We start from the raw sequence: 57,671 nt of genomic DNA, 5'->3' as shown, positions 1-57,671 counted from the left end.
CCCTCCGGCGGGCACGGCCGCCCGGGACCGGCTGCTGGCACTCACCGGCGCTCTGGCCGCCCACGAGCCGCCCACGATCATCGGCCCGACGGACGCCGCGCACGCCGCGGACGCGCTGATCGCCTACCTGGTCCGCACGGGCTACCTCACGGCMTGAACCGTCCGGCACTGCCTGGGACGGCCCCGGACGGCCCCGGACGGCCCCGGACGGCCCGGACGGCCTCGGACTACCCGGACGGCCTCGGACTACCCGGACGGCCCGGACGGCCCAGGCCGCTCGCGCCGGTGGTCGCCGTGTGGGGCCGTGACCTGGCGTTTTGTCCGCCGTGGACCGGGGACGGGCAGAGGTTGTCAGCCATGGGCCGGTTCGGCCCGACGCGGCTCCAGATCAGGAAGGCGCCGGGTCCCGATGGGAAGGGCAGCCACGATGAAGCAGGACGAGCTTGTGTCCGCGATCCGCGTCACGGGCGGATTCGAGTCCGCGAGGCAGGCGGAGATGGCGGTGCGTGCCACCCTCACGGTGCTCGGCGAACGGATCTCCGGCGGTGAGACGCGGAACCTCGCCGCCCAGCTGCCAGCGGCGTTCGCCGAGGTACTGCCCCCAAGGGGTGCCGGCGAGCGCTTCGACGTCCATGAGTTCTACCGCCGGGTCGCCCTGCACGAGGGCGGCTCCTGCACGGAGCCCAAGGCCCGCCGTCATGCCCGCGCTGTCATGGCGGCGCTCAAGACCAGCGTCTCGCCGTCGGAGTTCGAGGATGTCGCCGGCCAGCTACCCTCCGACTACGCCGATCTGCTCAGCCGCGAGTCCGTCATTCACTATTAACAGCGCCTTCGCACAGTAGACGCCTCACAGCGGGGCGTCCCCGTCGTGCCGTAAATCTGCCGCGATACCCTCCAAAGAGGGTCACCCGACCGCGACCTGCGGCGCAATAGCGGACGAAGCAACCGTTCTCCGGTGGAACCGGTTTCTGCGTAACACCAGGGTGACCCAGGCCACACTGTCGACGGGGCCGTCGGCTACACTCCCCGGCTGCGGGGCTGCTGACTGTGCCCAGTCGGTTGCCCAACGCACGGGACGATGGCGGAGGCCTGGATGCCGTCAATGCTTCTCGTCCGGATGGCGGGTGCCATCCCGGATGCGGCCCCTCGCTGGCTGCTTGCCGCCGCGAGCGCGGTCTGCGACCCCGCCGGCGGGACGCGCACCGACGAGGACAGACCGTTCAGCGTCGGCCAGCTGATGCCCGACGCCGGACCCAACGCCACCGGGCTAGGCGGCACCGGGCTAGGCGGCACCGGGCTAGGCGGCACCGGGCTAGGCGGGACTGGGCTAGGCACGCACGGTGACGGCCGCCTGGCCGGAACGCGGGAACCGTCCACGCACGCCGCGACGAGCCGCGGCACCTCCCGCCTGGTCAGCAGGCGGGAGCCGTCCGAGCGCGCAACGCCCGCCGCGCCCGCCGTGACGACCTGGCGGCTGGGCTGGCTCGCGGACGACGCTCCACTGCCCAGCTGGCCGCCGGACACGGTTCGTTTCGGCTCGCGGGTGGTCCCGGTCATCGGCGCGGACCTGCACCGCTACTCCTACGCCGAGCTCGCGCAGGGCCGGCCCGCCCGCGGCGCCCGGCTCACGATGAACACCCCGACGTTCTTCTCCCGCGACGGGCGCGACCTGCCGCTGCCAGACCCGGCGCTGGCCATCGGCGGCCTGCTCGCCCGCTGGAACACCTACGCGCCCGGTCCGCTGCGGATCGGCGCCGACGACGCGCGGGCCCTCATCGAGGCGGTCTTCCTCGACGGCGTCTGGGGCGCGAGCTCCGAGGTCGAGCTCGGCCACGGGCTGCGCCAGGTGGGCTTCGTCGGGCAGGCCGACCTGCGACTGCTCGCCGCGACGTCCGACTACATCGCGACGATGTTCGCCGCGCTCGCCAGGTTCGCCGCGTTCGCCGGCGTCGGAGAACGCACCGCCCACGGCTTCGGCACGGTGGACATCGACGTAGTCGACCTCGCGCCCGCGCGCCGCCGCACCGCCCCAGCGACCGTCCCGGCGACCCGCCGCTCGGACCGTACCCCGGCCCGCTCCCCCGCCGCCGGGGCCACCCGGCGGCGATGATCGACCCGGGCCGGCCCCGCCAACCTTGACGTCTCCCTTCAGCACGTCGGCTCCCCACATCGGTCTCGGCTGGGAGTCCATCGGGCTGCGGGTTGACCACGGGCCGTGTGATCGGAGATCACCGCACGTCCCGGCGCTCCTCCGGCCAGAGAGCACCCGTCAACAGCGGCGGTCATGATTCTGGAGAGAATCCCTGCGAGCCTGACGCAGAACCGCGTCGACAAAGAAGTCCGGCGACCTGCGCCGGTGATCCACAACATAGTGATAGACCAGGGTGGGTGCAGCTATCTCAACACCATCCTCACGCTCCACTCGAATCTCAGCGCYGCATGCCAATTAACCTGTCGCCCAGCTCGTCGGGCCGATTGATCCTCGCCACCAGCCCTGGTCCGAGCGTCCTCGTGACCATGTCAAAAACCATCCCGGAAACACGGATGGATCATCCCATATGCGGGCGGCCCCGATTCTCCCATCCGCCTACGGGCTTCGGCGCCAGGTCCACAGTCGATGATGGATCGTCCACAGGATTTGCTACCGAGAGCGAGCATCGTCACCCGGCGCTACGGCGGGCCGGCGGCACACTGGCAGAGAGCCGACCCCTCGGCGTTACGCAGAATTTCCCACCAACTACTGGTCGGACCAACCCACGATCTGCCATAGTTGCTCACCGCCCCCACACCCACCCGCGCCGCGGCCGTCCACGTCGCCCGTCGGGCATTCCACACTGCCCGTATTTGGTGACCACGGATTTCCCATCGGCCGGCGCGACGACGTGGAAGGAGCCGCCGGGTGAGCCGCCGCGACCGACTCTCCTCCCGACCAGGCGCGCCGGCCGTCCCGGCACGACCTGCTCCCGGCAGCCCGGCGCCCTCGGTGCCGCCTCGCGAGACCAGCGCTGGGGGCGACTCGTCGGCATCGCAGACCGCGCCGGACAGCGCCTCGGCTCACACGCCGTCCGGTGGCACGCCACCAGGCAGTCCCGACGTCACCGACGTCACGGCCCCCGTCACTCTCGCCAAGAGCCCGGGCGGCATCGCCGATCCCGACGCGGCCTCCGCGGCCGGCGGCGGCGACGCCCTCGCCGACGACACCGCGGCCGGCGACACCGCCATCGGCGACGCCCAGGGCACGGACCCGCGCGCACCGGCAGCCGGCGCCTCGCCAGCCCGGAATCACCCTGGCCGGCATCGGCGTCGCAGGTCACGCGCACGCAGGATCGGCCTGCTGCACGCCGTCGGCCTGCCCGCCCTCGGGATCCCGGCACTCGTCATCGTGCTGCTGTCCGGCGTGGACGTCCCCCTCGGCGGCGGGGGCCGTGGCGCCTCGACCACTCCGCCCACCGCGGGCCGCGGCTTCGCCCTGTCGTCTCTCGGCCCGGATGCCCTGCCCATCRCCCTCGCGGCCCTGGACCGGGACGGCGCGCCGAGCCAGGTCCCGGTCGACAGCCTCGCCACCGCCGCCGCCTCCCCGGACGTGACCGGCGGCCTCGTCCCGCTCACCGCCACCGAGCGCCAGATCCCGGCCCGCGTCCTCACCGCCTACGAGGAGGCCGCCGGCGCCGTCACCACCGAAGAGCCCGGCTGCCACCTGCGCTGGCAGCTCCTCGCCGCCATCGGCAAGGTCGAGACCAACCACGCGACCGGCCGCACCATCAGGCCCGACGGCACCATCACGCCCGCCATCGTCGGCCCCCGCCTCGACGGCCACGACGACTTCGCCCGCGTCGGCGACACCGACAAGGGCGCACTCGACCACGACAGCGCCTACGACCACGCCGTCGGCCCGATGCAGCTACTTCCCACCATCTGGGCCAGTACCAGCCACGACAGCAAGCACGACACCGCCAGGAACCCGAACAACATCGACGACGCCACCCTCGTCGCCGGCGGCTACCTCTGCGCCTACCACCGCGACCTGGCCGACCCCACCGACCTCTACGCGGCGATCTACGACTACAACCCCGTCGACGCCTACGTCCGCGCCGTCCTCGCCTGGGCCACCGGCTACACCGACACCACGCCCACCCCGGTCACCAGCCCCGCGCCAGGGATCACACCGACGCCGCCGAGCCCGACCACACCACAACTGACGACGCCGAACCCGACCGGACCTGATCCGTCCGCACCGGCCACCACCACGGGCTCGGCACCAACGCCCTTCCCGGTCATCAGGCTGACACCGCGGCCCACAATCCCGGGGGCCACACCCGCCCAGCCCACCGCGACATCGCCAACCTGCGCGACGGTCAGCCTGACGACCACCAGCCTCGCGGCGACGACCAGGGCCACCACCCTCGACATCACCGGCCGCTACGCCGTCGCGAAGACCACCGGCACCGGCACGACGACCGTCGTCCACGCGGAGGCCCACGACACCGCCGGCCGCCCCCTCGCGATGGCCAGCGCCACGATCCCCCTCTCACCGCCAGCCGGCGGCACGCTGCTGGCCCGCCTGCCTCTCGACCAGCTCACCACTCCCGGCCAGACCGTCAAGATCACGGTCGACCTGACCGCCAGCTCGTCCGGCTGTCCCGTCCAGGACCTGGTCACCGTCACCGTCACCGGTGTCACCCGCCCGGCGGCCACCGCCGCCGCGCCGGCCCCCACGCCGAGCAGCCCAGCACCACCCGCCTCGCCCGACCCAGCCGTCGACGCCCCGACCTCGACGCCGTAGACACCCACACCCTGACGGTCACTGGCGCGCCGACACGGCCCGGGCGCGTCCGCGGCAACCATGCCTCGCGTCGGCCGGGCCGCCGATCGGCGCCGGTTCTGGAGGTCAGTCAGACGTGGCGCGCCACGGGTGACGCGCAGGCTCTGACTAAGCCCTAACCCCTATCCCCTGACCCGGCTCGGCGCTGGCGGCGCGCGGAACCCTCGTTGAGGCGGAACTAGCGACCCGCGCCGGGAGGCCCCGAGACCGCGACGTCGCCGCCGTCGAACAGGCGCAGGCGGTGAGCGACGGCGGCCGCCTCGCCTCGGCTGGTGACGCCCAGCTTGCCGAGGATGTTCGAGACGTGGGTGCTCGCCGTCTTGCGGCTGATGAACAGCGCCGCGGCGATCTGCGGGTTGGTGCTGCCCGCGGCGACGAGACGCAGCACATCGACCTCCCGCGCGGTCAGGCCAAGCGGCGGCCCATCCGTGGTGGCGGCCGCACACTCGCCGTGGGCCGTCTCCGGCCCACTCTCCGGGCCGGGAAGCACGAGGCGGCCCTGTGCCGCGAGCAGGCGCAGATCGTGGCGCAGCAGATGCGCGCCGAGCGTGTCCGCGGCGACCGCGGCGGCGCGCAGCTCGTCGCCGGCCGCCGCCCGGTCGCCGACGGCGAGCAGCGCCTCCGCCCGCCGGTAGCGCGCCCGAGCCGACTGATAGGGAACGCCGAGCGCGGCCCAGGACTTCGCCGCGCGCTCCCATGCCTCCGGGTCCGGCCGGCCCTCGGCCCTGGCCAGCTCCCCGTCGATCACCGTGCTACAGGCCTCGCCGGACACGGCCCGCTCGAACGGCATCTCGGCCGCCAGCGCGGCGACCCTGCCGGCCGCGTCGAGAGCCCGGCGCAGGTCGTCCCCGGCGCGCAGGGCCCTGGCGACGCCCGCCGCCTCGGCGGTGGCACCCATGGCGGACGCGAGCAGCGGAGCCGCGTAGCGGACGACGTCGGTGAAGTCGAACGTCTCGACGGCGCGCACGGCCGACAGGGCGCCGGCGACGCCGTCGGTCAGCGCTCCCGGCTCGCCGCGGCGCACGTCCAGGTCGATGCGCAGCCGCAGCAGCGGCATCGTGTACTGGCTGCCGAGGTAGCGGTGGGTGAGTGTGCCCTCGGCCGAGGCCAACGCCGTCGCGGCCTCGTCGAGCCGGCCGCCGGCGAGCGCCAGCTCGCCCCGCAGCTGCTCCAGGAACAGCGCGTGGATTCCCATCGGGGCGAGCTCGGTGGTCTCGGCGAGCAGCTTCTCGGCCTCGTCCCAGCGGCCCGCGCCGAACAGCGCCTCGATGACGTTGCCCGCGATGATCAGACCGTGGGTGCGTTCCTGGCCGAGCCGACGGGCCAGCCGCAGGCCCTCTCGCCCGGCGGCGACCGCCTCGTCGAACCGGCAGCCGCCGAGCCAGGTGTCGGACTCGTTGGTGTAGCTGGACAGCAGCAGGTCGTCGTCGTTCAGCTCGTGGGCGATCGCCCGGCCCAGGCGCGCGTCTTCCGGCAGGGTCCAGGTGCTGGCGAGGCAGCCGGTGGTCATCAGCGCCGTCGCCTCCACCCGGCGCGCGCCGGTGGCACGGGCGATCGCCAGCGCCTCCTCGATCGCCTCCAGCGCGGCGGCGCGCCGGGGGACCATCGACAGCGCCTTGCCCAGCGAGACGAGAATCTTCGCCCGCGTCGGGGTAGGCGGCTCGGCGGGCATCACCCGGAGGGCCTCCCGCGCCTCCGCGACCCCGTCCGAGTGGCCGCGCATGCGCAGCAGGAAGCTCTGTTCCGTCAGCGCCAGGGCCAGGCGTACCGGGTCCCCGAGAAGGGCGGCCTCGGCGCGCGCCCGGGCGACAAGGTCCAGCCCGCGGCGCAGCTCACCGGCCATCTTCGCCGCCGTGATCGCGGCCTCCAGGACCCCCAGGTGGTCGAGGCCGGCCCGCTCGGCCGCGTCGGGCACCTCGTCCCAGCTCGCGAGCGCCCGCTCGTAGTGCCGCAGGGCCTCGGCGAAGGCGTAGGCGCAGGCCGCGGCACGGGCCGCGGTCAGCAGGGCGGGCAGCGCCCTGGAATGGTCACAGGCCGCGTACCAGTGGTAGGCGACCGCCGCCGCGGCCCGCGCGCCACCGCCGACCAGGCCGGGGTCGGCCTCCAGCGCCTGCGCGTAGCGCCGGTGCAGGTGGGACAGCTCGCCGGGCAGCGCCTCATGGCGCAGGGCGCTGCGGGTCAGCGCGTGCCGGAAGCAGTAGGCGTCGTCCGCCGGGGCGACCATGAGCACACCAGTCGCGACGGCCGCGCGCAGCGCGTCCCACAGCTGCTCCTCGGGCAGACCCAGGACCGCGGCGAGGAGCCGGTGCTCGACGCGCTGGCCGCCGGCGGCCGCGACCCGCAGCAGGTGGCGCGTCGCCGCTGGCAGCGCCTCGATCCGGGCGAGCAGCGCGTCACGCAGAGTCGGGCTGATCGTGTCGACCCCGCCGGCGCCGGCGGCGCAGACGAGCTCCTCGACGAAGAACGCGTTGCCGTCCGAGCGGGCCATGACAGCGTCGACAAGCTGGTCCGGGGGTGCCTCGCCGAGGATCGCCGCGACCAGCTCGGTCACGTCGGCCCGGCCGAACCGGGCGAGCTCGATCCGCTCGACCCAGCGCAGCCGCTCCGAGCCGGACATCCAGCGCAGCCGCTCGGACTCGGCCAGGAAGGTCCGCAGCGGGTGGCCCGGGCCGACGCCGTCGGCCCGGTAGGTCAGGACCAGTGTCGCCCGGCAGCCGCGCAGGTTGCGCAGCAGGAACGCGGCCAGCGCCCGGGTCGAGTGGTCCGCCCAGTGCAGGTCCTCGATGACGAACAGCACCGGGTGCTCGGCCGACAGCGTCTCGACGACGCCGAGCACGAGGTCGAACAGCCGGCCTATGCCGTTGCCGATGCCGTTCCCCTGTGCGTCGTCAGCCGCGGCCGCGGGGATGGCCACGGGGCCGGCGACCTCGGGCAGGAGGCGAGCCAGCTCGTCGCGGCGCCCGCCCGCGAGCCGCGCGAGCGCCTCCGGGCCGATCCGGCGGGCGAGCCCACGTAACGCCTCGACGACCGGGGCGAGCGGCAGCCCGTCGCCCTCGAGCTCGACGCAGCCGCCGGCGAGCACGGTGTGCCCCGCCGCGGCCGCCCGGGCGGCGACCTCCTCGACCAGCCGAGTCTTGCCGACGCCGGCCTCGCCGCCGATGATGACGCCCGCGCCGTCGCCGTCGGCCGCGCGCCGCAGCGCGCCCTCGAGCCGGGCGAGCTCGGCCGCGCGGCCGACGAACACCGAGCTGGCGAGTTGCGTCATGACTCCTAGTCTGGCTGACAGCTGCGACAACTCCACCCGGTTTTCGGCCTCAGGCCGGCAGTCCTCATCACTTTCACGGTGCTGTCGCTGCTGTGAGGGTGCTGTCACGTCGAAATCGCGGTCAGCGCCGCCGTCCGGTCGACGTCCGCCGCCGGGCGCCCCGGCCCTCGGCCGGCTCGTCGGGGTAGACCTCCTCCGGGTCGAGCGCCAGCCGCCCGTTCGCCGGTGTCTCATCGGCGCCCGCCCGCGCCGCCCGCGCCGAGCGGGACGCCGCGGCGTCCCGCCGTAGCTGGTCTCCGTGCTCGCCCGCCGCCGCCGCCGCGATCTGCCAGGACAACATCGTCTGTCACGTCCTCTCGCGCCCCTCGGCGCGTGTCCCGTCCTCGTGTGTCGCTCTCCACGATCACCGTCGGACGGGGGTGAGGACATCGGGCAGGTGCCCGATTCCTGTCCGAGCCGACCGCCCTACCCGTCGGGGCGGCTGTCGGATACCGGACAGGAACCCGCCCTACGAGGGCGCGCCGCTCACGCCCTCTCGGTCCCCCCGAAGGCCGCGCGCAACTGACCTGCGCGAATGGTCACGCCGAGCAGCCAGGCCAGGTGGCCGCGTGTTCGCGGCTCGGCGGGCGTCACCCGGCGTACACGTCGAAGCCGGCATGTCGCCACCCTCCGGGGTCGGGAGGGCCCACGGGGTGCCCCTAAGGTGGATGTGACGGACAGCCGATAGACCCCCGAGGTAGGCGGATGATAGAGGCGCGCAGCCTTACAAAGCGGTATGGCAGCAAGACAGCTGTCGACGACCTCACGTTCAGCGTCCAGCCGGGTGTGGTCACCGGGTTCCTGGGCCCGAACGGCGCGGGCAAGTCCACGACGATGCGGATGGCGATCGGCCTCGACCGGCCGACCAAGGGCAAGATCACGGTCAACGGCCGTGCGTACCGGGACTTCTCCGCCCCGCTGTGCGAGGTCGGCGTGCTGCTCGAGGCGAAGGCCGTGCACACCGGCCGGTCGGCCTACAAGCACCTGCTCGCGGTCGCGCAGACGCAGGGCATCCCCCGCCGGCGGGTCGACGAGGTGCTGGGCCTGGTGGGCCTGTCCGACGTGGCGGGCAAGCGGGTCGGCGGCTTCTCGCTCGGCATGGGGCAGCGCCTGGGAATCGCGTCGGCGATGCTCGGCGATCCCGGGGTGCTCATCCTCGACGAGCCGGTCAACGGGCTTGACCCCGAGGGCATCCGCTGGATCCGTACCCTGCTGCAGACGCTGGCGGCCGAGGGCCGGACCATCTTCGTCTCGTCGCACCTCATGAGCGAGATGGCGCTGACCGCCACCCACCTCATCGTCGTCGGCCGCGGCCGGCTGATCGCGAACACCTCCGTCGAGGACTTCATCCGGTCCGCCTCCGGCGACCTGGTGCATGTGCGCTCACCTCAGGCCGGCCGGCTCGCCGAGGTGCTCGACCGCGAGAACGCGAAGACCACGCCCACCGGGCTGGACACGCTGGCTGTCAACGGCCTGACCTCGCAGCGGATCGGCGACCTGGCGTTCGAGGCGGGCATCCCGCTGCACGAGCTCACCCCGCGGCAGGTGTCGCTGGAGGACGCGTTCATGGACATCACCCGTGACGCCGTCGAGTACAACCACGGCCAGCCGCAGCCACCGCGCGTCCCGGCCGCCGCGACCGCCGCCGGCGGCGCCGCGGACCAGGGCTCCGTCGGGGCCGGCGCGACCACCGCGAGGGGGCAGGCATGACCGCCACACCACTGGGGCCCGGCGAGACCCTCTCGCCCCCTGCCACGCCGCGGGCGACGGCGACCAACCGGCAGCCGGCCGCGTTCCACGTGAACGCCAGGGTCACGATGTCCCGGGTCCTGCGCTCCGAGTGGACGAAGCTCACGTCCCTGCGCTCGACGATGTGGACGATGCTCGCGGCGTTCGTGGTCACGATCGGCTTCGGCTGCCTGATCCCGGCCATCACCGTCTCGGAGTGGCACAACTCGACCGCGCAGGAGCGGGCCGAGAACTTCACCGAGCCGGTGATGACGAGCCTGGTCGGCGGGTACTTCTCCCAGATCGCCATCGGGGTTCTCGGCGTGCTGCTGATCACCGGCGAGTACTCGACCGGGATGATCCGCACGTCGCTCGGCGCGGYCCCGCACCGGCTGCCGGTGCTGTTCGGGAAGGCCGCCGTGTTCGGCGTCGCCAGCTTCGTGCTGTCCCTGGTCTCGATCCTCGCCGCGTTCTTCTGCGGGCAGGCGATCCTCCACCAGATCGGCCTTGGCGTCTCGATCGGCGATCCGCACGTCATCCGGGTGCTGCTCGGTGGGGCGTTCTTCGTCACCTCGATCGGCCTGCTCGGACTGGTGCTCGGGTCCCTGATCCGCAGCACCGGCGGCTCGATCGCCGCGCTGCTCGGCCTGATCTTCGTGGTTCCGATCATCACCGGCCTGCTGCCCGGCGACTGGAGCAACATCCACAAGTTCGTGCCCGACGGCGCCGGCGAGGCGCTGGTCACGGTGGTCCGTGACACGGACAGCGTGATGACCCCGCTGGGCGGCCTGATCGTCCTGATCATCTGGCTCGTCGTCGGCCTCGGCGCCGCCGCCTACACGATGGTCCGTCGGGACGCCTGAGCCTGAGGCCGCCGCCCGGCGCCGCCCACCCGGCGGCGCCGGGTGGGCGGCTGGGTGGGCACCGCGGGCACGACGGCCGGGGTGCTCTCCGGGCCCGCCGGGCCCGTGGGGCCCGCGGGGAGCAGGGGCGGGAGCATCCGCGCGAGGCCGACGACGCCGGCGACGACCAGCACGGCCGCGGCCACGATCCCGACGACCTGGTGGGGCGCGGTCGGCGCCGGGACGCCGTAGACGAGCACGGCGAGCAGGTACGACACGACCGGGTTGGTGATGTTCATGCCGGTCACCGCGCCGGCGAACGGCCCGGAGGCGTAGGCCGTCTGGCTGAGCGTCATACTCGTGATCATCGCCACGATCAGCGCGTAGACGTACCACGAGGTCGCCAGCGCGACGAAGCCGTGGTCGACGGCGAGCCCGACGGTGCGCTTGATGAGCACCGCGTTGAGCGCGTAGAAGAACCCGCCGGCGATGCCGAACATCGGCGCCCGCAACGACGGGGGCTGGCCGAGGGACACCATCGTGATCGTGACGGCGACCGCGACCGTGACCGCGATGGCGGCGAGGAGACGCGCGTCGTCGACGTGCACGACCGCGGGCGGCTTGCCGCGCACCGTCAGCAGGACGGCGAGCCCCGCGGACACCGCGCCGGCGGCCCACCAGGCCCCGTGCGGCAGCGGGCGGCCCGAGCCGACCCGGGACAGCGGCAGCGCGAACAGCAGCTGCGCCACGATGAGCGGCTGCACGACCGCCACCGAGCCCAGATAGAGCGCCCCCGCCTGGACGACGAAGCCTCCGAGGTTGGCCAGCCAGCCGGCGAACCACAGCGGGTCACGCATCAGGGCAAGCATCAGGCCGTGCCCGGGGACGACCCGGTCGAGCGCGGGCGAGCCGCGGCGGCTCGCCCGGATCGCGGCCCGTTGCTGCAGGACGGCCGACCACGCCCACAGGAACGCGGCGAGGAGGCTGAGCGCGACGACGATCAGCACGGTGGGCGAGACGCCCCGGCGGCGGTGGACACGCCGTCAGCGCCTCGCATGGGCCACACGATAGCGGCGAAACCGGTCTCCCGTTAGCCCGTCCGGACGTCGCGAACATGAAGGCCAGCGGGCGCATTGCCGAACGGGACCTCCCCCACCGATTCGCGACGCGGGGGGTCGATGCCTGTCAGGACGTCGCGCCTGTCAGGCTCGGCCGCCAATCGGCGGGGACCCCGCGGAGGGGTCGGTGCACAGGAGGCTGTCGGCGGCGCGGCGCGCGGGCGGTGGCACCGGGTTGGGCACCGGGGTCACGGCGTCTGGCCGGGCGATCGGTGGGTGCGGTGGGTGCGGTGGGTGCGGTGGCCTGCGTTCGAGGATGGGGCGCAGGGTTACCGCGGCGACGATGGGGGCGGCCGCGACCAGCAGGAACGCGCGGGACCAGCCGGTCCCCGTGACGAGCAGGCCGACGAGCGGCGGCGTCGCGGCGGCGGCGACGAAGTTCAGCGTGTTCTCCGCGGCCATCGCGGTCGCCGCCCGGCCGGGTGGCGCGAGCTCGCCGGCCGCGGTGAACGCCAGCCCGTTCCAGCAGACGGTCACGGCCGTGACCAGCACCAGCACCACCGCGAGCAGGCCGACGGGCGCGGCGACGGTCGCCCCGGCGGCGGCCACCATCCCCACCGCGGCGGCGACGGCGAGCACCCGCAACGGGCGCAGCCTGGCCCCCACCCGGTCGCTCCACGCGCCGACCAGGATGCGCGCGAGCGCGCCCGCCGCCTGCGCGACGGTCAGCACGACGGCCGCGCGCTGGGCGCTCATCCCCCGGTCGTCGTGCAGCACCTCCACCAGGAACGCGACCATGGTGAACTGCGGCACGACCAGCAGCCCCGCGGCCGCGCTCAGCCGCCACAGGCGCCGGTCACGCAGCACGTCCCGGGTCGACGACGCCGCCGCTGAGCCCGCGACGCCAGGCGCCGCGGATCCCGCCGGCCCCACGGGCCGCGCGGGTCGCGCCGGTCGCGCGGCCGCCGGCTTTGGGGTGTCCTCGCGCAGGGCCTCCGGTGGTTCCCGGATGAACGCGACGACCGCGATGCCCGCGGCCAGGCAGCAGGCCGCGAGGGCGTAGAAGGCGGCGGCGACGCCGAAGTGGCCGGTCACCGCCGGCAGCCCGGCGGCGGCGAGCCCCGAGCCGGCGGGCACGGCGCACTGGCGGATCCCCATCGCGACGCCGCGGCGAGCGCCGGGGAACCAGGTCAGCACCGCACGGCCACTCGCCGTCGTGACGCTGGCCCCGGCCGCCCCGGCCAGCGCCAGCAGCACCGCCCGGGTGGCGAGGCCGTGGCCGAGCCCGGCGCCGAACAGGCACCCCGCCGCGCCGGCGAGCCCGGCCGTCATCGCCGGGCGCTCCCCGTACCGGTCGACCACCGGTCCCCAGGCGAGCAGCGTCAGCAGGATGCCGGCCGTCGGGCAGGCCAGCAGCAGTCCCAGCCCCCCGAGCGTCAGCCCGTGCTCGGCCCGCAGCGCCGGCCCGATCCCGGCGAGCCCCTGGAAGTACGCGCTGGTGGTCGCCTGCGCCACGGTCCCGACCGCGAGCACCACCCATCGGTAGCCCGCACCCACGTTTCTCATACTCTGATACTACAATCTCATATTCTGAGATATGAGACGCCTAGCGTTCCGCGGCGGCCACGCGGGCTGGCGACCGGCGCTCAGTCGTGGATCTGCTGAGCCAGGTAGTTCTCGGTTCCGATCTGCGCGATCAGGTCGTGCTGGGCGTCGAGCCAGTCGATGTGCTCCTCCTCGTCGTGCAGGATCCGCTCGAGCAGCAGAGCGGAGCCGATGTCGCCGCGCTCCCGGCACAGCGCGATGCCGGGGCGCAGCACGTCGACCGACCGCTCCTCGTGCTTGCGGTCAAGGCTGAGCTGCTCGGGCACGTTCTCGCCGATGDCCAGCGTGTGCAGCCGCTGGAGGTTGGGGTGCCCGCCCAGATAGAGCACCCGCTCGATGAGCTCGTCGGCGTGCTTCATCTCGTCGATCGACTCGTGGTAGGAATGCTCCGAAAGCCTCTTGTACCCCCAGTTACGCTGCATACGCGAATGCAGAAAGTATTGGTTGACCGCTGTCAGCTCGTCGGTAAGCACCGCGTTCAACAGCTCGATGATCTCCGCGTCCCCGCGCATGTCCATACACCTTCCGCCATCACCCCGCCGTCGCGGGCGGGCAGGTCATCCGGAGGCGGAGCACTTGTCCGGCCACGATCCGTGACCAGCGAGGACGACGCGCGACCGCCGCCAGTTCCGCCCCACAGACAGCAAACCACATAAATGGGAGGGACGGTACGACCGGCATTATAAATGTCAAGACGCCATTATTCAGGGCGACCTAACCTTCGCGGAGGTAAACCTCACTGAGGTAAACCTCACCTCGCGGAGAATTCGGCGTCACCCGAACGGCGCGACTGCTCACCGTCCAGCCCCGCGCCAGTACGCCGGGGCTCGCCAGGAAGAGGTACGCCGGGCGGCGTCAGGAACGGGTGCGCAGGGCGCGCAGGAAAAGGGCCAGGTTGGCGGGGCGCTCCGCCATCCGGCGCAGCAGGTACGGGTACCAGTCGGGGCCGTAGGGCAGGTAGACCCGCACCTGGGCGCCGAGGCTCGCGAGCCTGAGCTGCTCGTGCGGCCGTACGCCGTGCAGCAGCTGGTACTCGAAGTCGTCCCGGTCCCGGTCGCGCGCGTCGGCGAGGCGGCCCGCGAGCGCCAGCATCCGTGGGTCGTGGGTGGCGACCATCGGGTAGCCCTCGCCGGTCATCAGGACGCCGAGGCAGCGGGCGTAGGACGCGTCGACGTCCGCGCGGCGGGTGAAGGCGACGTCGCCCGCCGCCCGGTAGGCGCCCTTGCACAGCCGCACCCGCGAGCCGGCGCCGGCCAGGCGGCGGCAGTCGTTCTCGGTACGGCGCAGGTAGGACTGCAGCACCGCCCCGGTGGCCGGGAAGTCGCGGCGCAGGTCGGCGAGCACCGCCAGGCCCGCGTCGACGCTGGTGTGCTCCTCGGCGTCCACGGTCACCGTGGCGCCGACCTCGGCCGCGCGGGCGCAGATCTCCGCGGCGTTCTCGTAGCAGATCTTCAGGCCTCCGTAGGGCACCAGCCGGCCCAGCGCGGACAGCTTCACCGAGACGTCCAGCCCGGCGGCGAGCCCGACGTCCTCGGCGAGGTCGAGCAGCGCGAGGTAGCCGTCGGTCGACTCGCGCGCGCTGGCGAGGTCGACACCGCTTTCCCCGAGCCGGTCGACGGTGGCGGCGATCCCGTCGGCGGCGAGCCCGCGGACCACGTCGAGGGCGTCGGCGGGCCGCTCACCGGCGACGAACCGGTCGACGACGCGGCGCGTCGGCCCGGTGGCGACGACGAGCTCCCGCGCCCTGGCGCTGCGGGACGCGGCGAGCAGCACCCCACGGATCATCCGACGCCTCCTCGCGGTCGTGGCGCGGGCCGCGCCGTACCGGCGTGGGCGTCTCACTGGCGGTGTCCCCACCGGCACGGCTCCAGCCTCAGCCACCTCGCCGACCCTGTCCATTCGGCATCCGTCACGAGCGACGCCGGCGCGTGACAGAGGGACCACTCCACGATCCCGACATGCCGTCGCACAGTCAACAGATACACCCGTGTGGTCACTACGTTGCCTTCCGTGAAAGAGCGGACACCTCATGCACGGCACCGGCGGCTCGGCCGCCGGATCGCCACCCTCGCCACGGCCACCGTCGCCGCCGCGTCCTGCGGCGCGGTCCTCGGCCAGGTCACCCCCGCCGCGGCCGGCGGGGACCCGACCCGCGACTGCCTGCCAGGCGCCAGGGCCAACATCCCGTCCAACCACGACTACCCCGTCTCGGCGACGCAGCTCGCCGGCGGCTACTACGCCCAGGCCGGCCTGTTCTGGCCGCCGGCGACGGCCGCCGTCTGCAAGGTCGGGCCCGACCTGCGCCAGCCGCTGATCAGGATGGGCCAGGGCGGCTGCGACGCCAGCGCCCTGGCGTTCCTGATCCCCGACGCCTCCCCCGACGTCTACACCGACACCACGCCGCCCACCTGGGGCACCTTCCTGCCCGCCGGCTGGTACTACCTCGGCCAGCCGACGACTCCGGGCTGGTCCACCGTCTGCTGGTACGTGCTCAGGCCGAAGGTGGCGGCGTAGCCCAACGGGCGGATCGTCCGGGCCGGTCCCCGGCCTCGTCCCAAGCCGTGGAGCGAGCCGTAGAAGGAGGAGGACCGCCGACCAGGTACCGGACGTCTCTCGACGTCCGTGCGCAGCATGCCTGTCACGAGTTGGCCCGAACGGCGCGCCCGTCGGGTAAGAACGGACGCATGGTCAGCTCATCGCCGCCGCGCACCGGCAGCCTGTTCGCCGGCATCCGGGCGGCACTGCCGGCGCTCATCCCGAGCGAGCGGCGCGTCGCCGAGGTGTGCCTGCTGCGCTCGGATGACGTGGTCGAGTGGTCGGCCGCGCAGCTGGCGGCGGCGGCCGACGTGTCGGCGGCCACCGTGGTGCGCGCCTGCCAGTCGATGGGCTTCCGCGGCTTCCAGCAGCTACGGGTGGCGTTCGCCAGGGAGGCCGGTGCCTTCGCCCGCGACGCCGAGGCCGCGGGCGCCGACGCGGGGAAAGAGGCTGGCGCGCCCGGCGGCGGGCGCCGCTCCCTGCGGGAGCCTCGCGCCGGCGACCCGCCGGAGCTGATCGTCGACACGGTCTTCCAGGCGGCCGCCACCGTGCTCGCGGACGCGTTGGCCGGCCTCGACCGGGCCCAGCTTGGCACCGCGGTCGACCTGATCATCGGCGCGCGCCGGCTACTCCTCGTCGGCAACGGCGGTTCGTCGCCGGTCGCGCAGGACGCGGCGTTGCGGTTCCTCACGGCCGGCCGGGCGGTCGAGGCACCGGCGGACGCGCTTGTACAGCAGCTGGCCGCGAACGGGCTGTCCGCCGGCGACGTCTGTCTGCTGGTCACCGGCAGCGGCGTGAACGACCTGACGATCCGGGTAGCCGAGATCGCGCGCGGCCGCGGCGCGTCGGTCGTCGCCATCACCAGCTACGCCGGTGGGCCGCTGCCGGCACTCGCCGACGCGCTCCTCGTCGTGGGCTCGCCGCACTGGCCGCTGGGCAGCGACACGATCGGCAGCCGGGTGCCGTCACTGCTGCTGATCACCGCCCTGCAGCAGGCGGTCATGCTGCGCGGCGAGGACGTGCCGGGCGCGTCGCTCGCACGCCAGTTCGAGCAGCAGCGGGAGCTGCTCGACAGCATGATCGTCAGCCCGGACCGGGCGGACCGGGCGGCGCCCGCGCCCTGAGACGGCGGTCACAGACGCGCCACCTGCGGATTCCCACGTCCCGTCGGCATGGAGAGCGTTGCCCCAGCCGTCCGCGCGGCTTCGTTGCGAGTACCTGGACCGTTCACCTGGATCTCGGAACCTGAGCTTGTAACAGCGATCCATAGATCTCCAATCTCTGGAACGTTCGTACATAGCCAGGGACTCCACCAGTCCCGCCACGTCATACGGGAGCACGGTTGTGGCAAGGATCCGAATCGAGGGCCTGGGCAAGGTGTTCGGCGCCACCCGCGCGGTGGACGACGTCTCCCTCGACGTCGCCGACGGTGACTTCCTCGTCCTGCTCGGCCCGAGCGGCTGCGGCAAGACGACCCTGCTGCGCATGATCGCCGGCCTGATCCAGCCGAGCACCGGGCGGATCCTCGTCGAGGACCGCGACATCACCTACCTGCCGCCGCGCGAACGTGACGTGGCGATGGTGTTCCAGAGCTACGCCCTGTACCCGCACCTGAGCGTGGAGCGCAACATCGGCTTCCCGCTGCGCGCCGCCCGCCGCCCGAAGGCCGAGATCGCGACCCGGGTCCGCGAGGTGGCCGGCCAGCTGGAGCTCGACGGGCTGCTCGGCCGCCGGCCGCGCGAGCTCTCCGGTGGGCAGCGCCAGCGGGTGGCGCTCGGCCGGGCGCTGGTCCGCGACCCGCGGGCGTTCCTGATGGACGAGCCGCTGTCGAACCTGGACGCCAAGCTGCGCACGGCCACCCGCACCGAGCTCACCGCCCTGCACCGCAGGCTCGGGTCGACGTTCGTCTACGTCACGCACGACCAGGTCGAGGCGATGACGATGGCGACGAGGATCGCGCTGCTCGACGGCGGCCGCCTCGAGCAGGTCGGCACGCCGACCGAGGTCTACGACCAGCCGGCGTCGGTGTTCGTCGCCGGCTTCCTCGGCGCGCCGCCGATGAACCTGCTGCCGGCGACGGTGGCCGGTCGCGACGGCCAGGTCGTCCTGACCGCGGGTGGCGTCGACATCTCGCTGTGGCCGGGCGGGGCCGACTCGACCGAGGTCACCCTCGGCATCCGGCCGGAGCATCTGCGGGTGCTGCCGGCCGGCGCTCCGGCGCCCGCGGCCCGCGGGCGGCTGACCGGGACCGTGACCGGCATCGAGAACCTCGGCAGCGAGGAGGTCGGCTGGCTCGGCGTCGGCACCGGCGACGCGGCGAGCGCCGCGGTCGCGGTACGGGGGCCGCGACCGCTCGGCCTCGCGATCGGCGACCGGGTGACCCTGATTGTCGCCCCCGAGCACGTCCATCTGTTCAGCCGTGACTCGGGCCGTCGGCTCACCTGGCAGCCGGACGCGAAGGTGCCCCGTCCGTCCCGGCCGGTCGACCTGACCACCACCGGCGCCTGACGCCCGGCTCCGACACCCGACGCCGTCTCCGCGGCACACCGTCTCCGCAGCCGGCTCCTGACGCCCGCCGGCTCCGTCGCACATCCACACACCGGCGGCCCGCCCCTGGGCCGTGCGGCTCCCAGGCGTGCCCGCGGTCCGCCGGGCACGCGCGCAACGCTCAAGTTAGGAGCCCTGACGTGGCACGTCCACGCCTCGGGCGCGCGGCCGTCGGCCTCGCGCTGCTCTCGACGCTGGTGGCGGCATGCGCCACCGGCGGATCGACCTCCCCGGCACCCGCCGGCGCCTCGTCGGCCACCGCGGCGACGATCCCCGAGCTGAAGCCCGACCAGAAGGTCTCGATCACCTTCGAGAGCTACAACCTCGCGAACACGGGCACCTGGAAGCCCGTCATCGAGGGGCTGCTCGCGGACTTCGCGAAGGAGCACCCGAACATCACGGTCAAGGCGCAGCCGCCGCAGAGCACGACCGCGGGCGACTTCGTCGGCTCCATCAAGACCCAGGCGCTGGCCGGCAGCCCGCCGGACGTCGCCCAGATCACCTTCAACGCGCTCGACTTCGCCGCGACGGCGTTGTCGGCCAAGCCGCTCGACACCCTCGTCGGCAAGGACACCGTGACGGCCAACTTCGCCGGGACGCACCCGTTCGCCCCCGCCGCCACGACGCTCGGCGACCTGGGCGGCCACACCTACACGATGCCGTACGTGTTCTCCACACCGGTGTTGTGGATCAACTCGACGCTGTTCAAGGCGGCCGGCCTTGACCCGGCGAACCCGCCGAAGACCTGGGAAGACGTCAAGACCGCGGCCCTGGCCATCAAGCAGAAGGCCGGCAAGGACGGCGTCTACCTCGACTGCACCACCAAGGGGTCGGGTGACTGGTGCTTCCAGAGCCTGGTCCGCTCCAACGGCGGCCAGGTCGTCTCGACCGACCGCAGGTCGCTGACCTTCGCGGACGGGCCCGCCGTCGGCGCGGTGTCGATGGCCGCGGACCTGTACAGGTCCGGCGCCTCCCCGAACTTCTCCCAGGCCCAGGCCATGGACGCCTTCACCAAGGGCAACCTCGGCATGATGCTGGAGACGTCCGCCCTGCAGGGCGCCTTCATAGCCGGCGCGCAGTCGGGTGGCTGGGAGCTCTCCGCCGCCGCCGAGCCGGGCTTCGGCGCGAGGCCGGCCGTCCCGACGAACTCCGGCTCCGGTCTGTCGATCTTCTCGAACGACCCGGCCAAACAGCGCGCCGGCTGGGAGCTGATCAAGTACCTGACCAGCGACCACGCCTACACCGAGATCTCCTCGAAGATCGGCTACCTGCCGCTGCGGACGAGCCTGGTCGACGACCCGGCCTTCCTGAAGCCATGGGCCGACCAGCACCCGCTGATCAAGCCGAACCTCGACCAGCTGACCCGGCTGCAGCCGTGGGTGTCGTTCCCGGGCAACGGATACCAGCAGATCACCGACCTGATGATGTCCGCCGCCGAGAGCGCGATCTACCAGGGCAAGGACCCGGCGACGGCGATGACCGACGCGCGGAAGCAGGCGACCGACCTGCTGCCGAAGACCTGACCCCACCCACCTGCCCAGCCACCCACCACCGGCCGGCCACCCGCCCCTCGGGTGGCCGGCGCCGGCGGCTGACTTCTACGAAACAGCGACCGCTCGCCAGCGCGAGCCTCTGGAACGCTGAGGACCATGACTCTCGAACTTGACGTGACCCCCGATCTGGACAACCCGGCGGACGCCGACCGGGTGCTCGGGCTACCCGGGGCGCTGAACCTGCGCGACGTGGGCGGCTACCCGGCCGCGGGCGGGCGCCGGGTCCGGCGCCGCACGCTGCTGCGCTCGGCCGCGATGCACGGCCTCGGCGACGAGGCCCGCGCGGCGCTCGCCCAGATCCCGGTACGCACGGTCGTCGACCTGCGCGAGGACACGGAGGTCGCCCGCGAGCCGAACGCGCTCGGCCGGCTGCCGATCACCACGATCCGGATGCCGCTGTACTCCAGCGGCTCGCCGCTGCCGTCCGCGGCGACGCCGGGCACCGCCACGGGCGCGGCGACGGGCGAGGCGGGCGAGAACGCGCCGGGCACGGGCGCGGCGGCGGCCGAGGGGGTGCGGGCCGCGCAGGCGGCCGGCCTGGAGATGGACCTCGCCGCGATCTACGACTTCATCCTGGGCAACAGGGGCGACCGGCTCGCCGCGGCCGTGCTGGCACTGGCCGAGCCGGGCGCGCTGCCGGCGATCGTGCACTGCAGCGCGGGCAAGGACCGGACCGGCCTGACGATCATGCTGGTGCTGGACCTGCTCGGCGTCCCCGACGAGGTGATCGTCCGCGACTACGCGCTCACCGCCGAGCTGCTGCACGACGAGGCGATCGCCGCGCTGCGCCGGCTCACCGCCGTCACCAGCCGCGGCGGGGACGCGCGCCGGCTGCCGGCGGGCCTGATGGCGGCCCCGCCCGAACTGATCCGCGCGGCGCTGGAGCGGGTACGGGCGAGCCATGGCGGTGCCCGCGGCTACCTGCTCGCCCACGGCGCGACGGCCGAGCGGCTCGACGCGCTGGCCGAAGCCCTGCTCGTCGCCGACGACCTTTCCTAGAGGGCCAAAGGGCGCGCGAAAATGCGCTTCCTTCGCGCACCCGGCGGCCTATGTCTCCCAGCGACAGAAACGCGGAGCCCACCATGCGCCTGATCACCGACACGCCGACCCCGACCCATACCGTCATCCAGTTCTCGGACACCCACATCGTTCCCGAGGGCGAGCTCTACCACGGGATGTTCGACACCCTGCCCAACGTCGCCGCCGCCTTCGACCAGATCGAGGAGTCCGGCCTCGACGTCGCGGCGCTGCTGCTGACCGGCGACCTGGCCGACGCCGGCGACCTGGCCTCCTACCGGCGGCTGCGCGCCTACGTCGAGAAGCGCGCGGGCAGGCTCGGCCTGCCCGTGCTCTACCTGATGGGCAACCACGACAACCGTGGGCCGTTCCGCGAGGGCCTGCTCGACGCCGAGCCGACGACCGAGCCCTACGACCACGTCCACTGGGCCGGCGACCTGCGCATCATCGCGCTCGACTCGACCGAGCCGGGCGAGGTGCTCGGCGAGCTCACCGACGCCCAGCTGGACTGGCTCGCCGCCGAGCTCGCCACCCCGGCGCCGGCCGGCACGATCCTCGCGCTGCACCACCCGCCGGTGCCGTCGCCGATCGCGATGCTGAACTCGATGGTGCTGGCCGAGCCGGAGCGGCTCGCCAAGGTCATCGCCGGCACCGACGTGCGGATCATCCTGTGCGGGCACGCGCACCACGCCACGGCCGGGGTACTCGGCGGCGTGCCCGTCCTGGTCGCGGGCGCCGTCGCCTACTCGGCGCGCGCGCTCGGCCCGGCCGGCGGCTACGCGGGCGTGACCGGCGGCCTGTTCACCCGGGTCGACGTCTACCCCGGCCAGGCCGTCGCCACGGTCATCCCGGTGACGGTCGGTGACAAGATCTACGAGCTGACGCCGGAGACGCTGGCCCGCTTCGCCGACGAGTTCAACGCCGAGGCGGACACGGCGGCGCGTGACCTCGAGAAGCTCACCGAGGTATAGGCGCCGATGTTCGTCGAGCTCGCCGTCCCCGCGACGCTCGCCGGCGAGGGCCGGGCCGCCGTCCAGGCGGCCCGGCCGGCGCTGGCCCGGCGCCTGCTCGCGGCCACCCCGCCCTACCTGTACCTGCTGCCCGCGCTCGCCTGCCTGGTGCTCTGGACGTACAAGCCGCTCGTCGAGGCCGTGCAGCTGTCCTTCTACGACTGGAACCTGCTGCCGACGTCGCCGATGACCTACGTCGGACTCGACAAGTACCGCCAGGTGTTCACCCAGGCCGGCCTGCGGCACGCCGCCGTCAACACCGTGATCTACATCGTCTGCCTGCTGCCGTTCTCGGTGGTGCTGCCGACCGCGGTCGCGCTGGTGACCCGCCGGCTCGGTGGCCGTTCGCGCGACGTCTACCGGGCGCTCGTGTTCACGCCGATACTCGTCGCGCCGGTCGCGGCGGCGGCGGTGTGGCGCTGGCTGCTCGACCCGACCGGCCTGTCCAACCAGGCGCTCGGCTGGTTCGGCCTGGCTCCGCACAACTGGCTGCGGGAGGAGTCGACCGCGCTGCCAGCCATCCTCGCGATCACCGCGTGGTCGATGTGCGGCTTCGCCGTGCTCGTCGTCTCAGCGGGCCTGACCGGGATCAGCGCCGACTACGGCGAGGCCGCCGCGATCGACGGGGCGACCGGCTGGCAGATCCTGCGCTGGGTCACGCTGCCGCTGCTGCGTTCGACGCTGTTGTTCCTGGTGCTGATGACCGTGCTGCTCTCCGGGCAGTGGACCTTCCCGCTGCTGGACTCCCTCACCCAGGGCGGCCCGGCGGAAAGCTCGACGAACGTCTACTACCTGCTCTGGGAGCTGGGCTTCCGCAACTTCGACTCCGGCCTCGCCTCGGCCGCCGGGATCGTGTTCTTCGTCGTCTTCGGCCTCATCGCCGCCGGGCTGGTGGCGCTTGCCGACCGTTTCAGCTTCCACGACAACTGACGGCCGACCGACCGATGACGACCGACCGATGATCGACGACTGCGAGGAGCGCGTGACGATGAGCCTCATCCCGGCCGAGGCTGACGACACCGGCGGCACCGCGACCTGGGGCACGCCGGGCGCCGGCACGCCAGCCCCTGGTGGGTCAGCGGCCGGCATGCCGCCGAGGCCGCGGTGGGCCTGGGCGGCGACGGCCGGCCGACACGCGGTGATGGTCGTGCTGAGCCTGGCCAGCATCGTCCCGATCTACTGGATGTACGCCGGGTCGGTCCGGCGGCCCGGCGACATCCTCAGCCAGAACCCGCTGCCGTGGCCGATGTCGGCGCGCAACTACACCTACGTCCTGGACACGCTGGACGTCCCGGTGCTGCTGGCCAACACACTGGTCATCGCGCTCGGGTCGACGGTGGGCCAGCTGCTCGTCTGCCTGCTGGCCGCCTACGCGTTCGCGGCCTGGGACTTCCGTGGCAGGAACGTCCTGTTCCTGCTGTTCGTCGCCACCTGGCTGGTCCCGTTCCAGGTGACGATGATCTCCAACTACCTGGTGCTCAACCAGCTGSGCCTGCTGAACACCCTGGCGGGCGTCATCGTGCCGAGCCTGTGCTCGGCGCTGGCGGTGCTGATGCTGCGCCAGCACATGCAGGCGTTCCCGCGCGAGCTGCTCGACGCCTCCCGCATCGACGGGCGGGGGTCCTGGACGACCCTGTGGACGGTGGTCGTCCCGAACATGCGCCCGGTGCTCGCGTCGCTGGGGATCCTGCTGTTCATCAGCGCCTGGAACGAGTACTTCTGGCCGGCGCTGGTGCTGCAGCGGGCGAACTCGGTGATCCAGCTCGGGATCCGCGGCTACCTGACCCAGGAGGGCAACGACTGGGGCGCCATCATGGCCGCCTCGGGTCTCGCCTGCCTGCCGATCTTCGCCCTCTACGTGGTGCTGCAGCGCCAGGTCATCGACGCCTTCGTCCGCTCCGGCCTGCGCTGAGACCGGGGTGGGCAGGGCGCCGAGCGCCTGCCCACCCCGGCCGTCGGCGGCGTCAGGCGGAGGCGAGAAGCGCGCGGACGGCCTTCGAGCGACGGGATCCCGCCACAAGGTCCACGAGGCCGCGGACGGCCTCGCCGATCTCGGTGTACATGCGGGTGCTCTCCAGCGCGTGCGTGCCGCCGGCCGCCAGGACGCCGCCGGCGCCCAGCACCTCGACGGCGAGGCGGGTGGCGGCCGGGTCCGGCCCGGGCATCTCGGGGAACGGGCGGCTGAAGGCGACGGCGTGCTTCTGACTGTCCGGAAGCCGCAGGTGGGCGATCATCCGGCCGGACCACCACGGCCAGCTGACGGCGGTGCCCTGCCGGGGCGCCCGGAACAGCTCGCCGCGCGGGGACGCGAACGCGACCTCGGTCGCCGAGACCGCGAAAACGCCCCATTCGTAGGCGTTGCCCCGCCCCTTCACCCACACCGCCGCCGGGCCACGCCAGCCGGGGAACAGCGCCACCTGACCGGTGGGCGTCGCGACGATGACACTGTCCTTGGACAGACTGACAATGGACGAGGCGGTCGTGCTCATTCTTTCCTCCCGCTGGCCGGACGGCGGACGGGAATGGTCGGCCGCCTTCTCCGTCGAAGTCATCATTGTTTCCGGGTCGATGCTACGGAGCGATTCGGCCGGCGGTACGGCGCTTTGTTGTCGGGCCTCGGACACGACACGCGACAATGCTGTCGCCCGGTCGGCGGAAGCGTTCCAGGGCGGGACCCGGGCGTTTTGCCCGTTTTCGGGACGGGCTGAGCGCCGTCAGCCGCGGATGAGCAGGACGACGGCGGCGAGGACGAAGCCGAGGATGATCGCGGCGGCACCGACGGGCCAGCGTGGCTCGCCGAGCCCGAGAAGGTGGTGGTCGATCGAGTGGCGACCGGGGCCGGTCAACGCCAGGGACGCGCCGGTCACCGCGAGGAGCACCTCGTACTCGACACCGTTGTCCCCGTAGAGGCTGCCGTGCCAGACGACCGCCATCGCATTGATCATGGCACCGAGGACCGCGGCCCCGGCGAGCGGTGTGAGCAGCCCCAGCGCGAGGCCGGCCCCACCCAGGGACTCGGTGACGCCGGCGACGGCCGCGAACACCCGGCTCGCCGGATAGCCGAGCTTGCTGAAGGACGCCCCGGTGGCGTCCAGCCCGCCACCCCCGAACCAGCCGAACAGTTTCTCCGTGCCGTGCCCGAACATGATCACGCCGATGGTGGCGCGGAGCAGGAGCAGGCCGACGTCGCGTCCGGACGCCGCCGGCATGGCCCGCACCCCTGGCCACGCCCCTACCGGGCGGGCCTGCGCCGCCCGTCGCGTCCGCGCCGCCGAGACATGCCGCCGGTCGTCACCCGATGTGGTCACCGAAGCTCCCGTCCGCCCAGGTCGCGCCGCGCCCAGCCCCACGACGTCGTCACAGCATGCCTCCAATCCATCACGCGTAGCCCCGCACCCGACCTTCGTCACCCCGGAAAGGTGAGCCGAGGGAACGTCGGGTCAAGCACGCCGCCGACGAGGCCAGCCATGGGCACTTCGGGCAGGTTCACGCGCCCGCGGCCTCCAAAGTCAGAATCTTGAGGCCCGTCGAAGGCGGAGACGGAGAACCTCCGTCTCCGGCACGGCGCCAATGGGCCCATTCCAGGGGCGGCTCACCCTGACAACGGGAGGTCGTGAATACCGTGGCCCGTCACCATGACCTGCCCATCCGGTCCCCGCGTATCACTTTCCCCGACGGTCGGCGGGTCGGCCGCCGTGTTCTTGCCTTGCTCGACGGCACTGGATGGTGACGCTGTGTGGCCGTTCGTACGGTCAGCCTGGTGCGTTCCGGCAGGCGCCGGTTGGCGGCGCGGTGAGACGGTAGGCTCGGAGAAAGTCTTGGAACAGCTGAGGATCTCCAAACGGCCGAGACCAAGATAGCCAGGATCACGATTGACGGATCGCGGTCATCAGATCAGCCGTGAGGTGGCCCGGAGTCATCGGGCGGAGCGGGCGAGGAGAGGGTCGGGGCACGGTGGCTACGCTGAGCGGACCACTGAACGTCGATCATGAGGCGTTGGCGGTCCGGACGCTCGGACCGTGCCGGGTGACCTCCCCGCTGCTCCCATTGCTCGGTGAACGGCCGACCACGGAGCACTACATCGACGAGGCCGACAAGGTCCTCTTCGACGACACATTGGCCATGGTGTCGGCACGAAAAGTGCCGATCGAGGAACTACCCAGCTTCGAGGCCGCCGGGCCCCGCCGGAAGATCTACTTCGACCCGGCGAAAACCCGGGTGGGCATCGTCACCTGCGGCGGCCTGTGCCCCGGTCTGAACAACGTCATCCGCGGCGTGGTGACCGAGCTCACCACCCATTACGGCGTGACCCGCATCTTCGGTTTCCGTAACGGTTACCGGGGGTTCATCGCCAGGTACGGGCACGACGTGCTGGACCTCACTCCGGAGACGGTCGCGACGATCGGCGAGGACGGCGGCACGATTCTCGGCACCTCCCGCGGCCAGCAGGACCCGGAGGAGATCGTCGACTGCCTGTCCCGGATGAACATCAGCATTCTGTTCGTCATCGGTGGTGACGGGACGCTGCGCGGCGCCGGCGAGATCGCCCGGGTGGCCGCCGAACGCGGCGAGAAAATAGCGGTCGTCGGCATCCCGAAGACCATCGACAACGACATCCCGTTCCTCGACCAGAGCTTCGGTTTCCAGACCGCGTTCGCGAAGGCGTCCGAGTCGATCGCCGCGGCCMACGCGGAGGCGACCAGCGCGCCCGGCGGCATCGGCCTGGTCCGGCTCATGGGCCGCCATTCCGGGTTCATCGCCTGCTACGCGTCGCTGGCCAAGTCCGACGCCGACGTGGTGCTCATTCCCGAGGTCCCGTTCACGCTCGACGGCGAGGACGGGCTGCTGAACTACCTGCGACGGCGGGTGGAGGAGACCGGCCACGCGGTCGTCGTCGCCGCCGAGGGCGCGGGCCAGGAGCTGTCCGCCGCGGAGAACGGCGGCCACCTCACCGGCACCGACGCGTCGGGCAACCGGAGGCTCCACGACGTCGGCCAGTTCCTCAGCCGCCGGATCACCGACCACTTCCAGTCCGTCGGCGTCGAGATGAACCTGAAGTACATCGACCCGAGCTACGTGATCCGCAGCGTGCCGGCGAACCCGTACGACAGCGTGTACTGCATCCGGCTCGCGCACGCCGCCGTGCACGCGGCGATGGCGGGYCGCACCGAGATGGTCGTCGGCCGCTGGCGGCGCCGGTTCATCCACATCCCGCTCCCGCTGGCGATCGGCCACCGCAACCAGGTCGACCCGTCCGGCGACCTGTGGATGTCGGTCCTGGAAGCCACTGGCCAGCCGCCCCGCTTCCTGTGACTCCCCAGTAACGTCGACCCGCGTCGGGGCGGCTTCGGGTGAGGCTCGGCTTCAGGTTAGGACTGGGAGAGGTCATGCTGGAGATCGACATCTGGTCGGACGTCGCGTGCCCGTTCTGCTACATCGGCAAGCGGTCCTTCGAGGGGGCGCTGGCCACCTTCGAGCACGCCGACGAGGTCGAGGTCCGCTGGCACAGCTTCGAGCTCGACCCGGACGCGCCCACGACACCCCCCGGTGGGATCCACGAGCTCCTCGCCGCCAAGTACGGCGTCTCCCTCGAGCAGGCGATCGCGATGAACGAGCGGGTCTCGGCGATGGGAGCGACCGTCGGCCTGACCTTCGACTTCGCCGCCCTCAAGCCCACCAACACCTTCGCCGCCCACCGCGTCCTGCGGTACGCGGCGACCGAGGACCTGGAGGCCGCGGCCGCCGAGGAGCTGTTCGCCGCCTACTTCACCCGGGGCGCCAACCTCGCCGACCCCGACGTGCTCGCCGACACGATCGCCGTCCTCGGCCTCGGCCGCGCCCGGGTCCGCGAGGTCGCCGCGGGCGGCGAGTTCGCCGACGAGGTCCGTGCCGACGAGGCTCGCGCCCGCCAGCTCGGCATCGGCGGAGTCCCCTACTTCCTCGTCCAGTCCCGGTACGCCGTCAGCGGCGCCCAGCCCCGCGAGACCTTCGAGAAGGCCCTCGCCAAGGCCTGGGACCTGGTGACCGCCGACGCCACGGCCGCGTCCTAGCCCTCGCGGCCGCGTCCTAAGCTCTCCTCGCCACGCCCTAGCCCTCTCGGGCGGCCGGCTCGGGACGCTGGCGGGCGGCGGGCAGCGGATCGAGCAGGCGGCCCTCGTCGTTGTGGCCACCGGCCTGTTTGATGACGCGGAACACGGGCGAGATCTCCAGCGTCTGCACGCCGTCGAGCGGGCCCACACGGTCGGTGGTGAAGGCGTACAGGTCCGTCAGGTCGCGGCAGACGACCGCGGCCACGAGGTTGTGCGGGCCGGACAGCGCCGCGGCGAAGGCGACCTCCGGCAGCGAGGCGAGCGCCCGCCCCGTCTCGTGCAGCCGCGCCGGACTGACCCGCATGTACAGGTGGGCCTTCACGTCATGGCCGAGCGCCGGCATGGCCAGGTCCATGTCGATGATCACCGTGCCGCTCCGCAGGAGCGTGCCGAGCCGGCGGGTCACCCGGCCCTCGCTGATCCCGGCCGCGGCGGCGAGCTCGGCGTAGCTGGCGCGGCCGTCACGGGCCAGGACGTCGACGATCGCGTCGTCGACCGGGTCCAGCGGCAGGGTCCCGCCCGCCTCGACGGTCGTCAGCGGGGCCAGTGGCGTCAGCGGGGCCAGTGGCGTCAGCGGGGCCGCGGCGGCGCGCAGCGCGGCGGTCTCGTCGGCGGTGAGGTGACCGGCCAGCCCTCCCCAGTCGTCGGCGTGCTGGCCGACGAAGGTGTGCAGCACGACGGACGCCTCGACGTTCAGGACGTGGGTCGCGCGCGGCAGCCGGCGGGTCAGCAGGGTGTCGCGCGGCTCAGCTGACAGGGACCGCATGCAGAACGCCACCTCGGATCCCGCCGACGCCAGGACCACCCAGACGATGTCGTCACGCCGCGCGAGCGCCGACGCCAGCGCCTCGGCGCCGTCGGRCCGGCAGTGCACCCGGACGTTCCAGGGGTGCTCGCCGGCCGTGGCCAGGTTGACGACGCCGAAGATCCGCAGGATCCCGTCCCGGCGCAGCATCCCGTAGCGCCGGGCGACCGTGCGCTCCGTCAGGCCGAGCACCGCGGCGATCCGCGTGAAGGAGGCCCGCGGCGCCAGCTGCAGGGCACGGATGATCCGCAGGTCGTCCGGATCGGTCACCACGTTTCGGGCCCGCGAGGTGTCGGATCCCCGCAGTGCCGTCGCCATCACGGATGGAAATCTACACCGCGCCCCGGCAGTGGGGCCTTTGTTCGGCGACCTTCGGCAGAGTGGGACACCGGCGGCGCGGGACGGCCCCGCCGTCGAGGTCGCCCGGGTCGCGAGGCGCGCCCGGTCGGAGATGGGTGAGGGTCGATGGAACGTAAATGGTGGACGCTGGTCGCGGTGCTGGCGGCGACGTTCATGCTGCTGCTCGACATCACGATCGTCGTGGTGGCGCTGCCCGACATCCAGCGGGAGCTGCACACCAGCTTCAGTGACGTGCAGTGGGTGGTCGACGCCTACGCCCTCACCCTCGCGGCGCTGCTGMTGACCTCCGGGTCGCTGGCCGACCGGTACGGCCGCAGGCGGCTGTTCCTCATCGGGCTGGGAGTCTTCACCGCCGGCTCCGCGCTGTGCGCGGCCGCGCAGACGCCGATGATGCTGATCATCTCCCGCGCGCTGCAGGGCATCGGCGGGGCGATCATGTTCGCCACCTCGCTCGCGCTGCTCGCCATGAACTTCCACGGCCGGGAGCGCGGCGTCGCGTTCGGCGCGTGGGGCGCGGTCGCCGGCGTCTCGACGGCGCTCGGCCCCATCCTCGGCGGCCTGATCACCAGCGGGGTCAGCTGGCGCGGCATCTTCTGGGTGAACCTGCCGATCGGCGTCGCGGCCATCGCGATCACCCTGCGGAAGGTGGAGGAGTCGCGCGCCCCGCAGTCCCACCGGCCGGACTGGGCCGGGTTCGCGACGCTCACGTCCGGCCTGGTCGCGCTCGTCTACGGGCTCATCCGGGCCAGCGAGGACGGCTGGGGCGACGGCGGCGTGATCGTCTGCTTCGTCCTGGCGGCGCTGCTCCTCATCGCGTTCGTCGTCGCCGAGACGCGGGTCGCGCACCCGATGTTCGACCTGTCGCTGCTGCGGATCCCGACGTTCCTCGGCGGCTCCGTCGCCGCGTTCGCGATGAACGGCTCGCTGTACGCGATGCTGCTCTACCTGACGGTCTACCTGCAGAACGACCTGGGCTACTCGGCGCTGCGGGCCGGTGTGCGCCTGCTGATCCTGTCCGTCACCGCGATGGTCGTCTCCACCGTCGCCGGCCGGCTGTCGACGTTCGTGCCGGTCCGCTGGCTCATCGGCCCCGGCCTCGCGCTCGTCGGCGTCGGGCTGCTGCTGATGGCGGGGCTGGACGCCGGCTCCAGCTGGACGCACCTGATCCCCGGCTTCGTCGTCGCGGGCGCCGGGTCCGGCCTGGTGAACCCGCCGCTCGCCTCGACCGCGGTCGGCGTCGTGCACCCCTTCCGGTCCGGCATGGCGTCGGGCGTGAACACCACGTTCCGGCAGGTCGGCATCGCGGTCGGCACCGCCGCCTACGGCTCGATCTTCACCGCCCGCCTCGCGCACGGCCTGGGCGACCGCCTCGCCGGCACCCCGGAGCTGGCCGGGCGCGAGCAGCAGATCGCCGACGCGGTGCACGGCGGCGCCGCGGGCCAGGCGATCGGCGCCGCGCCGGCCGCGGTCCGGGGCACCCTCACCGAGGCGATCCACGCCAGCTTCGCCGGCGCGCTGAACGACCTGTTCGTCACCGCCGGCGTCCTCGGGATCGTCGGCGGCGTCCTCGCCCTCGCCCTCATCCGCGGCAAGGACTTCGCCGCCGTCCCCCAGCAGGCGCCGCCCGCGGGGGCCGCCCCGAACGGCGCCGCCCCGGCGCTGGCGTCGGCCGGCGACGGCGCCGGTGCGTCCGCCCCGGCCCAGCCCGGGGAGCGGGCCGCTCCGGAGGCGCCGGCCGAGTCCGCCAGCCCCGCGACCTGAGGGGCCGGACGTCCTGTCAGACGTCGGGGGCACGAGACGGCGCTGGTGGTGGCCCTGGAGTCTGACGGGACGTCCCGTGGCGTCGGGCGACGACGCGGGTCAGCGGGTGGTGGCGACCGCGGCGCCGGCCGAGCGGACGACGATGCGGATGCGGTCGGCGCGGAAGAGGTCGTGCGAGTGCTCGAAGGGCTCGCCCGCCGGGTCGTAGGTGGTGCGCTGCAGGGCGAGCAGCGGCGCGCCGACGGTGGCGCGCAGCAACGCGGCCTCCTCCTCGCCCGCGAGCACCACCTCGATCTGCTCGACGGCCTCGCCCGGGCGGACGCCGTACTCCGCGGCGAACAGCTCGTAGAGGGAGCCGGCGAGCGGCAGGTTGAACAGCCCGGGGAAGCGGCGCGCCGGGAAGCAGGCGTTCTCCAGGGAGATCGGGCCGCCGTCGGCGAGGCGGATCCGCAGGATCCGCGCGACCGGATCGCCGGGGGCGAGCGCCAGCGCCGCCGCGACGACCTCGTCGGCGGGCTCCAGGGCAGCGCTCACCACCTGCGAGCCGGCGGTGAAGCCCTGGGTGCGCAGGAGCTCGGGCACGCCGACGATCCGGGACAGGTCGCGCTCGACCTTGCGGGGCGCGACGAAGGTGCCGCCGCCCCGGCCGCGGACCCGCAGGATGACGCCCTCCCGCTCGAGCGCCGTCAGCGCCTGGCGCAGGGTCGCGCGACTGACGCCGAGCGCGGCGGCGAGGTCGCGCTCGCCGCCGATGCGCTCCCCGGGGCCGCGGGACCCGTCGGTGACCAGCTGGCGCAGCCGGCGCCGGACGTCGGTGGCGGTCGGGCCGAGCGGGCCGGAGGGGTCGAGCTGAAGAACCACCGCTCCAGTCTGGCCGACGTCCGGCGATGAGCGAACCTCGCGTGCCGACCCGCGCTCGGCGGTGCCGGTCGGGGTCTCGTGGGCCGGGGCGCCACCGCCGGGCGGAGGGCTCAGACGTCGTCCATGGCGACGTCGTCCATGGCGGTCGGGGATTCGGGCAGGACCTGGCCGCCGTCCACGACGAGGGACTGGGCGGTGATGTAGGCGGCCTCGTCGGTGGCGAGGAACAGGGCGGCGTGGCCGATCTCCTCGGCCTCGCCGAGGCGCCGCATCGGGATGGCGGCCACCATCGCGCTCAGGTAGTCGTCGCCGTGCTCGGACAGGCCCCCGGTGACGATGTTGCCGGGGAGGATCGCGTTGACGGTGATCCGGTGTGGGGCGAGCTCGATCGCCGCCGTCCGCATGAAACCGAGCATGGCGGCCTTCGACGCGCCGTAGTGCGACCAGCCGGGGTATCCGGTGTACGGGCCGGTGATCGATGACGTGAGGATCACCCGGCCGTGTCCGCAGGCCTTCAGCGCGGGCAGGAACGCCTGGACGGTGAGGATCGCGCCCTTGACGTTGATGCCGAGCATCTCGTCGATGTCCGCCTCGGTCATCGTCGCGAGCGGGGCGCTTGGGAAGATGCCGGCGTTCGCGCAGACGACGTCGACGCCGCCGTGGCGGGCGAGCACCTCGTCCGCCAGCCGTGACGTGTCGGCGGCTGACGCCACGTCGGCGACGACGTACGAGACCGTCCCGCCGGCCTTGGCCAGCTCGTCGGCCGCCGCCTCGGCGACGGCGGCGTCCCGGCCGGTGATGACGACGTTCGCGCCGGCGCCGGCGAAGACCCGGGCGATGCCCTTCCCGATCCCCCGGGTGCCACCGGTGACGACGACCGTGCGCCCGTCGACGGGTGTGAACATCTAGGCGATCCCCTTTGGCAGCAAGGTTCCGGAGAGGTAGCGGTCGGCGAGGCCGAGGGTCGCGCGGGCGAACGCGGCGACGTCGTCGACGGCGTCGGCGTGCGGGTGGGTGCCCAGCCACGCGGTCAGCTGCAGCCGCCGCAGCAGGATGAACGTCGACACCATGCCCACGTCGTCGGCGGTCAGCGGGACGTGGTGGCGATAGGCGGCGAGCCAGGCGGCGACCAGGTCGGGCATCGCCGGATGGTGCTCGATGAACGACAGCGCCGCGGCGAGGTCGAACAGGTACCAGCTGAGGCCGCAGTCGTCGAAGTCGATGACGGTGATCGCCTCGTCGGCGGTGACCATGAGGTTCGCCAGCCGCATGTCGGCGTGGATCAGGCCGTACCGGTCCTGGCCGGCGCCGAACTCCTCGACCAGGCCCTCGACGGTCACGGCGGCGCGGGTCATCAGTTCGCGCTCGGCCGCGGGCGCGCCGGTCCGGGACGGCCGCGCGTCGCCGCCGCCGGCCAGTGCCCAGGCCAGGCCGGTCCGCCAGTCGCCCCAGCGGCCGTCGGGGCCGATGGTCGTCGGCAGGCTCCATTCGAACCTGGCGAAGCCCGGCGGCCGGCCCCAGCCGCGGGCGTGCAGCTGCATCCGGCCGGCGATGTCGCCCAGGGTGGCGAAGGAGGAGATCAGCTCGGCGGTGTCGTCGGGCTCCGGCGCTCGGCCGTCGACCCAGGCGAACAGCACGGCCTGCCGGTCACCGACGCCCGGCGGCCGCACCGTGGTGAGCACCTCGCCGGCCCGGTTCGGGATCACCGGCGGGGTCCGCACGACCCCGTCGGCGCGCAGCGCCGCGACCCAGGCCAGCTCCCCGTGGATCTCGGCCGGGCTGTGGTACCCGGGGCGGTGCAGCCGCAGCGCGAACCGCCGGCCGCTGGCCGGGTCGTCGACCCGGTAGGTCGCGTTCTCGGACAGGTTCAGCAGCGAGACCTCCGGCCGCGCGCCGAGGTCGTAGGCGGCCAGCACCTCCGGGAGCAGCGCGTCCAGCGCCTCCAGCTCGCCGGTGACGGCGACGTCCGCCGTGGCGTCCCCCGTGGCGGCCGGGTCGGTCATCGTCATCTACGCGGTCACCTGTTCGCCGGTGGCTGTGTCAACTGGGGCCTCCAGCCGCGCGAGGCCTCGCCATCATCGCGCGGCTTTCGGCCCGGTCGGGCGCCAGCTCCACCCCGGACAGCGCGTCCTGATGTGCCAGCCGAACCGCCGTAGCGGTGCGTTCGAGCAGGTCGGCGGCCAGTTCGTCGGACAGCAGCAGGCCCGGCTTGAACTGCAGCACGCGCGGGTCGAGGGCGGAGAATATCGCCCAGATCCCGTGCTCGTAGAGGCGCCGGGAGACGAACCGGGCGCCCTGCGGATGGTCGAAGCGCAGGCCGATGACCAGGCCGTCCTGGCGGATCTCGACCAGCCAGTCCGGGTTGTCGGCGGCGATGGCGGTCAGGCCCTCGGCGAACGTCCTGATCAGCGTGTCCACCCGGTCCCGCGTCGCCGGCCGCCGGGTGATCTCCAGGGTGCGCAGGCCGACGACGCAGCCCAGGTCCGAGCCGCCGAACGTCGAGATGTGCGCGAAGCCGTCCTCCTCCAGCCAGCCGGCGGCGGCCGGGCCGAGGATCGTCGCCGACACCGGGTAGATCCCGCCGGAGAGGCCCTTGCCGGTCACCAGGATGTCGGGCGTGACGCCGTGCTTGGTGATGCCCCACAGCTCGCCGGTGCGGCCGAGGCCGGTCTGCACCTCGTCCGCGATGTAGAGCGTGCCGGCCGCGGCGCACAGCTTGGCGACGGCGGCCAGGTACCCGGGCTCGGGCATGACGAAGCCGGACGTCGCCGGGATGGTCTCCAGCAGCACCGCCGCGACGTCACCCCCGGCCAGCGCGGCCGCCATCGCGTCGAGGTCGTTGAACGGGACCCGGATGAACTCGTCGGGGCGGCCGGCGAGGAAGCGATCGGCGTAGCGGTCGTTGCCGGCCGCGACGGCGAGGCCGGTGTGGCCGTGGAACGCGCCGATCGCGGACACGATCTTGAGGCGTCCGGTCGCGTAGCGGGCCGACTTGAGCGCGAGGTCCACCGCCTCCCCGCCGCCGACACCGAACGTGACCTTGCCGTCCGGGATCGGCCCGGAGGTGACCAGCGCCTCGGACAGTGCCGCCCGGCCGAGCGCGGCGAAGTGGTGGTTGCCGATGTCGAGATGCGCGAGCGCGGCGACGAGCGTCGCGACGACCTCGGGGTTGCGGTGGCCGAGGTTGTAGGTGCCGCCGTTGAGGTGGACGTCGACGAGGGTGTTGCCGTCGAGGTCGTGCAGCAGGTAGCCCGCGCGCTCGCCGATGACGAGCGGGGTCCCGGCGTCGGTCCAGAACCTCGTCTTGCTCGGGTTCCAGTAGCGCTCGCTGGCGGCGAGCACGTCGGCCTTCGGCGTCGCCAGCAGCCGGTCGACGAGGTCGTCGCGGGCCGCGCCAGGGGCGGCCGAGGCGGAGCCGCCGACAGGGGCGTTGGCGAGGGTGCCGACGGGGTCACGGGCGGGGTTGTCGGAGTCCACGGTGGTGCTCACGGCGCTGTCACGGTTGCCCACGGGTCGACCGTAGCGCGGCCCGAGGCCAGTGGTCTGGTAAAGGTACGTACCGTTTACGTTTCCGCCACGTTGTGGCCTGTTTCGGCGTGTGAAAAGGTCTGACCCCGCCTTGTGGCGCCCCCTGCGCAGGGGCCACGATCGCCCCGATACGCGCGCCGCCGCAGCGGCCGCGCACAGCGGGAGGTAGCCACAAGGTGAGCGTGCAGAGCGAGGCCGCGGCTCCAGTAGCCGCCGCCAGMACCAGCGGCGTGCAGCGGCTCAGGCCGGGCACGATCGGTCTCTTCGGAGTCCTGTTCATGGTGACGGCCAACGCCGCACCGATCACCGCGATGACCGGCAACCTGCCGATCGCCGTCGGTTACGGCGACGGCATCCACGGCCCGGCGGCGTTCCTCGTCGCCACCATCATTCTGACGATCTTCTCCGTCGGCTACGTCGCGATGACGAAGCACATCACCGCGACGGGCGCGTTCTACGGTTTCATCTCCCAGGGCCTCGGCCAGGCCGCCGGCATGGCCTCGGGCTTCCTCGCGACGATGTGCTACATCGTCTTCGAGGGCTCGCTGATCGGCATTCTGTCGTCGTTCGCGAAGACGACGATGGAGACGGTGTTCAGCGCGCCGTCGGTCTCCTGGGTCTGGTACGCCCTGGTCAGCATCGCGGTCATCGCGGTGCTCGGCTACTTCAACATCGCGATCTCCGGCAAGATCCTCGGCGTCTTCCTCGTCACCGAGGTCATCCTGCTGCTGGTGATGTCGTTCGGCGTGCTGTTCACCGGCGGCGGACCCGACGGCCTGCTCCCCGACGCCATCAACCCGGTCGGCGCGTTCAAGTCGGTGCCCGCCAGCTCCGACGGCGCCATCGTCGGCGTCGCCGGCCTCGGCATCTTCTTCGCCCTGTGGTCCTGGGTCGGCTTCGAGACGACCGCGGTCTACGGCGAGGAGTCGAAGGACCCGAAGAAGATCGTCCCCCGGGCGACGATGATCGCGGTCATCGGCCTCGGCGTCTTCTACACGTTCGTCTCCTGGATGGCGGTCGCCTACTCCGGCAGGTCCGGCGCCGTCGACGTCTCCCGCACGGACGCGTTCTCGCTGTTCTACACGCCCACCGGCGACCTGCTCGGCTCGTTCTTCGTCGACCTCTACAAGGTCATGACGGTGACCGGCTCGTTCGCCTGCGCGCTGGCGTTCCACAACGCCGCCTCGCGCTACCTGTACGCGATCGGCCGGGAGGGCCTGTCGGGCGGCCTGGCGAAGACGCTCGGCGCCTCGCACAAGAAGCACGGCTCGCCGCACATCTCCTCGGTCGTCCAGACCGCGATCACCCTCGTCATCGTGCTGCTGTTCTTCTTCCTCCAGAAGCCGACCGACACGGTCTCCGACGTCCCGTACGTCTACCTGTACGGCCTGATGGCGATCCTCGGCACGATGGCGCTGCTGTTCGTGCAGTCCATCTCGTCGATAGCCGTCATCGGCTACTTCCACGTCCGCAGGATGCATCCGGAGACGGCCTCCTGGTGGCGGACCCTCGTCGCGCCGGTCCTCGGCGCCGCGCTGCAGATCTACGTCATCGTCCTGCTGTTCCAGAACCTCGACTTCGCCGCCGGCGCCGCCTCCGACAGCCCGGTGTTCAAGGCGTCGCCGTACATCGCGCTCGGCGTGTTCGTGATCGGTCTCGCGGTGGCGCTCGGGATCCGGTTCAAGAACCCGGAGAAGTACGCGACGATCGGGCGGATGGTCATGGAGGAAAGCCACGAGCGGGCGCCCGAGGACGCCGTGGCGCCGGCCGGAGCCATCCCCGCCCAGCCCGCCGGTGAGACGGCGACAACCGCCTGACGGGAGGCCCACCCGCCCGGCGAGTGGGCGGGCGGGCGCCGGCGATCCCACCGGATCATGGCTGATCCCATGATCCGGTGGGATGTTCGGAGTTCCAGCGCCGAAGAGTTCACCAGATCAGCGAGGCTCCGGCTCACCGGGGCTCCGGCTCACCGGGGCTCCGGCCAGTCGGCCGCCGGCAGTCTCCGCCGCCCGGTCGACGGCGCACAGGACGATGACGCAATGTCGTGACGACCAGGGAGGCAGCGGACGATGACGTTCCGGGCGACGGTGCGAGGCACCAGCTACGTCTTCCCCGACCTCGCGGTGCTGCTCGCGAAGGCGAACGAGGAGAAGTCCGGCGACCAGCTCGCCGGGATCGCCGCCGGCACCGCCACCGAGCGCGTCGCGGCGAAGCTCGCGCTCGCCGACGTGCGCCTGGCCGACATCCTCGCCGCCCCGCTGCTCGACGACGCCGTCACCGAGCTGATCCTGCGCGAGCACGACGCCACACTGTTCGGCGACGCGGGGCTGGCGGGCCTGACCGTCGGCGAGTTCCGCGAACTGGTCCTCTCCCCCGGCTTCGCGGCGGAATGGTTCGAGCGGGGCCTCGCGAAGGCCATCACCCCGGAGATGGCGGCGGCCGTCGCGAAGCTCATGAGCGACAAGGACCTCATCGTCGGCGCGAAGCCCCTGCGCACCGTCACCCGCTGCCGCGGCACCATGGGCGAGCCCGGCGTGCTGGGCGTGCGCGTCCAGCCGAACCATCCGACCGACGACGTCGAGGGCGTTCTCCTCTCCGCCCTCGACGGCATTCTGTACGGCTGCGGCGACGCCGTCCTGGGCGTCAACCCGGTGACCGAGTCCGTCGCCGGGGTCGGCGCGGTGCTGCACGGCCTGCAGAACCTGATCCGCCGGCTCGCGCTGCCGACGCAGAGCTGCGTGCTGGCGCACATCACCACCCAGCTCGCGGCGCTGGCCGCCGGGGCGCCCGTCGACCTGCTGTTCCAGTCGGTCGCCGGGACGGAGGCGGCGAACCGCTCGTTCGGGATCAGCCTGGAGATGCTCGCCGAGGGCCGCGAGGCGGTGCTCGCGCACCACCGCGACCGGCCGGGCGAGTTCCTCGGTGACGACGTCATGTACTTCGAGACCGGCCAGGGCAGCGCCCTGTCCGCGGACGCGCACGGCGGCCTGGACCAGCTCACCGTCGAGGCCCGGGCGCACGGCGTCGCCCGCGCGTACCGGCCTTTCCTGGTGAACTCGGTCGTCGGCTTCATCGGCCCKGAGTATCTGGCCGACGCCCGCCAGATCACCCGCGCCGGCCTGGAGGACCACTTCGTCGGAAAGCTGCTCGGCCTCCCGATGGGCATCGACGTCTGTTACACCAACCACGTCGACGCCGACCAGAACACCAACGACGACCTGCTCGTCCTGCTGGTAGCCGCCGGCTGCAACTTCGTGATGGGTGTTCCGGGCGCGGACGACGTCATGCTCTCCTACCAGTCGACGAGCTACCACGACGCCGCCGGCATGCGTGAGCTGTTCGGCCTGTCCGCGACGCCGGAGTACACCGCCTGGCTGCACGAGCACGGCCTGCTGCGCGCCGGCCGGCTCGCCGACCCTGGCCCGGAGGTCGCCGCCGCCCTGCTCGCCGGCCTCGACAGGGCCGTCCTGGACATCCCGTCGGCCACCCGCGCGCTGCCCACCGGCCGGTGAGCCCGGTGCCCGAGCCACTCTCGGCCACCGACCGGCCGCCCGCCGAGCCCGGCCCGACGGCCACGCCGCGTTCCGCGGAACGCGGCGAGCCGGCCGTCTCCGCCGCCGGCACGACGCCCGCCGCCGCGCGTTCCGCGGAACGCGAAGATCCACCCGACCCGCCCACCGACCCGCCCATCGACCCACTCACGGGCCGGGCCGGGGCCGCCGACATCCCGACGGATGCCACCGCCGCGCGTTCCGCGGAACGCGGCGAGCCGGCCGCCTGGGCCGCCGGACCCGCCGGACCCGCCGGGGCCGCGTTCGCGCGCCGGGTGCGGGCGGTGACGCCGGCGCGGCTGTTCCTCGGCCGGTCCGGCACGTCGCTGCGCACCGCCGACCAGCTCACCCTGCGCGCCGACCACGCGGCCGCTCAGGACGCCGTCCACGCGGCGCTGGACCTGGAGCACGGCTCGCTGGCACCGCTGGTCGACCGGTTCGGTCTGTTCGCCGTCGACTCGGCCGCGCCCGACCGACCTGCCTACCTGCGCCGGCCCGACCTGGGCCGGCGGCTGTCCCCTTCGGCCCGCGCCGAGGTCGCCCGCCGTTGCCCGCCCGGAGCGGATCTGCAGATCGTCGTCGGCGATGGACTGTCCGTCGCGGCGGTGGACACCCAGGTCCCGGCCCTGCTGCCTGCCCTGCTCGACGCGGCCCGCGAGGCCGGCGTGAGCGTCGGTCAGGTCTTCGCCGTCCGCAACGCCCGCGTCGGCCTCCTCAACGAGATCGGCGAGCTTCTCGACCCGGCCGCCGTCGTCCTGCTCATCGGCGAACGCCCCGGCCTGGTCACCGCCGAAAGCCTGAGCGCCTACCTGGCCTGGCGCCCCCGCCCCGGCCACACCGACGCCGACCGCAACCTCATCTCGAACATCCACGCCCGCGGCGTCGACATCCCCCAGGCCGTCACCCGCATCCTCGCGCTGGCCACCGCGATGCGCGCCGCGAACACCTCCGGCGTCCTCGTCAAGGAGAACCCCACCGGCCCGGCGGCCCTCCCAAGCTAGGCGATGACGTCCTCGGCGCTGGTGGCGGTCAGCGCCCGTCCCAGCCAGGCGTCCAGCAGGTCGAGGTCTGCGCAGGCACGGATCTTCGCCGCCGCCGCGTCCGGCACGGGGACACCCCGCCGGCTCAACACGATCAGCACCGCATCCGCCTTGGCCTCGGCCAAGCCCTCAGCCTTGCCCTCCGTCCGGCCCCTTGCCTCGATCTCGCGGAAGAGCTCGCTGCGGTACTCGGAGTCGACCACGGTCATGTGTTCCTCCCATCGTGCCCGTGCTGTCTTCGACAACCCGGCGATCAACATGTCACAGATCTCGCGAGCCAGGTCCAGGTCAATGTCGTGCATCGCCTCGTATACCGCGGTGAACGCGGGTTCGAGTGTTTCCACGTCGTCGGCACCGTGGCAGACCAGCGCGAGCGTGGCCAGCGCGAGGTTCGCCTTCGCGTGCGCCGGGTCCACCACCAACGGTAGGTCGTCGGGGCTCAGCACACAGGGCCACAGCCGCACACTGAACTTCTCCGTGCCGCACAGACCGCGGTACCGGGCGGCCACCTCCGGGTCCGGGCAGAAGACCGCCAGGATCACGCCGACATCCAGCTCCTGCTCGAGCGAGGTCGCGTAGACCTTCCATTTCACCCATTTGTCCGCCACCCATCGACGTTGCACCTCGATGACGACGGCGTACACCCGCCGGCCAACGTTGGTGAACACCAGCGTCTTGTCGGCGTGATAACTGGTCGGTACGAGCTTCTGGAAGACCGTGGGGCCCCGTTGGGCGCCATCATGCGCCGGAAGGCCAATACCGAACCTCCGATCCAGCAAGGCCGCCGTCACGTCCGGAAAGGCCGCGAACGTCGCAACCGCCGATTCATGCTCACCGCTTGGCATAGCTTACCCATCCCTGTCGGGTCAGTCAGTGACTGACCCGACAGTATCGGACAGGCGCGGAACGGACCAACGGGACATCGCGCGTCGCCCGCCGCCTCTCACCGCGGCCGTGCCCGCGCGTCCTCCCGTGAGTCGTTGACGAGAACTGGCCGCGGTCTCAGTCCACCGCCACCGAGGTGGTGGCCGTCGTCGACGTCGTGGTGACGGCCGGCGTGGTGACGAGCTCGAAGGCGCGCCACATGGCGGCGTAGCGGCCGGCGGCGGCCAGCAGCTCGTCGTGGGTGCCGGTCTCGGCGACCCGGCCGCGGTCGAGGACGACGATGCGGTCGGCGCCGCGGGCGGTCTGGAGCCGGTGGGCGATGAGGATCGTCGTGCGCGCCCGGGAGATGCGCCGCATCGCGGCGCTCACCCGGGCCTCCGTCGCCAGGTCCAGGTTGGACGTCGCCTCGTCGAGCAGCAGGACGGCCGGGTCGACCAGCTCGGCGCGGGCCAGGGCGATGAGCTGGCGCTGCCCGGCGGACAGCGACCGGCCGCGTTCGGCGACCTCGTGCAGGTACCCGCCGGGCAGCGCGGCGACGAAGTCGTGCGCGCCGACCGCCCGAGCCGCCGCCTCCACCTCGGCGTCCGTCGCGCCGGGACGGCCGTAGGCGATGTTGTCCCGGACGGTGCCGGTGAACAGGAACGCCTCCTGCGGCACGTAGCCGAGCTGCTGGCGGAACCCCTGGAGGTCGAAGGCGCGCAGGTCCTGCCCGTCGACGCGGACCGCGCCGGTGTCCGGGTCGTAGAACCGGGCGAGCAGCTTCATCACCGTCGACTTGCCGGCGCCGGTCTCCCCGACGAGCGCGACCGTCTCCCCGGCGCGTACCCGCAGGTCGACCCCGCGCAACGCCTCCGGTGGCCTGGCCGCCCGTGCCGCCGCCGCGGCCGCCATCGTGCGCGGGTCCTTCCCCGCGACGCTGGTCCGCGCCTCGGCCCAGCCGCCGGCGCCTCGGCCGCCGGCGCCTCGGCCGCGGGCGGCGGCGAGCCCGGCCGCGACCGCCGCCGACCCGGCGGACACCGGGCCGGCCGGGTAGGCGAACCGGACGTCGTCGAGCACCAGCTCGCCGCGCAGCCGGCCGGGGGCGAGCGGCTCGGCGGGCGGCGGGGTCAGCGTTTCCAGCCGCATCAGCTCGGCGATCCGCCCGACCGACACCCTGGTCTGCTGCCAGGCGTCGAACACCTGGGACAGCTGCTGGATCGGCGAGAAGAACATGTCGATGTAGAGCAGGAACGCGATCAGCGCGCCGGGGGTCAGCTCGCCGTGCGCGATGAGCGCCGAGCCCGCGCCGAGCACGATCGCGTCCGCGACCGCCGACAGGAACTGCACGAACGGGAAGTAGGTGGCGACGACCCGCTGCGCGGCGACCCGGGAGTCCAGGTAGGCCCGGCCGAGGCCGTGGAAGTGCTCGACGGTGCGGGCCTCGTGGACGAACGCCTGCGCCTCGCGCACCCCGGAGATGCTCTCCTGGAAGTCCGCGTTGACGATCGCGATCCGTTCCCGGGACAGCTCGTACAGCTTCGCCGCCCGGCGGCGGAACGGCACGGTCGCCGCTACCAGCGGGACCACCACCGTCAGCGTCAGCAGGCCCAGCTCGAGGTTGATCACGAGCAGGGCGACGCCGACACCGACGAACGTCACGAACGCGACCAGGGCCGAGAGCAGGCCGTTCTCGATGAGCGACTCGAACTGGTCGACGTCGGTCGTCATCCTGGTCATGATCCGGCCGGACATCTCGCGTTCGTAGTAGTCGAGCGAGAGCCGCTGCAGCTGCGCGAAGATCCGGATCCGCAGCGAGAGCATGATGCGCTCGGCGACCCGCCCGGTCACGAACGTCTCGGCGACCTGGTTGAGCCAGTCGACGAGCGTCAGCGCCAGGAACACCAGCGACGCCACCCACACCACGGCGGTCGTCCCGTCGGTGACGCCCCGGTCGATGCCGGTCTTCACGAGCGTCGGGCCGGCCAGCCCCACGGCCGCGTCGATGACGACCAGCAGCAGGCCGACGGACAGCGGCCGACGGAACCGGCGCAGCAGCCCCGGCAGGCTGAACCGCGGCTCGGGCCGGCTCTCCACGGCCAGGTCGACGTCCGCCTCGTCGCGGACCGGCGGCAGCGCGGCGACCCGGGCGAGCAGCTCCGGCGTGGGCGCCAGGTTCAGCCGCCACGTCCCGCCGCCGGCCCCGCCGCCGCGCGAGGCCCCACCGCCGAGCCCGGCGCCGAGGGTGGCCACGCCCACCGCCTGGGCAAGCCCGCCGCCGGCACGTTCCGCCGCCTGGCGGGCCCTGGCGGCGTCCCACGCCTCGGTCGTCGTGGCGGCCGGCCCGCCCGCCGCCTCGGCGATCTCGGCGAAGGCCTCGGCGCTGTCGCCGAGCTCGGCCGCGAGCGCCGGGTCGAGGCCCGAGAGCAGCGTGCGGTAGGTGGCGCTGCGTTCCGCCAGCTCCTCATGGGTGCCCTGGTCGAGCACGCGGCCCTCGTCGAGGACGACGACCCGGTCGGCCAGGTGCAGCGTGGACATCCGATGGGCGACCAGCAGCGTGGTCCGGCCGGGCAGGACGTCGCGCAGCGCGTCGTGGATCGCCTGCTCGGTGCGGGCGTCGACGGCGCTCGTCGCGTCGTCGAGGACGAGGACGCGCGGGTCGGCGAGGATCGCGCGAGCGAGCGCGACTCGCTGGCGCTGCCCCCCGGACAGCGACAGCCCGCGCTCGCCGACGACGGTGTCGTAGCCGAGCGGCAGGCCGAGGATGAACTCGTGCGCGCCGGCGGCCCGCGCCGCCGCCTCGATCTCCTCCTGGGACACCTCGGCCCCGGCGCCGAGGCCGCCCGCGGCGCCCGCCCCGCCACCAGCGCCGACACCGACACGGCCGTAGGCGATGTTGGCCCGGACGGTGTCGGAGAACAGGAAGCTCTCCTCGAAGGCGAACCCGACCTGCCGGCGCAGCGACGCGAGCCGCACGTCGCGCAGGTCGTGCCCGTCGACGGTCACCCGGCCGGAGCTCGGGTCGTGGAAGCGGCCGAGCAGGGCGGCCACCGTCGACTTGCCGCTGCCGCTCGGGCCGATGATCGCCACCCGCTCGCCGGCGGCGATGCGCAGGTCGAAGCCGCGCAGCACCGGCACGCCGCCCGGGTAGGAGAACTCGACGTCCTCGAAGACGATCTCGCCGCGGATCCCGCCGTGCTCGGACAGGTCGACGGCGCCCGGCCGGTCGGCGATCGCGGGCGGCAGGTCGAGGAGCTGGAAGATCCGTTCGCAGCCCGCGCGGGCCTGCTGGCCCATGGTCAGCACGCCGGCGAGCTGGCGGGCGGGGGCGGTGAACTGGGCGACGTAGGTGGAGAACGCGAGGAACGTGCCGATCGTGATCGAGCCACGGACGGCGAGCCAGCCGCCCAGGGCGAGGATCGCGACCTGGGCGAGGCCCGGGACCGCCTCCAGCAGCGGGCCGTACCGGGAGCGCAGCCGCACCGCGCGCATCTTCGTGCCGTAGAGGGTGCCGGTCGCGTCCGCGAGGCGGCGCAGCTCCCGCTCCTCCTGCCCGAACGCCTTGACGACCCGGACGCCGTTCACGTCCTCGTCGACGATCTGCGCCACGTCCCCCTCGCGCTGCTGGGCGTCCCAGCTCGCCGGGAACACCCGGACACGCAGCCGGTAGGAGACGGCCACCAGCGCCGGCGCGACCACCAGGCCGACGAGGGCCAGGCCTGGTGCCAGCACGAACATGACGGCCAGCGAGGCGACCATCATCAGCAGGTTGCCGGTGAGCAGCGGCAGGAACATCAGCAGCCCCTGCACCAGGGCCGAGTCCGAGTTCGCCCTGGCCACGAGCTGGCCGGTCGGCATCCGGCTCAGGTTGTCCTGGTCCATCGTCAGCAGGTGGTCGTGCATGGCGTTGCGCAGGTCGTACTGGACCAGCAGCGCCGCCCGGCCACCGTGGTAACGGCGCAGGTGGGCGAAGCCGAAGCTCGCCACCGCCGCCAGCAGCAGGAGCAGCAGCCACGGCCACAGCGCGGCGTCGCGCCGGATGATGACGCCGTCGACGATCTGGCGCCCGATCAGCGGGACGACCGCCTGCGACCCGCTGCCGAACAGCGAGCCGACCAGCGCCAGCGCGACGGCGCCCTTGTGCCGCAGAAGCCACCCCGCCAGCCGCCGGAGCCAGCCCTGCCCGCCCGCCGCCGGCCCGTCTCGGGACGGGCCGTCCGGCGACGGGCCGTCCGGCGACGGGCCATCCGGCGACGGGCCATCCGGCGCGGGCGGGTTCGCGAGGTGGGCCTCCGGCGGCGTCCGGTCGTTCGGGGACGCCGGGAGATTCGGGGGCATGGTCATCGGCGGTCCTTCGCGCCCGACCGGTTGAGGTAGGCGGCGTGGTGATCGGCGAGGTAGCCGTTGACCGCCTCGTCCAGCGCGGCGAGCGCCTGGGCCATCGCGGCTGGGTCGGGCGCGCGGGCGGCGATCCGGTCAAGCCGGTCGATCATGGCTCCCTCGGCCAGGTCGAGCGCGGCCCGGCCCTGGTCGGTGAGCCGCAGCGCGGCGGCACGCTGGTCGTCGTCGACCGTGCCGCGGGACAGCAGCCCACGCTGGCACAGCGACTCGACGGTCGCGCTGATGGCCGGCTTGCCGAGCGCGAGCCGGGTGGCGATCCGCGACGCCCGCTCGTCACCCGCGGCGACGGCGGCGAGGACCCGGTACTGCGCCAGGCTCAGCTCGTCGGACGCCCGTTCGAGCACCCGGGCCACGCTGACGAGCGCGCGGACGGCCTGAACGGGCACCCGCACGTCGGCGGCCCTGGCCTCGTCGGTCGGCGCGACGGCTTCGGTCGGCGTCTCCACGGGTCCGACGCTACCAAATTAGTTCGGGTAACGAACCACATCCATCGAGGGGTAGCCCGATACTTCAACTACAGAAAGTGCCCACCTAAACACGTAGGCAGCCTGGATCAAACGGTCACCAGTCGTGTCGAACCCGTCTGGCGACCGTGGCGGCGGTCGCCAGACGGGAGTCAGGAAGGAGGATCAGTCCTGGTGGCCGAGCTTCTCGACGAGGCCCTGCGCCTTGTCGACGGCCGTATCGATCTTGTCGCCGTGCTTGCCACCGGTCCGGTCGTCGACGAAGTCCCCGGCCTTCTCCAGCCCGTCGTTGATCTGGTCGCCATGCTCGTCGGCGAGGTCCTCCGCCTTCTCCTTGAGGCCACCCGCCTTGCCCGCCAGATCCTTCAGGTTGTCGAACATCCGTGAGACCTCTCCGCTGTGGTCGCCGCGGTCATCGTTGCCCCGCTGGGGATCCTGATCCTACGAACAGCCCGGCGGCGCGCCGCGCGCCAGCCCGCCGGTAGGCACATTGGTGCCCGCCCGCCAGGCCCGATCAGGCGTGATCAGGCACGCCGGAGAGAGCGGACCGGGCGTCAGTCACTGAGGAGGGCCGCCAGCGCACGGCCCGCGGGGCCGTTGTCGGCGGTGACCCCGGAGAGGAGCTCGGTGCGGTAGACGAGCTGGGGCWCGGTGACCGGGACGGCGGCGAGGCCCGGGTGGCCGGCGACGGCCCGGGCGGGCAGGAGGGTGAGGCCCGCGCCGGCGGCGACCAGCGCGGCGAGCCCGGCCAGGTCCGTGCCGGTGTAGCGGGCGCAGTGCAGCAGGTTCTCGGCGCCGACGGCGCGGCGCACGTCGGTGGCGGGGGCGGCCGCCGCGGGAGCGTCCAGCCAGCGGGCATCGGCCAGGTCCGTCAGGCGCAGGCCGGGGCGGCCCGCGAGCGGATGGTCGGCGGGCAGGATGACGCTGACCGGCTCGGTGCCGCTCAGCGCCGACCGCAGCGGGCCGACGTCGGGCAGCCGCAGCGGGTCGCCGGGAACGGCGAGTCCGACCGCGAGGCCAAGCTCGCACGCACCGCGGGCGACCTCGGTCGCGACGTCGTCCCGGGCGGCGACCGAGATGGTGACGTCGAGGCGCGGCATCGTCGCGGTGATCTCGCCGAACGCGGTCGCGAGCCGCGGCATGGCCAGCGGGCAGGCCGCGACCCGCAGGTGGTCCGGCGGGCCACCCGCGGCCCGCAGGACGTCGGCCCGGGCGGCGGAGGCTCGCAGCAGCAGCGGCTCGGCGTGTTCGAGCAGGCGGGCACCGGCGCCGGTGGGGGCCACGGGCCGGCGGGTCAGCAGCGGGATGCCGCCGAGYGAGGCCTCGAGCGCGGCGATCTGCTGCGAGATCGCGCTCTGGGTGTAGCCGAGCTCGCGCGCCGCCGCGGAGAACGAGCCCGCGCGCGCCACCGCGGTGAACGTCCGCAGCAACGTCAGGTCCACATCGTCTCTCCGTCCCGTCCACCCGAGCCACCAGTATCAGTGTTCCTTATCCGCATACCAACAATTATCGTTGGACCTGAACCAGACGGCTGGCCACGATCGGTACATGACCTCCGCTGCCCCAGCCGTCGCCCAGACCGTCATGTCGGCCGTCGATCCAACCGCCAACCCGGCCGTCGTCGCCGCCTCGGCCCGCGTCGCCCTCGTCGGTGACCGCTCGGCCGACGTCGCCGCGCACGGCCGCCTCCCGACGATCATCCGCCAGCTGCGCGCCCGCGACGGGCTCGCCCTCGACGCCTACTGGGTCCCGACCACCGACGCGGAACGCCCCGGCGCACTCGACGGCTTCGACGCGATCTGGCTGGTGCCGGGCAGCCCGTACGCGAGCGAGGCGGGCGCCGTCGAGGCGGTCCGCTTCGCCCGCGAGGGCCGCGTGCCGTTCCTCGCCACCTGCGGCGGCTTCCAGCACGCGGTGCTGGAGTTCGCCCGCAACGTCTGCGGCCTCAGCCACGTCGCCCACGCCGAGGTGACGCCGGACGCCGCCGACCTGGTCATCGTGCCGCTGGCCTGCTCGCTGCGGGGGCACGAGCGCGGCGTGCGGATCGAGCGCGGCTCGCTGGCCGAGTGGGTGCTCGGCGTGGAGCGCAGCACCGAGCGCTACTACTGCTCCTACGGCGTCTCGGACGACCACCTCGACCGACTGCGCGCCGGCGGCCTGCGTTTCACCGGTGTCGACGACGACGGCGCGGTGCGCGTCCTGGAGCTCGGCGACCACCCGTTCTTCCTCGCGACCCTGTTCCAGCCGGAGCTGGCCGCCGACGCCACCCGCGTCCACCCGGTGATCCGCGCCTTCGCCACCGTCGCGGTCTCACGGGCCGCCGCCCGGCTGGCGAGCCGCCGCGCCGAGGTCTCCACGATCGGCGGCTGAACCCGCCCCTGCCGGCACGCCGACGCCGCCCATCGGCCCGCCCGGCAGGGCGGCGAATGGCGCCGGGAGGACAGGCAGGAGCAGGAAGACAGGAGCGGGAAGAGAGGAGAGGGAGAACGACGTGCGGATCAGCGAACACATCCACGCGCTGGACCGGGACGGCGAACGGATGGCCGCAGCGGCGAACGCCGCCGGGTTCGACGCGAAGGTGCCCTCGGCGCCAGGCTGGCGGGTGCGCGACCTGCTGGCCCACACCGGCCGCGTCCACCGCTGGGCGACCTCCTACCTGCGCACCGGCAACCCGTCACCCGCGGAGATCGAGGGCGACGGCCTGCCGGCCGAACCGGACGACACCCTGCTGGGCTGGTTCCGCTATGGGCACGCGGCGCTCGTCGACGCGCTCGACGGCGCCGACCCCGGCATGTCCTGCTGGACGCTGTGGCCGACAGCGCCGCCGGCGCCGTCGCCGCTGGCCTTCTGGGCGCGCCGGCAGGCTCACGAGACGGCCGTGCACCGGGTCGACGCCGAGCTGGCGCTCGCGGCCGCCAGGCGGGCGGGTATGGACGGTGCCGAGGGTGTCGAGCCGGCGGGCGAGCCGGCTGTGCCGCCGGGCCTCGGGGCGGACGGGATCGACGAGTTGTTGGCCGGGTTCTACGCCCAGCGGCACCGGGGACTGGTCGCACCCCGACCCGTCGCGCTGGCGGTGCGCTGCGCCGACACCGACGACGGGTGGACGATCAGGATCGGGCCGGACACCCGCGAGGTGAACCGCCACCCCACCGGCACCGCCGCCCTCTCCACCACCGGCACCGCGGCCGCCGCCGGCACCGACGCCAACGCCGACGCCGACGCCAACGCCGACTGCACGATCCGTGGCGCCGCCTCCGACCTCTACCTGTTCCTGTGGAACCGCCAGGGCGCCGACCGGATCGATGTCGTCGGCGACCGTTCCGTCCTCGATCTCTGGCGTGACCGCGCCCGGATCACCTGAATCGGCGCGGCCGCGTCGCCCGGCCCGAGCGGTGTCGAAGATCGGCCGTGGCCCTTCGTCGTGCCGTTGTCCCATGGGGCGAACCGTCGCGTGCGCCGACCGCGCCGGCACCGTCAGCCGACATGCCGATGCTCGCGCCTCTCAGCTGGAACGCAGTGAGGAGCGGCCGGCGCGCCAGGCGTCCAGGATGGCCGTCGAGCACCGGCCCTCGACGGCCATGATGGCCCGGGCGCCGAACAGGATGTCGTCGGCGAGGGCCGGCTCGGCGAGGGCGAGGCCACGGGCGAGCTCCTCGGCCGCCACGTTCTGGTGGTGGGCGTCGGCGACGACGTGCACCTCGAAGAAGTGCCGGGCGCCGGCGCCGAGGCCGTGGCGGCGAAGCGCGGCGGCGTAGGCCCCCATCGGTTCCACCGACGTCATCTCGAAGACAGCGAGGTGGCCGACCAGGGCCGCGCGCAGGCGGCGGTGCAGGCCGAAGAATGTCGGCAGGTTCACCGTCGCGAGTGTCGTGGCGGGAATCCGGTCGAGGTAACGGCCGTAGCCCGGGTCGAGGCCGAGCGCCAGCATGGTCACACCGAACAGGTTCTGGTGGACGTCCGGCGCCCGGCCGTTGCCGTACTCGTCGGCCTGGATCTCCATCAGGGCGGCCTTGGGCCGTCCGGACAGCCGGGGGATCGCCCAGGAGTGTGGGTCGGCCTCCTTGAGCTGCAGCAGCGAGCGGTGCACGGCGAACTCGCGGAACTGCGCCAGCGAGCCCTCCTCGGCGAGGTAGCCCGACAACGACGGCCCCGTCGAGCAGCCGATGATCTCCCGAAGGACGCCCGGGACGTCGGCCGGGCCGACCCTGTCGCCCGCCACCGGGCCCACCCCGTCGCGCGCGTCCCGCCCGTCCCGTCCATCGGGCACGTTCAACGCGTCGCGTCCAGCACGCGCGTCGTACCCATCACGCGCGTCGTACCCATCACGCGCGTCACGCCCGTCGCGCTCGTGGGCACCGGCCTCGCCTACCTCGCTCGCCAGCCGCCGCAGTCGCGTCTCCAGGTCGTCCTCCAGCTCCGCCCGCAGCGCGAGCAGCGTCGGCTCCCACTCCCAGCGGTCGTCCACCCCGGCGAAGCCGCGGTAGTGCAGCTCGTACAGGCAGTAGAGCGCGAGCGCCCCGTCCTCCCCGGCCAGCGCGTCGTCGTCGGGAGCGGGCCACCCGGACAGCGGCCGCACGGGGCCGGCCAGCTGACGCACCAGATAGTCGCTCAACGTCCCCCTGGCGGCCGGCAGCGCGCTCGGCGCCAGTTCCCGCGGCCCGAGCACGGTGCCATACCGGCCTGCTCGCGCCGCCTCACCGGCGGCCGACCGACCCTCGGACGACCGACCCTCGGACGACGGACCCTCGATCACCGGCAGCTCAGCAACCATGGCTGTGAATCCTTGTGCGCACGGGGCGGGAGATGCCCAGCGGGCGAGCGCCCAACCTCCCGAACCGGAGGTGTGTGACCCGTCGCCGGGCGCGGCGCCGCGCGACCCACGCCGCGTACTGGCGGCAGGGTTGGCGGGCGCGCGGCGATGGGTATCTCGCGAGGCGACTTCGCGCCGCCCGGCGGGCGCCGAACGCCGTCCCGCCCCAGAACGTCAGGAGCCAGACATGCCGCCGTTCTTTGACCCAGTCGAGTCGGGTTTCTACGCATCGTGCCTGGAGAACCTGCTGGCGGACACCAGGCTCGGGCCGGTCCTGGCGGACGGCTTGGTGGAGCTGGGCGCGGGCACCGGCATCCCGATGGCCGAGGCGCTGCGGCGCCAGGAGTCGACGGTGCCGGTGCGCGGCTTCGAGCTGGACGGACGCTCCAGCCGGGTGGCCGCGCGCATCGTCGAGAAGGCGGGCCTGGCGAACTACCGGATCATCCACGGGGACTTCTTCGACGGCACCCGCCGCGGGCCCGAGCGGTGCGCGGTCGGCAACCCGCCCTACCTCCCGGCCCGCGGCGACGCGCCGGAGCTGTGGGGTGGCGACACGGGCGCCGAGATCTCCCGGCGGGTGCTGTCGGCGGGCTTCGAGACGGTCCTGTTGCTCGTGTCCTCGATCTCCGACCCGGTCGGCCTGCTCGGCCACGCCCGGGCGGCCGGCTACCGGGTGTCCGACTGGATGGCCAGGCCGATCGTCTTCGGCGCGTACACCCGCGACAGCCGGGTGAGCCGCCGCCTCAGCGAGCTGGCCCGCGGCGGACACGCGTTCTTCACCCCCGACACCTACGTGATCGCCGGTGTCACCTGGACCGCCGACCCCGCGGCTCCCGACGACGTCGAGGCGCTCACCCGGGTCCTGACGGCCGGCACGGCCACCGCGATCGGCGAGCCGGTCCCCGAGATGAACGAGCCCATCCCCGACGACGAGGGCGAGCCGAGCTCGCCGGCGCCCATCTCCGCGACTCTTCCAGCCGAGCCCGCCAACAGCCCGTCTGCGTCTGCGTCTGCGTCTGCGCGGACTCGACGCGTCGTCTAAGAATATTTCCGCCGCTCCAGTACTGAAATTCACCATAGGCGTATTTCATTGTCCACCGGGACCGGCGTGTCTCAACCACGGCAATGCGCCGCACTTCTACCGCAGACTGTCCGTCATACACGAACGGCGAGAGTGAGCTCGCTGAGAACCGAACGCATGTACTCGAGGGCCTGATGATCGTCCAGGTCGGGCATAGGGAGGCGAGGCCGGGATGGGGCCGCCCGGAGGATGGCGGCGATGGTGTCGCGGGCATCGGCGACCAGGGCGGCCCAGTAGGGAGCGGTGCGATCGAGATGGCGCAGGACGCGATCGGCGTCGGTCACACGGTCGGCATGGACCATCATGTTGACGAACTCGACGGCCGTGACGCAGATGCCCTGCATATTGCCGGTGTCGAGCAGCTCGTCGATGTGAACCCGCAGGATGGCGAACGCCCGGGCTGTCTCGCCCCGGCGGAAATAGGCACGGGCTTCGACGCACCGGTTCGGTGAATGGGTGCGTTCGGGTACCTCGACAGCGATGGCCGCGGAGAGCAGCGCCTCGGCACGCTCCTGGCGACGCTGCAGCAGGGCGGAGTAGCCGAGCAGCACAAGGGCCGTGTTGTGCAGAGTCGGCGGGCCGTCGGCGCGGTATCGCCTCATGAGCGCGTCGACGAACGCGTCGCCGTCCTCGAACCGGCCACTGAAGATCAGCGATGCGCCGACATCCAGCTCGAAGTGCTCGGCGAGGTCGTCCTCGCCACGGCCCCGCAGCCGTGCGATCAGGAACGGGGCCAGCTCTCCCAGCGCGCGGAAGTCCTGGTGGACGGAGGCCAGCGCGTGCCGGGCCGCGATGTCGACGACACCGCCAGCACCACCAGCGCCACCAGCGCCGACGGCGCCGACGGCGCCCGGTGGGGCGTAGCGGGTGACCAGGCGCTCGAAGGCCGCCGGGTCCTGGGCGAGCTTGTGGCGCTGGCCCGCCCACGTCAGCCCGAAGGCGATGCGATCGGCCTCGTCAGGCGGGGTCATGGCGAGCAGGCGTTCGACCCAGTCGCCCAGCTCCGCGCGGGTGCGGCGCGGGATCTCGGTGACGAGCGGACGGATCAGCGCGTACGCGAGGTGACGATCCGCGCGGCCGCCGGCCCAGTCGAACGCCGCGCGGAGGTTCGGCCACAGGTCATCCAGCTGGACGGTGCCCGCCACCTCGCCATGGCCGGCCAGCAGCCGGTCGATGTCTCCCACCCGCGCGGAGCACCAGGCGGCGTGGCGCGCGGCCATCAGGTCGGTCTCACCGGCCTCGGCCAGCCGGCCGGCCGCGAACTGGCGGATCGGCTCGAGGAACCGGAAGCGCCGGCCGGCCACGCCCGGCTCGGCCACCACCATCGAACGGGCGACGAGGCCGGCCAACAGTTCCTCGACGCCAACGGCGCGCAGCACGGTGGCATCGGCCGCCAGGCTGGTGCCGACGCCGACGTCACGCGGGCGAGCCCCGGCCAACCCCAGCCCGGCCCCGGCCCCGGCGTCGGCGTCGGCGTCGGCGTCGGCGTCGGCGTCGGCGTCGGCGGTCATGGCGCTGATGGTCGTGCCCGCGGACTCGGCGTCGACGGTGACAGCCTCTGCCGCGGCCAGGTCGAACGTGCCGACGAAGATCGCCAGGCGGCGCAGCAGCAGCCGCTCGGCCGGGGCGAGCAGGTCGTACGACCACTGGACGGTCGCCCGCATCGCGCGGTGCCGGCGCGCTCCGGCATGCCCGCCGCCGACGGCGACGAGCAGCCGGAGCTGGTCGTCGAGCCGGGTGAGCAGCTCCGGCGGGGCGAGGGTCGCCGTCCGCGCCGCGGCGAGTTCGATGGCGAGCGGGACCCCCTCCAGACGCCGGCAGATCGCGGTGACCGCGCTGCCGGCCGTCACCGGCTCGAACCCCGGCGAGAGCGCGGCCGCCCGTTCCTGGAAGAGCTCGACGCCCGGGCCGTCGGGTTCGAGCGGGCCGACGGGGACGACCTTCTCGTGGCCGTCGCGCAGGCCGAGGCGCTCCCGTGAGGTCGCGAGCACCCGTACGCCCGGGCAGCCGCCGGCGATGGCCTGGGCGAGGGCGGTCGCGCCGTCGAGGACGTGCTCGCAGTTGTCCAGGACGATCAGGGTTCGGCGCGGGCGCAGCGCCGAGACGACGGCCCCGGTCAGCCCGCGCCCGGCCGTCTCCCTGACGCCCAGAACTCCGGCGACGGCGCGCGGCACGTCGGCTGACGAGCCGACCTCGACGAGGTCGACCAGCCAGGCGCCGTCCGGGTCGTCCTCCGCACTGGCCGCGGCGACGGCGAGCCTCGTCTTGCCGATCCCACCCGGCCCGACCAGGGTGACGACCGGCCAGGCGGACAGAGCCAGCCGGATGGTCGCCAGCTCCTGGCCGCGGCCGATGAGCCGTCCGAGCCGGAGTGGGAGGTTCCCTGGCTGGCCATCCCCGGCCGGGCCGCGCGGCAGCCCGGAAGGCTCGCTCGCGGCCAGCCGGTCGTCCTGGTCGAGGATCCTCGCCTCCAGGTCGCGCAGCCTCGGGCCTGGCTCGACGCCGAGCTGTTCGACGAGGTGGCGGCGGGCGGTCCGGTATGCGGCGAGTGCGTCGGCCTGCCGGCCGGCTCGGTACAGCGCTGTCATCAGCAGCGCCCAGAGCCCCTCGCGGGTGGGATGGCTGGCGGTCAGCTCGGTCAGCCGGCCGACCGACGCCACCGGATCGGTCTCGACGCGGCCGGCGAGGTCGCGCTCGACGGTCGCGAGCCAGCGTTCCTCCAGCCCGTCCAGCACCGCGGCCAGTCCCGGGGCGGCGTGCAGGCCGGCGAGTGGCGAGCCGGTCCACTCCGCGAGCGCCGCGGCGGCCTCGCCAGCGTCGGCGTGCCGCTGGAACCGCAGCGCGTCGACCGCGTCAGCCGGCAGATCGAGGCGGTAGGCCGCGCCGACGGTCGCGATCGCCCGCGCGCCGAGCGCCTGGCGCAGGCGGGTGACGTAGGACTGCAGGGTCCGCTCGGCCGTGCGGGGACGGTCCGCGCCCCACATCAGCTCGACCAGCCGCGACACCGGCACAGCCGTCCCGGCCGACAGCGCGAGTGCCGCGAGCAGCATCTGGCACATCGGTGGTCCCAACGCGACCTGCTCGCCGCGGCCGGTCACGGCGCGGACCTCGCCGAGCAGGTGGATCCGTGTGCCGGGAACGCCCTCGCCACGCTCGCCGGCCTCGCCGGCCTCGCGGGCCTCGCCGCCCTGGGCCGTCACCGCGCTCACCATCCCTTCATGTGCGCTGTGCCGTACTGGCGTGCGCCGGCCGTGCTCGCCGGCTCTCCCGCCCGTCGGCGAGCTGGCCCTCTCAACCGTAGCTCAACAGATCTTCGACGATGGCTCGACGCCGAGGAAGGACAGTCGTAGCGAGCACAGCCAGCCGAGCTTCAGGAGGCGGACACCCATGACGAGGCCGACCGCGACAAAGGCACGAACCAGCGCGGTGACGCTCGCCGGAGCCAAGCGGTGAAGGCGATCGTCCAGGAACGGTTCGGCCCCCCTGACGTCCTAAGGCTGGCAGACATCGAGATACCGACGGTTGGCCCCGACGACGTGCTGGTACGGGTACGCGCCGCGGGGCTCAACCCCTATGACTGGCACATGCTGCGAGGCGACCCCTACGTCGCGCGGCTGGGGGGCGTCGGCCTGAGACGGCCGAAGGCCCTGGTGCCCGGGATCGACGCGGCCGGGACCGTGGAGATGGTCGGGACGAACGTGCGCGGGGTGCGCCCGGGCGACGAGGTGCTCGGCCTGTGCGCCGGGGCACTCGGCGAGTACGCGCTGGCGGCGCCGCCCGACGTGCTCGTGCCGAAGCCCGTGGGCCTGACCTTCGAGGAGGCCGCCGCGGTTCCCCTGGCCGCCGGGACCGCCCTGCGGGCGCTCCGCGACATCGCCGAGCTGCGGGCCGGGCAGCGTCTGCTCGTGAACGGCGCCGCGGGCGGCATCGGAACGTTCGCGGTGCAGATCGCGACCGCACTCGGCGCCGAGGTGACCGGAGTGTGCAGCACCCGCAACATCGAGCTGGTGCGATCGCTGGGTGCTGTGCGCACCATCGACTACACGGCCGAGGATTTTCTCGGCCGGCCAGAGCGCTACGACGCGATCCTGGACAACGTCGGCAACCGACCGCTGCGGCGGCTGCGGCACGCGTTGACGTCGACGGGAACGCTCGTCGTCAACGGCGGTGGCGAGCCCGGCAAGGTGTTCGGCGCGGTCACGAACTTCCCGCGTGGACTGGCACTCAACGCCGTCGTCCGTCAGCGGATCCGGCCGTTCATCTGGAAACCTCTACAAGCAGACCTGATGACGCTCACCGCGCTCATCGACGATGGGAAACTCGCCCCAGTGCTGGACCGCGCCTACTCACTTCCCGACGCCGCGGAGGCCCTGCGCCACGTGGAACGAGGCCACACCCGTGGCAAGGTGGTGGTCACCATCGCCTGATCGGTAGGTGGGGAGGGACGGACGTCGATGCCGGCCTGGCTCTGGCCACGCGAGAGGTCAATCAATGCTGATGGCCACCAGTCCACGAAAGCGTGGTCGCCCGTTCAGGCCGTAGGGGCTCGCGCGCCCCGCACGCCGCGGGCCGTCCCAACGTCGCTATGGCTGGGGCTGCTGGGGCTGCTGGCCGCCGCCGGCCTGGCGGGATGTGGCGCCCGGGTGGATCCCGCGACACCGGCGCCCGCCGCATCGCCCAGTTCGGGCGCGCCATCGGTGCGACCGGGGGTCGCGGTTGCGCCGGGCCTGGGCATGGTGACGTCCGTCAGCGCCGTCAACGACGCCGGCGCCATGGTGATCGGCCGTGCGGGGCCGACCGGCACCGAGTTCTACTACCTGGCCTCCGGCGCCCAACCAGTTCCGCTGACGTTTGAAGGCGCGCCGATCGAGCCGAGCCTGCTGAACAACGCCGGCCAGGTCGTCGGGCTGGTGGTGGACCGCGCCAGGGACCAGCCACCGCGCCTGGTCCGTTGGCAAGGCGGGCGCGGCATCATCCTGCCGGTCCACGGCGACCAGATAATCCCCGAGGACCTCAACGACCGCGGCCAGGTCACCGCGATCACCGTCATCCACCGGCCCGGGAGCGCACAGGACAGCGACGCCGCTACGACCAGGCGGGCCTACCTGATCGACGGGACGACGGCCGTCGATCTCGGTATGGATCCGGACGCCAACGAGCGCAACCTCTACCTGAACGAGGCCGGGCAGGTCGCCGGACTGGCATTCGCGGACTCCGGATCGGCGCGACGCGGCTTTCTCTGGGAACGGGGCGGGCTGACGACGTTCGACACCGGCCCCACGACGCACCCGGTCGTCATGGGGATCAACGACTCCGGCCAGGTCGCCGGACTGGTACTGAACGACGACGACTCCCCATCCGGCGCTCATCCCATCTTCCGGCCGGCCTTCCGCTGGCGGTCCGGCACCATGACAGCGCTCGACACGCGCGGCGGCGGCGCCGGCCCGGTAAGGATCAACCATTCCGGCCAGGTAGCCGGGGTGGTCACGGACGCCTCCGGCTCCGCCCGCGATGTCGTGGTGTGGTCCTCCGCACCGGAGGCCCATCCCACCAGGCTCGGAATCGTCGACGCCGACCACGTGGTGGCGATCAACGACCAGGGCGACGTGCTCCTGTCCAGCATCACCGGACCAACGGCTTCGCCCGGCGGCTACCTGTGGCACGACAATCAGCTCATCACGCTCGCCACGCTCGGCGGCCTCGCCGCGGACCCAGGTGGCCTCTCCGCCGACGGCCTGGTCGTCGGCGCGTCAACCTCCACCGACGGCGCCTGGCACGCCACCGCCTGGCCGCCCACCCCCACCCCCGATCGACCAGGCCCAAGCTGAACTCCACCGCCGCCCCACAGCCGTTCCGCGGAACGCCGAGATCCACAGCCGTTCCGCGGAACGCCGTCGGGCGCGGGGCGCCCTCGGCTGGGGGCCGGGTGTCGCCAGGGCGAGAACACGAGGGGAGGTGTTGGCGGCTGGTGGACGGGGGCCGGGGCATGCGGAAGGCCCGTCGTCCGCACCCAGGAACATGTTCTGGGGGACGACGGG

Annotated in this window: 47 protein-coding genes (1 of these 47 running past the window's edge); 25 read left to right on the top strand and 22 right to left on the bottom strand. The window is 73.2% G+C overall.

Annotated elements, in window-relative coordinates:
* The 3 genes from BL253_RS14470 to cas6 all read left to right on the top strand — a co-directional run.
* Positions 1 to 157, top strand: the 3' end of a protein-coding gene (locus BL253_RS14470) for a mycofactocin-associated electron transfer flavoprotein beta subunit (RefSeq protein WP_076817222.1). 839 nt of this gene lie to the left of the window's left edge; the window shows 157 of its 996 coding nt (coding positions 840–996); its start codon lies off the left edge, out of view; its stop codon occupies positions 155 to 157.
* A gap of 252 nt (positions 158 to 409) precedes the next feature.
* A complete protein-coding gene (locus BL253_RS14465; RefSeq protein WP_241834790.1) occupies positions 410 to 823 on the top strand; it encodes a DUF2267 domain-containing protein in 414 nt (137 codons plus the stop codon).
* A 270-nt stretch (positions 824 to 1,093) separates the two neighbouring features.
* Positions 1,094 to 2,110, top strand: a complete 1,017-nt coding sequence (cas6, locus tag BL253_RS14460; protein ID WP_076817372.1) for a CRISPR system precrRNA processing endoribonuclease RAMP protein Cas6 — start codon at positions 1,094 to 1,096, stop codon at positions 2,108 to 2,110.
* Positions 2,111 to 2,269: 159 nt separating this feature from the next.
* Here cas6 and BL253_RS45810 read toward each other — a convergent pair whose 3' ends face one another.
* Positions 2,270 to 2,446 carry a DUF7919 family protein gene (locus tag BL253_RS45810; protein WP_476644110.1) on the bottom strand — a complete coding sequence of 59 codons (177 nt, stop codon included), beginning with the start codon at positions 2,444 to 2,446 and terminating at the stop codon, positions 2,270 to 2,272.
* A gap of 453 nt (positions 2,447 to 2,899) precedes the next feature.
* On the opposite strand from BL253_RS45810, the gene BL253_RS14455 reads away from it, so the two are divergent.
* Complete coding sequence (locus BL253_RS14455; RefSeq protein WP_131831495.1) at positions 2,900 to 4,783, top strand: lysozyme family protein; 1,884 nt, start codon at positions 2,900 to 2,902, stop codon at positions 4,781 to 4,783.
* 217 nt (positions 4,784 to 5,000) lie between these two features.
* Here the strand turns inward: BL253_RS14455 and BL253_RS44735 are convergent, their stop codons facing one another.
* Positions 5,001 to 8,087, bottom strand: coding sequence for a helix-turn-helix transcriptional regulator (locus BL253_RS44735; protein WP_076817216.1), 3,087 nt, complete (start codon positions 8,085 to 8,087; stop codon positions 5,001 to 5,003).
* 121 nt (positions 8,088 to 8,208) lie between these two features.
* Positions 8,209 to 8,427 (bottom strand): hypothetical protein, encoded by a 219-nt coding sequence (locus BL253_RS14445; RefSeq protein ID WP_076817214.1) that lies wholly within the window; start codon positions 8,425 to 8,427, stop codon positions 8,209 to 8,211.
* 404 nt (positions 8,428 to 8,831) lie between these two features.
* On the opposite strand from BL253_RS14445, the gene BL253_RS14440 reads away from it, so the two are divergent.
* Positions 8,832 to 9,836: an ABC transporter ATP-binding protein gene (locus BL253_RS14440; RefSeq protein WP_076817213.1), complete on the top strand. Its 1,005-nt coding sequence runs from the start codon at positions 8,832 to 8,834 to the stop codon at positions 9,834 to 9,836.
* Positions 9,833 to 10,717, top strand: coding sequence for an ABC transporter permease (locus BL253_RS14435; RefSeq protein ID WP_076817211.1), 885 nt, complete (start codon positions 9,833 to 9,835; stop codon positions 10,715 to 10,717). The genes BL253_RS14440 and BL253_RS14435 overlap by 4 nt, the downstream gene beginning before the upstream one ends.
* Here BL253_RS14435 and BL253_RS14430 read toward each other — a convergent pair.
* The 4 genes from BL253_RS14430 to BL253_RS14415 form a co-directional block, all read right to left on the bottom strand.
* Positions 10,690 to 11,703 carry a DMT family transporter gene (locus tag BL253_RS14430; RefSeq protein ID WP_076817209.1) on the bottom strand — a complete coding sequence of 338 codons (1,014 nt, stop codon included), beginning with the start codon at positions 11,701 to 11,703 and terminating at the stop codon, positions 10,690 to 10,692. The genes BL253_RS14435 and BL253_RS14430 overlap by 28 nt on opposite strands.
* Positions 11,704 to 11,898: 195 nt before the next feature.
* Entirely contained in the window at positions 11,899 to 13,320 is a 1,422-nt protein-coding gene (locus BL253_RS14425; RefSeq protein ID WP_198946266.1) for an MFS transporter, read from the bottom strand.
* An 80-nt stretch (positions 13,321 to 13,400) separates the two neighbouring features.
* Entirely contained in the window at positions 13,401 to 13,871 is a 471-nt protein-coding gene (gene bfr / locus BL253_RS14420) for a bacterioferritin (protein ID WP_198946265.1), read from the bottom strand.
* A gap of 343 nt (positions 13,872 to 14,214) precedes the next feature.
* Entirely contained in the window at positions 14,215 to 15,144 is a 930-nt protein-coding gene (locus BL253_RS14415; protein ID WP_076817203.1) for a proline dehydrogenase family protein, read from the bottom strand.
* Between the two features lie 225 nt (positions 15,145 to 15,369).
* Here BL253_RS14415 and BL253_RS14410 point away from each other — a divergent pair, with 225 nt between their 5' ends.
* From BL253_RS14410 to BL253_RS14375, 8 genes are all read left to right on the top strand, one after another.
* Positions 15,370 to 15,873, top strand: a complete 504-nt coding sequence (locus BL253_RS14410) for a hypothetical protein (protein WP_076817202.1) — start codon at positions 15,370 to 15,372, stop codon at positions 15,871 to 15,873.
* 170 nt (positions 15,874 to 16,043) lie between these two features.
* The gene (locus BL253_RS14405; protein ID WP_076817200.1) at positions 16,044 to 17,018 is read left to right on the top strand and encodes a MurR/RpiR family transcriptional regulator; all 975 of its coding nucleotides are present in this window, start codon (positions 16,044 to 16,046) and stop codon (positions 17,016 to 17,018) included.
* A gap of 220 nt (positions 17,019 to 17,238) precedes the next feature.
* Positions 17,239 to 18,402: an ABC transporter ATP-binding protein gene (locus BL253_RS14400; RefSeq protein WP_076817198.1), complete on the top strand. Its 1,164-nt coding sequence runs from the start codon at positions 17,239 to 17,241 to the stop codon at positions 18,400 to 18,402.
* A 179-nt stretch (positions 18,403 to 18,581) separates the two neighbouring features.
* A complete protein-coding gene (locus BL253_RS14395) occupies positions 18,582 to 19,964 on the top strand; it encodes an ABC transporter substrate-binding protein (RefSeq protein WP_076817196.1) in 1,383 nt (460 codons plus the stop codon).
* 126 nt (positions 19,965 to 20,090) lie between these two features.
* Positions 20,091 to 20,993: a tyrosine-protein phosphatase gene (locus tag BL253_RS14390; protein ID WP_076817194.1), complete on the top strand. Its 903-nt coding sequence runs from the start codon at positions 20,091 to 20,093 to the stop codon at positions 20,991 to 20,993.
* Positions 20,994 to 21,076: 83 nt separating this feature from the next.
* On the top strand, positions 21,077 to 21,982 hold the full coding sequence (locus BL253_RS14385) for a metallophosphoesterase (protein WP_076817192.1): 906 nt from the start codon (positions 21,077 to 21,079) through the stop codon (positions 21,980 to 21,982).
* A 6-nt stretch (positions 21,983 to 21,988) separates the two neighbouring features.
* Positions 21,989 to 22,951 (top strand): carbohydrate ABC transporter permease, encoded by a 963-nt coding sequence (locus BL253_RS14380; RefSeq protein ID WP_076817190.1) that lies wholly within the window; start codon positions 21,989 to 21,991, stop codon positions 22,949 to 22,951.
* Positions 22,952 to 22,979: 28 nt separating this feature from the next.
* Complete coding sequence (locus tag BL253_RS14375; protein WP_420801665.1) at positions 22,980 to 23,933, top strand: carbohydrate ABC transporter permease; 954 nt, start codon at positions 22,980 to 22,982, stop codon at positions 23,931 to 23,933.
* Between the two features lie 52 nt (positions 23,934 to 23,985).
* Here BL253_RS14375 and BL253_RS14370 read toward each other — a convergent pair whose 3' ends face one another.
* Together BL253_RS14370 and BL253_RS14365 are read right to left on the bottom strand one after the other, a co-directional pair.
* A complete protein-coding gene (locus tag BL253_RS14370; protein ID WP_076817189.1) occupies positions 23,986 to 24,510 on the bottom strand; it encodes a hypothetical protein in 525 nt (174 codons plus the stop codon).
* A 225-nt stretch (positions 24,511 to 24,735) separates the two neighbouring features.
* Positions 24,736 to 25,329: a DoxX family protein gene (locus BL253_RS14365; RefSeq protein ID WP_241834789.1), complete on the bottom strand. Its 594-nt coding sequence runs from the start codon at positions 25,327 to 25,329 to the stop codon at positions 24,736 to 24,738.
* Between the two features lie 646 nt (positions 25,330 to 25,975).
* On the opposite strand from BL253_RS14365, the gene BL253_RS14360 reads away from it, so the two are divergent.
* Both BL253_RS14360 and BL253_RS14355 read left to right on the top strand, forming a co-directional pair.
* A complete protein-coding gene (locus tag BL253_RS14360; protein ID WP_081438308.1) occupies positions 25,976 to 27,334 on the top strand; it encodes an ATP-dependent 6-phosphofructokinase in 1,359 nt (452 codons plus the stop codon).
* Between the two features lie 74 nt (positions 27,335 to 27,408).
* Entirely contained in the window at positions 27,409 to 28,071 is a 663-nt protein-coding gene (locus BL253_RS14355) for a DsbA family oxidoreductase (RefSeq protein ID WP_076817185.1), read from the top strand.
* 37 nt (positions 28,072 to 28,108) lie between these two features.
* Here BL253_RS14355 and BL253_RS14350 read toward each other — a convergent pair whose 3' ends face one another.
* Positions 28,109 to 29,233 (bottom strand): Lrp/AsnC family transcriptional regulator, encoded by a 1,125-nt coding sequence (locus BL253_RS14350; protein ID WP_076817183.1) that lies wholly within the window; start codon positions 29,231 to 29,233, stop codon positions 28,109 to 28,111.
* 147 nt (positions 29,234 to 29,380) lie between these two features.
* Between BL253_RS14350 and BL253_RS14345 the strand changes: the two genes are divergently transcribed.
* Positions 29,381 to 31,036 (top strand): MFS transporter, encoded by a 1,656-nt coding sequence (locus BL253_RS14345; RefSeq protein WP_076817181.1) that lies wholly within the window; start codon positions 29,381 to 29,383, stop codon positions 31,034 to 31,036.
* Positions 31,037 to 31,135: 99 nt separating this feature from the next.
* Here BL253_RS14345 and BL253_RS14340 read toward each other — a convergent pair whose 3' ends face one another.
* The 4 genes from BL253_RS14340 to BL253_RS14325 all read right to left on the bottom strand — a co-directional run bounded on the left by BL253_RS14340 (position 31,136) and on the right by BL253_RS14325 (position 35,386).
* The gene (locus BL253_RS14340; RefSeq protein ID WP_076817179.1) at positions 31,136 to 31,897 is read right to left on the bottom strand and encodes a GntR family transcriptional regulator; all 762 of its coding nucleotides are present in this window, start codon (positions 31,895 to 31,897) and stop codon (positions 31,136 to 31,138) included.
* A gap of 110 nt (positions 31,898 to 32,007) precedes the next feature.
* Entirely contained in the window at positions 32,008 to 32,802 is a 795-nt protein-coding gene (fabG, locus tag BL253_RS14335) for a 3-oxoacyl-ACP reductase FabG (protein ID WP_076817177.1), read from the bottom strand.
* Positions 32,803 to 33,900: a phosphotransferase enzyme family protein gene (locus tag BL253_RS14330; protein ID WP_081438328.1), complete on the bottom strand. Its 1,098-nt coding sequence runs from the start codon at positions 33,898 to 33,900 to the stop codon at positions 32,803 to 32,805.
* A gap of 37 nt (positions 33,901 to 33,937) precedes the next feature.
* Positions 33,938 to 35,386 (bottom strand): class-III pyridoxal-phosphate-dependent aminotransferase, encoded by a 1,449-nt coding sequence (locus tag BL253_RS14325; RefSeq protein WP_241834787.1) that lies wholly within the window; start codon positions 35,384 to 35,386, stop codon positions 33,938 to 33,940.
* Between the two features lie 215 nt (positions 35,387 to 35,601).
* On the opposite strand from BL253_RS14325, the gene BL253_RS14320 reads away from it, so the two are divergent.
* The 3 genes from BL253_RS14320 to eutC all read left to right on the top strand — a co-directional run bounded on the left by BL253_RS14320 (position 35,602) and on the right by eutC (position 39,977).
* The gene (locus BL253_RS14320; protein WP_076817172.1) at positions 35,602 to 37,242 is read left to right on the top strand and encodes an APC family permease; all 1,641 of its coding nucleotides are present in this window, start codon (positions 35,602 to 35,604) and stop codon (positions 37,240 to 37,242) included.
* Positions 37,243 to 37,494: 252 nt separating this feature from the next.
* Positions 37,495 to 38,937 (top strand): ethanolamine ammonia-lyase subunit EutB, encoded by a 1,443-nt coding sequence (gene eutB / locus BL253_RS14315; RefSeq protein ID WP_076817170.1) that lies wholly within the window; start codon positions 37,495 to 37,497, stop codon positions 38,935 to 38,937.
* A 5-nt stretch (positions 38,938 to 38,942) separates the two neighbouring features.
* A complete protein-coding gene (gene eutC, locus BL253_RS14310; protein ID WP_241834786.1) occupies positions 38,943 to 39,977 on the top strand; it encodes an ethanolamine ammonia-lyase subunit EutC in 1,035 nt (344 codons plus the stop codon).
* On the opposite strand, the gene BL253_RS14305 is transcribed toward eutC, so the two are convergent.
* From BL253_RS14305 to BL253_RS14285, 5 genes are all read right to left on the bottom strand, one after another.
* Positions 39,974 to 40,684, bottom strand: a complete 711-nt coding sequence (locus tag BL253_RS14305; protein WP_131831494.1) for a hypothetical protein — start codon at positions 40,682 to 40,684, stop codon at positions 39,974 to 39,976. The two genes, eutC and BL253_RS14305, sit on opposite strands and share 4 nt — an antisense overlap.
* A gap of 334 nt (positions 40,685 to 41,018) precedes the next feature.
* On the bottom strand, positions 41,019 to 45,221 hold the full coding sequence (locus BL253_RS14300) for an ABC transporter transmembrane domain-containing protein (protein ID WP_420801664.1): 4,203 nt from the start codon (positions 45,219 to 45,221) through the stop codon (positions 41,019 to 41,021).
* On the bottom strand, positions 45,218 to 45,724 hold the full coding sequence (locus BL253_RS14295) for a MarR family winged helix-turn-helix transcriptional regulator (protein ID WP_076817167.1): 507 nt from the start codon (positions 45,722 to 45,724) through the stop codon (positions 45,218 to 45,220). The genes BL253_RS14300 and BL253_RS14295 overlap by 4 nt, the downstream gene beginning before the upstream one ends.
* A gap of 183 nt (positions 45,725 to 45,907) precedes the next feature.
* Entirely contained in the window at positions 45,908 to 46,123 is a 216-nt protein-coding gene (locus tag BL253_RS14290) for an antitoxin (RefSeq protein WP_076817165.1), read from the bottom strand.
* A 173-nt stretch (positions 46,124 to 46,296) separates the two neighbouring features.
* Positions 46,297 to 47,184, bottom strand: coding sequence for a LysR family transcriptional regulator (locus BL253_RS14285; protein WP_076817162.1), 888 nt, complete (start codon positions 47,182 to 47,184; stop codon positions 46,297 to 46,299).
* Between the two features lie 106 nt (positions 47,185 to 47,290).
* Between BL253_RS14285 and BL253_RS14280 the strand changes: the two genes are divergently transcribed.
* Both BL253_RS14280 and BL253_RS14275 read left to right on the top strand, forming a co-directional pair.
* Complete coding sequence (locus BL253_RS14280) at positions 47,291 to 48,112, top strand: CTP synthase C-terminal region-related (seleno)protein (RefSeq protein ID WP_081438307.1); 822 nt, start codon at positions 47,291 to 47,293, stop codon at positions 48,110 to 48,112.
* Between the two features lie 121 nt (positions 48,113 to 48,233).
* The gene (locus BL253_RS14275) at positions 48,234 to 49,103 is read left to right on the top strand and encodes a maleylpyruvate isomerase N-terminal domain-containing protein (RefSeq protein ID WP_076817161.1); all 870 of its coding nucleotides are present in this window, start codon (positions 48,234 to 48,236) and stop codon (positions 49,101 to 49,103) included.
* A gap of 141 nt (positions 49,104 to 49,244) precedes the next feature.
* On the opposite strand, the gene BL253_RS14270 is transcribed toward BL253_RS14275, so the two are convergent.
* A complete protein-coding gene (locus tag BL253_RS14270) occupies positions 49,245 to 50,513 on the bottom strand; it encodes an iron-containing redox enzyme family protein (protein WP_076817159.1) in 1,269 nt (422 codons plus the stop codon).
* Between the two features lie 226 nt (positions 50,514 to 50,739).
* Between BL253_RS14270 and BL253_RS14265 the strand changes: the two genes are divergently transcribed.
* On the top strand, positions 50,740 to 51,594 hold the full coding sequence (locus BL253_RS14265) for a class I SAM-dependent methyltransferase (protein WP_076817157.1): 855 nt from the start codon (positions 50,740 to 50,742) through the stop codon (positions 51,592 to 51,594).
* Between the two features lie 113 nt (positions 51,595 to 51,707).
* Here the strand turns inward: BL253_RS14265 and BL253_RS14260 are convergent, their stop codons facing one another.
* Both BL253_RS14260 and BL253_RS42260 read right to left on the bottom strand, forming a co-directional pair.
* Positions 51,708 to 54,833 carry an AfsR/SARP family transcriptional regulator gene (locus BL253_RS14260; protein WP_241834785.1) on the bottom strand — a complete coding sequence of 1,042 codons (3,126 nt, stop codon included), beginning with the start codon at positions 54,831 to 54,833 and terminating at the stop codon, positions 51,708 to 51,710.
* Positions 54,834 to 54,935: 102 nt separating this feature from the next.
* Positions 54,936 to 55,079: a hypothetical protein gene (locus BL253_RS42260; RefSeq protein ID WP_158230357.1), complete on the bottom strand. Its 144-nt coding sequence runs from the start codon at positions 55,077 to 55,079 to the stop codon at positions 54,936 to 54,938.
* Positions 55,080 to 55,082: 3 nt separating this feature from the next.
* Here BL253_RS42260 and BL253_RS14255 point away from each other — a divergent pair, with 3 nt between their 5' ends.
* Entirely contained in the window at positions 55,083 to 56,060 is a 978-nt protein-coding gene (locus BL253_RS14255) for an NAD(P)-dependent alcohol dehydrogenase (protein ID WP_076817154.1), read from the top strand.
* A 306-nt stretch (positions 56,061 to 56,366) separates the two neighbouring features.
* Positions 56,367 to 57,461 carry a hypothetical protein gene (locus BL253_RS14250; RefSeq protein ID WP_076817152.1) on the top strand — a complete coding sequence of 365 codons (1,095 nt, stop codon included), beginning with the start codon at positions 56,367 to 56,369 and terminating at the stop codon, positions 57,459 to 57,461.
* The last annotated feature ends 210 nt before the right edge of the window (positions 57,462 to 57,671 follow it).

The sequence above is a fragment of the Pseudofrankia asymbiotica genome (assembly GCF_001983105.1).
GTDB lineage: Bacteria > Actinomycetota > Actinomycetes > Frankiales > Frankiaceae > Pseudofrankia > Pseudofrankia asymbiotica.
The sequence above is the reverse complement of the archived record's forward strand: the minus strand, read 5'-3'. Positions and strand labels throughout refer to the sequence as shown.

Coding starts and splice junctions, on each gene's coding strand:
- BL253_RS14265 (WP_076817157.1), top strand. CDS start 50,740: ATGCCGCCGTTCTTTGACCCAGTCGAGTCGGGTTTCTACGCATCGTGC.
- BL253_RS14415 (WP_076817203.1), bottom strand. CDS start 15,144: ATGATCCGTGGGGTGCTGCTCGCCGCGTCCCGCAGCGCCAGGGCGCGG.
- BL253_RS14330 (WP_081438328.1), bottom strand. CDS start 33,900: ATGACCGACCCGGCCGCCACGGGGGACGCCACGGCGGACGTCGCCGTC.
- BL253_RS14280 (WP_081438307.1), top strand. CDS start 47,291: ATGACCTCCGCTGCCCCAGCCGTCGCCCAGACCGTCATGTCGGCCGTC.
- BL253_RS14425 (WP_198946266.1), bottom strand. CDS start 13,320: ATGAGAAACGTGGGTGCGGGCTACCGATGGGTGGTGCTCGCGGTCGGG.
- BL253_RS14405 (WP_076817200.1), top strand. CDS start 16,044: ATGGTCAGCTCATCGCCGCCGCGCACCGGCAGCCTGTTCGCCGGCATC.
- BL253_RS14355 (WP_076817185.1), top strand. CDS start 27,409: ATGCTGGAGATCGACATCTGGTCGGACGTCGCGTGCCCGTTCTGCTAC.
- BL253_RS14465 (WP_241834790.1), top strand. CDS start 410: ATGGGAAGGGCAGCCACGATGAAGCAGGACGAGCTTGTGTCCGCGATC.
- BL253_RS14440 (WP_076817213.1), top strand. CDS start 8,832: ATGATAGAGGCGCGCAGCCTTACAAAGCGGTATGGCAGCAAGACAGCT.
- BL253_RS14270 (WP_076817159.1), bottom strand. CDS start 50,513: ATGGTTGCTGAGCTGCCGGTGATCGAGGGTCCGTCGTCCGAGGGTCGG.
- BL253_RS14445 (WP_076817214.1), bottom strand. CDS start 8,427: ATGTTGTCCTGGCAGATCGCGGCGGCGGCGGCGGGCGAGCACGGAGAC.
- cas6 (WP_076817372.1), top strand. CDS start 1,094: ATGCCGTCAATGCTTCTCGTCCGGATGGCGGGTGCCATCCCGGATGCG.
- fabG (WP_076817177.1), bottom strand. CDS start 32,802: ATGTTCACACCCGTCGACGGGCGCACGGTCGTCGTCACCGGTGGCACC.
- BL253_RS14385 (WP_076817192.1), top strand. CDS start 21,077: ATGCGCCTGATCACCGACACGCCGACCCCGACCCATACCGTCATCCAG.
- BL253_RS14290 (WP_076817165.1), bottom strand. CDS start 46,123: ATGTTCGACAACCTGAAGGATCTGGCGGGCAAGGCGGGTGGCCTCAAG.
- BL253_RS44735 (WP_076817216.1), bottom strand. CDS start 8,087: ATGACGCAACTCGCCAGCTCGGTGTTCGTCGGCCGCGCGGCCGAGCTC.
- BL253_RS14380 (WP_076817190.1), top strand. CDS start 21,989: ATGTTCGTCGAGCTCGCCGTCCCCGCGACGCTCGCCGGCGAGGGCCGG.
- BL253_RS14300 (WP_420801664.1), bottom strand. CDS start 45,221: ATGACCATGCCCCCGAATCTCCCGGCGTCCCCGAACGACCGGACGCCG.
- BL253_RS14390 (WP_076817194.1), top strand. CDS start 20,091: ATGACTCTCGAACTTGACGTGACCCCCGATCTGGACAACCCGGCGGAC.
- BL253_RS14250 (WP_076817152.1), top strand. CDS start 56,367: ATGGTGACGTCCGTCAGCGCCGTCAACGACGCCGGCGCCATGGTGATC.
- BL253_RS14370 (WP_076817189.1), bottom strand. CDS start 24,510: ATGAGCACGACCGCCTCGTCCATTGTCAGTCTGTCCAAGGACAGTGTC.